Source organism: Streptomyces sp. NPDC003034 (assembly GCF_053591375.1).
Window position 1 is genome coordinate 56042 of sequence record NZ_JBSFTS010000018.1, and the last position, 56460, is coordinate 112501.

Sequence of the window (56460 nt, forward strand, 5' to 3'; positions counted from 1 at the left end):
TGACGTCCTGGCCGATCAGGTCCGTCAGCGCGAAGGGGCCCATCTTGAAGCCGCCGCATTCGCGCAGCACGGCGTCGATGGTGGCCGGGTCGGCGCCCTGTTCCTCGTACACCGCGAAGGCCTCGGCGTAGAAGGGGCGGGCGATCCGGTTGACGATGAAGCCGGGGGTGTCGGCGCAGCGGACCGGCGTCTTCCCCCAGTCGCGGACGGTGGCGTACGCGAGCTCGGCGGCGGCCGGGTCGGTCGCGAAGCCGCTGACCACCTCGACGAGCGGAAGCAGCGGGGCCGGGTTGAAGAAGTGCAGGCCGAGGAAGCGGCCGGGGTGCGCGAGACCGTCGGCGAGCTCCGTGACGGAGAGGGAGGAGGTGTTGGTGGCCAGCAGTGTGTCCGGCGAAACCACCCCTTCGAGGGCCTCGAAGAGCGTGCGCTTGACGCCGGCGTCCTCGACCACCGCCTCGATGACGAGGGCGGCGTCGGCGAGACCCGCGAGCCCCTGACCGGCGGCCGACGCGATCCGGCCGATCGCCTGCTCCGCCGCGGCGCGATCGAGGCGGCCTTTGGCGGCCATCCGCTCGACGCGGTCCTGCACCAGGGCGACGCCGTCGGTGGCGAGCGTGGTGTCGATGTCGTAGAGCAGCACGCGGTGACCTGCGAGAAGGGCGACCTGGGCGATGCCCTGTCCCATGGTGCCGGCGCCGACGACCGCCACAGTGCGGGACCGCTCGATTGCTGTCATGCCCTGATCCTCCCGCACCGAGTTATCCACAGGCCTGCCGGGCCCTCTTGTCCCGACCGATCGTTCGGTTACTCTAGCTCCAGTCTGTACTTTCCAGCCCTGCACGGCCCGCTGTATCGCTCCCGTCACCGCACTGCTCACCGCCGCTCCGCCCGCCTTGCCTGAACCACCCGCCTTACCTGAACCGCCTTGCCTCAACCGCCTTCCGATCCCGCGCGATCCCGCCCGGCTCAACGAGGAGTTGGTCCCTGATGGCCGCCGAGCTCACCGTCCCCCAGCTTTCCGAGAAGCACCGGTCCACCCTGGACCAGGCGCTGACGGCGATCCGCAGCCGCGCCTACTGGTCCCCGCACCCCGAGCACCCCAAGGCGTACGGGGAGACCGCGCCGGCCGACGGGCTCGCCGCCTTCGAAGCCGTCCGCGGGACCCGCCTCGACCTGGGCCAGCCCGGCACGGACGGCTGGACCGGCGGCGAGGTGTCCCCGTACGGCCCGGAGCTGGGCGTCGAGTACCCGCATGTGGACCCGGAGGTCCTGCTCCCCGCGATGCGGGCCGGCATGCCTGCCTGGCGGGACGCCGGACCCGAGGCGCGCGCCCTGGTCTGCATCGAGATCCTGGCCCGGATCAGCGCGCGGACGCACGAGTTCGCGCACGCGGTCATGCACACCAGTGGCCAGGCCTTCATGATGGCCTTCCAGGCGGGCGGCCCCCACGCGCAGGACCGCGGCCTGGAGGCGGTGGCGTATGCGTACGAGGAGCAGACCCGGGTCCCGGGCCGGGCCGACTGGTCGAAGCCGCAGGGCAAGAGGGACCCGCTGGAGCTCGGCAAGAGCTTCACGGCGGTGCCCCGCGGCATCGCCCTGGTGATCGGCTGCAACACCTTCCCCACCTGGAACGGCTACCCGGGCCTCTTCGCCTCCCTCGCCACCGGCAACCCGGTGCTCGTCAAGCCCCACCCGCGGGCGGTGCTGCCCCTCGCCCTGACCGTGCAGGTCGCGCGGGAGGTCCTCGCGGAGGCGGGCTTCGACCCCAACCTGGTGGCGCTCGCGGTGGAGCGGCCCGGGGAGGGCATCGCCAAGTCCCTCGCGGTGCGGCCGGAGATCAAGCTGATCGACTACACCGGCTCGACGGAGTTCGGTGACTGGCTGGAGGCCAACGCCCGCCAGGCCCAGGTCTACACCGAGAAGGCCGGCGTCAACACCGTGGTCGTGGACTCCACCGACGACTACAAGGGGATGCTGTCCAACCTGGCCTTCTCGCTCTCCCTGTACAGCGGCCAGATGTGCACCACCCCGCAGAACCTGCTGATCCCGCGGGACGGCATCGCGACGGACGCCGGGCACAAGACGTACGACGAGGTCGTCGCCGACCTCGCGGCATCGGTTGGCGGCCTGCTGGGCGATGACGCCCGGGCCAACGCGCTGCTGGGCGCGCTCGTGAACCCGGCGGTCAAGGACCGGCTGGAGGCGGCGGCCGGGCTGGGCGAGGTCGCGCTGCCCTCCCGCACGGTGGTGAACCCCGAATTCCCGGACGCCGTGGTCCGCACGCCGGTGATGGTGAAGCTGGACGCGTCCAAGCCGGACGAGGACGCGGCCTACCTCTCGGAGTGCTTCGGGCCGGTCTCCTTCGCGGTGGCCGTGGACTCCACGGCCGACGGGCTGGAGCTGCTGCGGCGCACGGTGCGGGAGAAGGGTGCGATGACGGTGGGCGCGTACACGACGTCCGCGGACACCGAGCGGGCGATCGAGGAGGTCTGCCTGGAGGAGTCCGCGCAGCTCTCGCTGAACCTGACGGGCGGGGTGTACGTCAACCAGACGGCCGCGTTCTCGGACTTCCACGGCTCGGGCGGCAACCCGGCGGCGAACGCGGCACTGTGCGACGGAGCCTTCGTCTCGAACCGCTTCCGCGTGGTGGAGGTCCGCCGCCAGGCCTGATCCCCCCGCCCGGTCATCGCCCGCGCCCTAACCCGCTGCGGGGCCTCCCCAGTGGAAAAGGGCCATGGCCACGCTGGTGGCCAGGTTGTAGCTGGAGACCTGCGGCCGCATCGGCAGGGACACCAGGTGGTCGGCGCGGGCGCGCAGCTCGGGCGAGATGCCGTGGCGTTCCGAGCCGAAGGCGAGCAGGGCGTCGTCCGGGAGGGTGAGGGTGCGGATGTCCTCGCCCTCCGGGTCGAGCGCGTAGAGCGGCCCGGGCGGGAGTTCTTCCAGTCCGAGCCGCTCGACCGTGGTGGCGTAGTGCAGCCCGGCCCCGGCGCGGACGACGTTGGGGTGCCAGGGGTCGAGATCGCCGCGGGTCACCACCGCGGTGGCCCCGAAACCGGCGGCGAGACGTACGACGGCGCCGACGTTGCCGAGGTTGCGGGGGTTGTCGAGGACGACGATCGGCGCCGGCCGCGGCATCCGGTCGAGCGCGGCCCGGCCCGCCGCGCGGTCGGGCCGTACGGCGAGGGCCGCGACCCCGGTGGGATGCACGCGGGGCAGCAGACTCTTGAGCGGCGCCTCCTGGAGGAGGCCGGCCACGGCCTCCTCGACGTCGGGAGCCAGCTCGGCGGCCAGTTTCCGTACGCCGTCCGGCTCGTCGGCGACGGCCATGTGCACCCGCGCCCCGAAGCGCAGGGCGTGCTTCAGCGCGTGGAACCCGTCCAACAGCACGAGATCCCCCCGCCCGACGGCCTCCCGCCACCGCCCCACGGTCTCATCCACACCCATCCACTCACCCATACCCCGACCCTACGACCCTTCACAGCCCCGCCGGCGCTTGAGGCGACCCTCCCAGCCCCGCCGGCGTTTGAGGCGCGGGTTCCGGGGCGGAGCTCCGGCAGCCCGGCACCGCCCGAGCCCGGACAAGCCCCGCCGGCGCTTGAGGCGCGGGGTCCGGAGCCACCCCCACCCGCACCCGGCCCCCCACCCTCGCGCCGAGCCACACCAGCAGCGCCGTCGGCAGAAACACCGCGTCAGCGGCAATCATCGCCAACGAAAAGAACGGCAGGCCCAGCAGCACCGCGATCCCCGCGTGCTCCAGCATCATCACGGCCAGCAGCACGTTCTTGACCCGCCGGTTGAACAGCGCGAACGGAAACGCCACCTGCACCGCGACCGTCCCGTACGACAGCAGCATCACCACCGTCCCACTGCCCGCCACCAGTCCCGACAGCCCGGGCCACGGCGTGAAGTAGTCCAGCCCCAGCGGGTAGTACAGGGCCGTGCCGTCCTGCCATCGCGAGCCCTGGATCTTGTACCAGCCCGCCGTCGCGTAGATCAGGCAGACCTCCGCCATGATCACCAGCATCCCCGCGTTGTGCAGCAGGTTCGCCAGGACGTCCAGCACCGCCCGCCCCTCCCCCCGCGGTTCGTACCGGTCGACCGCCCACCAGAGCCCCCCGGCCACCCACATCACCGCGAAAACCGCCAGCCAGCCGTGGCTGAACCCCCCGGTCGCCGCCCCGTACGCGAGGACCGCCCCCAGCGCACCCCACAGCACCGGCCCGGCCGCCCCGGCGGTCGCGGAACCGCGCGTACGGGCCCGGCGCGCGTCGAGGGACCACACCTGCGCGCAGCGCGTCAGCACCAGGTAGAGCGCCATCAGGTGGATGACGTTGTCGCCGCCGTCTCCCATGAACACGCTGCGGTTCTGCAGCGACAGCACCCCGACCATGAACAGCACGGACGTGGCCCGGGTCCGCCAACCCAGCAGCAGCCCCACGCTCGCCAGCACGGCCACCGCGTAGACGAGCTCGAACCACAGCGCCGAGTCCGACCACATCAGCACCGTGAAGGCCCGGTTGGAGGCGATCAGCCGCTCCGCCAGCTCCCAGCTCCACGGCCCGTCCGGCCCGTACAGCTCGGCCCGGTGCGGGAACTCCCTCAGCAGGAAGAGCAGCCAGGTTCCGGTGAAGCCGATGCGGACCACGGCGCTCTGGTACGGGCCGAGGGCGCGGCCGGTGACCTGCGCCAGGCCCCGCCCGGCCGCCTCACGTGCCCGGCGCACCGCGCCCACCGCGCCCGGGCCGCCTGCACCGCCCACGTCCACGGCCTCCCCCACACCGTTCACACCGCTCACACGGTCCACCACGGCAGCTCCCGGTAGTAGGTCTGGGTGTCCGTCCGCTCGGTGCTCCACTCCGGCGCCGGCACGGCCCTGGTCGCCGACCGCAGCTGGACCCGCACGATGCGCCCGTCGCGGTGGACCGGGGCCAGCCGGTCCACCGCGATGCGCCGCAGGTACTCCTCGGACAACCAGCCGCGTTCGCCGTTCGGCTCGTTGCGTTCGTTGTGGGAGCCGGTGAAGAAGTCCCAGGCCCGGCGCAGCTCGTTCTGCTCGGTGTGGCTCGGCAGCAGGCTGTGCCGGATGGCCGCCCCGTCCTCGGCGGACAGGTCGCGCCAATCGCTGACGGTCAGCTCGCCCGCGGAGGTCCGTACCTCGGCGCGCACCTCGACCGCGATGTTCTGCTGGAGCGGGTTGGGGGCGAAGAGCTTCCAGTTCTGTTCGAACTCGGGGTAGATCCACCCGTCGACCGTCCGCGCGTGCCGCTTGCTGACCGTGTTGGCCGGGGCGACGTGCAGGAAGACGAAGGCCAGATGGCCGCAGGCCGTGACGGCGACGGCCCCGAGGGCGAGGGCGGCGACGACCCGGTAGGGGGTGGACAGACCGGCGATTCCGGGTGCTCGCGGGGCCGGTGCGCCGGCCCCTTCCGCGGGCTCCTGCTCGTTCGAACGCATCCCACCCCGATCATCCGGCATCCACAGGGTCGACCACAGAGGTTGACACCCTACGGGCCGCAGACCCACCATTGAAGAAGATGAACCGAACGATCGGTCGGTCGGGCGGACGACTCTGACAGGGGGCCGGGATGGCGGCAGTGACCCCGGGAACGGGGCAGGACATGGTCCTCGCGCACACAGGCGCCGAGGCGGGCATCGCGGCAGGCGCCGAAGCAGGGACCGGGCCGGAGCGTGAGGCCGGCCTGGAGGCGCAGCTCGCGGCGGCCTTCGACGCGGCCGTGGCGGCGGACGAGCGCGTGGAGCCGCGCGACTGGATGCCCGCCCAGTACCGCGCTTCCCTCGTCCGCCAGATGGCCCAGCACGCGCACTCCGAGATCATCGGCATGCAGCCCGAGGCGAACTGGATCACGCGCGCGCCCTCGCTGCGCCGCAAGGCCATTCTGATGGCCAAGGTCCAGGACGAGGCGGGCCACGGCCTGTACCTCTACAGCGCCGCCGAGACCCTCGGAACCAGCCGCGACGAGCTGCTCGACAAGCTCCACGCGGGGAAGCAGAAGTACTCCTCGATCTTCAATTACCCCACTCTGACCTGGGCGGATGTCGGCGCCGTCGGCTGGCTCGTGGACGGCGCGGCGATCACCAACCAGGTGCCGCTGTGCCGCTGCTCCTACGGTCCGTACGCGCGGGCCATGGTCCGCATCTGCAAGGAGGAGTCCTTCCACCAGCGCCAGGGGTACGAACTGCTCCTCGCCCTCTCGCGGGGCAGCGAGGCACAGCACGCGATGGCGCAGGACGCCGTCGACCGCTGGTGGTGGCCCTCCCTGATGATGTTCGGCCCGCCCGACGACGAGTCGGCGCACTCCGCGCAGTCGATGGCCTGGCGGATCAAGCGGCACTCCAATGACGAGCTGCGCCAGCGGTTCGTGGACATCGCCGTCCCGCAGGCGGAGGCCCTGGGCCTGACCCTGCCGGACCCGGACCTGAAGTGGAACGAGGAGCGCGGGCACTACGACTTCGGCGCGATCGACTGGGCCGAGTTCTGGGACGTGCTCAAGGGCAACGGACCGTGCAACGAACAGCGGATCAGCCAGCGGCGCGCGGCCCATGAGGAAGGCGCCTGGGTCCGCGACGCGGCCGCGGCGTATGCGGAGAAGCACGCTGCGAAGACCGAACAGCGCGAGCAGCACGAGCACCACCAGACGCACGAAACACACGAGACGCACGACGACCAGTACCAGGAGGCACGGGCATGACGCAGAACTGGCCGCTGTGGGAGGTGTTCGTACGCTCGCGGCGCGGTCTCTCGCACACGCACGCGGGAAGCCTGCACGCCCCCGACGCGGAGATGGCTCTGCGCAACGCCCGCGACCTCTACACCCGGCGCGGCGAGGGCATTTCGATCTGGGTGGTGCCCTCCACCGAGATCACCGCGTCCTCTCCCGACGAGCGGGACCCCTTCTTCGCCCCGTCCGCCGACAAGCCCTACCGGCATCCCACCTTCTACGAGATCCCCGAGGGGGTGAACCACCTGTGACCAGCACCAGCACCAGCACCCGATCCGCTGCGGAGGTCACGGAAACGGCCCCCCAGGTTCCCCGAACGGCGGCCCTCGCCCTCGGTGACGACGCCCTGATCCTCTCCCACCGCCTCGGCGAATGGGCGGGGTACGCCCCGGTCCTGGAGGAGGAGGTCGCCCTCGCGAACATCGCGCTCGACCTGCTCGGTCAGGCCCGCATCCTGCTCTCCCTCGTCGGCGACGAGGACGAGCTGGCGTTCCTGCGCGAGGAGCGGTCCTTCCGCAACCTCCAGCTGGTCGAGCAGCCGAACGGCGACTTCGCCCACACCATCGCCCGCCAGCTGTACTTCTCCTTCTACCAGCACGAGCTGTACGGGGAACTGGCGCGCGGCGACGGCCCGTTCGCGCCGCTGGCGGCCAAGGCCGTCAAGGAGACCTCCTACCACCGCGACCATGCCGAGCAGTGGACCCTGCGGCTCGGCGACGGCACGCAGGAGAGCCACGCGCGCATGCGGGCCGGTCTGGAGGGGCTGTGGAAGTACACCGGGGAGATGTTCCAGCCGGTGGAGGGGCTCGAAGGCCTGGACTGGACCGCTCTCGAAGCCCGCTGGCTGGCCGCGGTGACGGGCGTACTGGAGCGGGCCGGGCTCCCGTTGCCCGCGGGGCAGCGCAAGGGAGCCTGGGCGGCCGGGGCCGGACGACAGGGGCTGCACACCGAGCCGTTCGGTCGGCTGCTCGCCGAGATGCAGCACCTGCACCGAAGCCATCCGGGTGCGTCATGGTGACCGACGCGGGCACCGGCACCGGGACCGGCGTCACGACCGGAACGGGCGGCGAAGCCCCGGTCGGCCCGGACGCGGCCGCCGTCCCGGCCGCGTCCGGCGTCCCCGGTGCTGCCACCGGGCCGCCCGCCAGTGCGGGGACGACCACCCGCCTGGAGGCGGAGCTCACCGAGCTCGCCGGCTCCGTCCCCGATCCCGAGCTGCCCGTACTGACCCTCGCCGAGCTGGGCGTGGTGCGCGGGGTGCGGATGCACGAGGACGGCCACGCCGAGGTCACCCTCACGCCGACTTACACCGGCTGCCCGGCCATCGAGGCCATGTCCGCCGACATCGAGCGCGTCCTGGTCAGCCACGGCATACCCGAGGTGCGGGTGACCACCGTGCTGGCACCGGCCTGGTCGACCGACGACATCAGCGCCGAGGGCCGCCGCAAGCTGGCCGAGTTCGGCATCGCCCCGCCGCGGCCGCACGCGGCCGGCGGACCGGTCCCGCTCACCCTGTCGGTCCGCTGCCCGCACTGCGGGTCGACCGCCACGGAGCTGCTCAGCCGGTTCTCCTCCACCGCGTGCAAGGCGCTGCGCCGCTGCACCGCCTGCCGTGAACCGTTCGACCACTTCAAGGAGTTGTAGATGGCCGTGTCCCCGCCGTCTGTGCCGTCCGTGCAGGCCGTGCCGTCGGCGCCGGTGCGCGCCCCGCGACCGGCGCGCCACGGCGCGTTCCACCCGCTGGCGGTGGCGGCGGTCGACCGGCTCACCGACGACTCGGTGGCGCTGAGTCTGCTGGTCCCCGAGGAGCTGCGCGCGGAGTACCGGCACCTGCCCGGCCAGCACGTCACCCTGCGCCGGCACACCCCCGAGGGGGCGGAGATCCGGCGCACCTACTCCATCTGCTCCCCCATGTCCGACGACCGGGGTCCGGAGCTGCTGCGGGTCGGTGTGCGGCTGGTGGAGGGCGGGGAGTTCTCCACCTTCGCGCACAAGGAGATCGCCGCCGGAGACGTGCTGGAGGTGATGGTCCCGGCCGGGCGCTTCGTACTGGACCCCTCGCAGGCCCCCGCGGCGGGACACTACGCGGCGATCGTCGGCGGCAGCGGCATCACCCCGGTGCTGTCGATCGCCGCGAGCCTGCTCGCCGCCCGCCCGGACGCCCACTTCTGCCTCGTACGCAGCGACCGTACGGCGGCTTCGACGATGTTCCTGGAGGAGGTCGCCGACCTCAAGGACCGGTATCCGGCGCGCTTCCAGCTGGTGACGGTCCTCTCCCGGGAGGAACAGGAGGCCGGGCTGCCGTCCGGCCGGCTGGACGAGGAGCGGATCGCGGCGCTGCTGCCCGCGCTGCTCCCGGTCGCGGAGGTGACGGGCTGGTTCCTGTGCGGGCCGTACGGCCTGGTCCAAGGCGCGGAGCGGGCCCTGAGCGCGCTCGGTGTCGTACGGACCCGGGTGCACGAGGAGATCTTCCACGTCGAGGACACCCCGGCACCGGCCCCCGCGGCCACTGCGGAGGCCACGTCCCACGGCCGGGTCACGGCACGGCTCGACGGGCGCTCCGGTACCTGGCCGGTGCGGGACGGGGAATCGCTGCTGGACGCGGTGCTGCGCAACCGTGCGGATGCCCCCTACGCCTGCAAGGGCGGGGTGTGCGGCACCTGCCGGGCCTTCCTCGTGACGGGGGAGGTCCGGATGGAGCGCAATTTCGCGCTGGAGTCGGAGGAGACGGAGGCGGGATTCGTGCTGGCCTGCCAGTCGCACCCGGTGACGGAGGAAGTGGAGATCGACTTCGACCGCTGAGCCGGTCCACCGGTCCGACCGGCGCACGTGCGCCCCTCCGGGGGGGGCGATGCGGGGCCGTGGGCCCGGGCCGGGCGGGGGCGGTCCCGCACCCTGGCCCGCGTCTCCCCCTGTCCAATTGCGGAGAGCTGTTCTATCTTGACGCCCCGTCAGATATGAACCACACCTGGGCAGGATCCGGTGCACGCGGGAGGACAGGCAGTGGACTTCACCTTCACCGAGGAACAGCAGGCCGCCGTCGAGGCGGCGAAGGCCGTCTTCGCGGATGTCGTGCCCGACAGCGTGCCCAGTCCCGCGCTCACCCCCTTGGCCGTCGCTGACGACTTCGACCGTCCGCTGTGGGCCGGGCTCGCTGCGTCCGACCTGCTGAGCCTGGTCCTCGCCGAGGAGCACGGCGGCGCCGGTCTGGACACCATCGCCCTGTGCCTGGTGCTGCGCGAGGCCGCGAAGGTCCTGGCCAGGGTGCCGCTGCTGGAGCACTGCGCCACCGCCATGGCCGTCCAGGCCCACGGCAGCCCCGAATTGGCCGCCGCCCTCCTGCCCGACGCCGGACGCGGAACGCTGGTGCTCACCGCGGCCGCGCACGGCCGAACGGGCCACGATCCCGCCCAACTCGCCGTCACCGCCCACCGCGACGGCGGATCGTGGTTCCTCGACGGCACCCAGACCGCCGTGCCCTGGGCTCAGAGCGCCGACTGGATCGCCATACCGGCCCACACCGGCGAGGGCGGAGCCGTCCTCGCCCTCGTCCCGCGTACCGCCGACGGCCTCACCCTCACCGACCAGTACTCCACCAGCGGGGAACGCCTCGCCGAAGTCACCCTGGCGGGGGTGCGGGTGCCGGCGGCCCACCTCATCGAGGATCCCGGGGCATGGGAGCGGCTCCACCAGCTCCTCGCCACCGGGACCTGCGCCCTCGCACTGGGCCTCGGCGAGGCCGTTCTCGCGATGACCAGCCGGTACACCAGTAAGCGCGAGCAGTTCGGCTTCCCGGTGGCCACCTTCCAGGCCGTCGCCGTCCAGGCCGCCGACCGCTACATCGACCTGCGGGCCATGGAGGTCACCCTCTGGCAGGCCGCCTGGCGGCTCGACACCGCGACCGGCGGCGCGGGAGGTCCGCTGCCGAGCTCCGGAGATGTCGCGGTCGCGAAGATCTGGGCGTCGGAGGGGGTACGCCGGGTCGTGCAGACCGCGCAGCATCTGCACGGCGGCTTCGGCGCCGACACCGACTACCCGCTGCACCGCTACCACGCGTGGGCCAAGCAGCTGGAGCTCCAGCTCGGCCCGGCGGCCGCACACGAGGAGGCCCTGGGCGACCTGCTGGCCGCCCACCCCCTGGGCTGACGCCGGGCGGGCCTCCGCTACAGCACGTAGGCCGGGCCGGGGTTGCCCTCGTCCGTCACCATCGGGCGCCCGGCGCCGTCCCAGGCCTGCATCCCGCCGTCGACGTTGACCGCGTCGATGCCCTGACGCACGAGGTACTGGGTGACCTGCGCGGAACGCCCGCCCACCCGGCACATCACGTGCACCCTGCGGCCGTCCGCGACGGCCTCCGTGAGCTCACCGAAGCGGGCCACGAAGTCGCCCATCGGGATGTGCAGAGCGCCCTCGACGTGGCCGGCCGCCCATTCGTCGTCCTCACGGACGTCGAGCACGAAGCCTTCGGAGGGCACCGCGGCGGCGTCCACCGAGGGAAGCGGTCCGAAGTTCATAGCTGTCGCCTTCTCTCGTAGCAGATCTCCCGCCAACCTATCGGACCCCCCGAGCAAAACCAGCCCCGCCGGCCTTAGAGGCACCCACCCGCCCCGCAAGCCGAAACGAGCCCCCCGAGCCAAAACCAGCCCCGCCGGCCTTAGAGGCGCGGGGTCTGGGGCGGAGCCCCAGGGAGCCCGGGCGCAGCCCGGGGCCGCTTCGCGCAGCGGCCCGGCACCCCGCACCCCGCACCCCGCACCCCGCACCCCGCACCCACCGGCAACCCCGCCCACCCTCACGGAGTGACAAGGCTTGCCAGCTCCGCCTCCCGCTCCGAAACCTGCCCCAGCAACTGTTCGGCGATCTCCTCCAGCAGCCGGTCCGGGTCCTCCGGAGCCATCCGCAGCATCGACCCGATCGCGCTGTCCTCCAGCTCCCGCGCCACCAGCGACAGCAGCTCCTTGCGCCGCGCCAGCCACTCCAGCCGGAGGTACAGCTCCTCCGTCTCGCTCGGACCGGCGTCCTCGGGCGCGGGGCCGGCCGCCCACTCCTCGGCGAGCTCGCGCAGCTGCTGCTCCTCGCCCCGTCCGTACGCGGCGTTGACCCGCGCCATGAAGGCGTCGCGCCGCTCCCGCTCGGTCTCGTCCTGCGCGAGGTCCGGATGTGCCTGGCGCACCAGCTCGCGGTAGAGGCGGCGTACCTCTTCCGAGGGGCGCACGCGCTCCGGCGGCCGCACCGGACGATCGGTGAGCATCGAGGAAGCGTCGTCGGCCATCCCGTCCGAGCCCAGCCAGTCGTGGAACAGTTCCTCCACGCCCGGCATCGGCATGACCAGCGCCCGGGCCTCCGCCGCTCGCCTCAGATCCTCGGGAGCCCCGGTGCGCGCCGCCTTCGCCTCGGCGATCAACGCGTCCAGTTCATCGAGCCGCGAGTACATCGGGCCGAGCTTCTGGTGGTGCAGGCGGGAGAAGTTCTCCACCTCCACCCGGAAGGTCTCCACCGCGATCTCGAACTCGATCAGCGCCTGCTCGGCGGCGCGCACGGCCCGCTCAAGGCGTGCCTCGGGACGCTCCTCGCCGGAGGCGCCGGAAGCACCGGGGACTGTCTGCTCAGGCTGCTCGGTCTGCTCGCTCACCCGGCCAGCCTAGGGGGTTTCCCTCTGATCATGACCAGGCCAGGTCCCCCGGCGCGCTGCCGGCCCGCCCGGGGGATGTTTCACGTGAAACATCGCCCGGGCGATGCCCGCCGCGAGCGGCGAGGCGGCGCAGCGCCCGGGCGGCGGAGGCCGGCAACGCCCGCCTGCGCGAGGAGACCGGCTCAGACCCCGGTCTCGGCCGCGATCCGCCCCGACCGCACGGCCGCCACCAGATCGGCGTGGTCCGCCTCGGTCCGGTCGGCGTAAGCCACCGCGAAGGCGGCCATCGCCTCGTCCAGCTCCTCGTTCTTGCCGCAGTAGCCGGCCACGAGCCTCGGATCGGCACTGTGCGCGTGCGCCCGGGCCAGCAGAGCGCCGGTCATCCGCCCGTAGTCGTCGAGCTGCTCGACGGTCAGCGCCGCCGGATCGACGCTGCCCTTGCGGTTGCGGAACTGCCGCACCTGGAAGGGACGGCCGTCCACCGTGGTCCAGCCCAGCAAGCTGTCCGAGACGACCTGCATCCGCTTCTGGCCCGACACCACCCGGTGGCCCTCGTGCTCCTCCGGCTCCGATACGAAGCCCAGCGCCGGCAGGTACGGCAGCAGCGCCGAGGGCCGCGCCTCCTTCACCTGGAGCACCAGCGGCTGATCCCGGTGGTCCAGCAGCAGCACCACGTACGAGCGGGTGCCGACGCTGCCGGTCCCCACCACGCGGAAGGCCACGTCATGGATCGCGTACCGGGCCAGCAGCGGCAGCCGATCCCCCGGAAGCGTCCGGAGGTACGGACCCAGTGCGGCCGCCACGGCCGCCGCCTCACCGTCCCCGACCCTGCGCAGCACCGGCAGCGCGTCGACGAAGCACCGTCCCCCGTCGGGTGCGCTCTGCGTCGACTTCGCCGCGAACCGGGCGGAGGTGTTGTTCCGTGCCTTCTCCGAGACCCGCTCCAGGGTGCCCAGGAGGTCCCGGGCATCGGCGTGCGAGACGAGCTCCTCATCCGCGATGGCGTTCCACGCGTCGAGAGCGGGCAGTGCGGCCAGCAGCCGCATGGTGCGCCGGTAGGTGCCCACCGCGTCCAGCGCGGCAGCCCGGCAGGTGTCCTCATCGGCACCCACCACTCGTCCGGCCAGGACCAGCGAGGCCGCCAGCCGCTTCACGTCCCACTCCCACGGCCCGAACACCGTCTCGTCGAAATCGTTCAGGTCGATGACGAGACGGCCGCGCGCATCCCCGTACAGACCGAAGTTCGCCGCGTGGGCGTCTCCGCAGATCTGGGCGCCGATCCCCGTCACGGGGCCCGCCGACAGGTCGTGTGCCATCAGACCGGCGGCACCGCGCAGGAACGCGAAGGGGTTCGCGGCCATCCGGCCCACCCTTATCGGCGTGAGCTCGCGGACCCTCCCGGCATTCGACTCCTCCACCGCCCGTACGGCGTCCGGCCGTCCGGCTGGCGCCTCGAAGCGGGCGTGGGACGCGCGCGGCACGCGCGCGCGCAGCGCCTTGCCCTCCTTCTTCGGCGAACCCTGCGCCACCCGGGGCGCGAACCCCGCCACGTCCGGTATCCGCTGCCCCGCCACCGCTGCCATCCGCGCCGCCCCCACCCGTAGCCGACCGGTCATGCCCGGCCGGTGATCGCCTTCAGAACGGCCTGACCGTATCTACAGCCCGGCGTCCCTGGCCAGCAACGCGGCCTGTACACGGTTTTCGCATCCCAGCTTCGCCAGGATCCGGCTGACGTACGTCTTCACGGTCCCCTCGCTCATGTGCAGCCGCCGGCCCGCATCGGCGTTGGACAAGCCCTCCCCCAGCAGCGCCAGTACGCCGCGCTCGCGCTCGCTCAGCTCCGCCACCTGCCGCCGCGCTTCCTCACCGCGCACGGCGGCCTGCCCCGAGGCCAGCTGGTCCACCACATGCCGCGTCGCGGCGGGCGAGAGGTACGCGTCTCCGGCCGCCGCCGCCCGGACCGCCCCGATGAGTTCACCGGGCGCCGAATCCTTCAGCAGGAATCCCGCACCGCCCTGTCCGAGCGCCCGCAGTACGTTCTCCCTCTCGCCGAAGGTGGTCAGGATCAGTGCGCGCACCTCCGGCGCGGCCCGCCGCAGCTCTCCCAGCGCGGTCAGCCCGTCCATGACCGGCATCTGGATGTCCAGGAGCATCACGTCCGGCGCGTGGGCGCGGGCCAGGTCCACCGCCTCACGGCCGTTCGCCGCCTCCGCGACGACCTCGATGTCCGGCGCCGAGGTCAGGATCATCCTGATCCCGGCCCGGATCAGCGGCTCGTCGTCAGCGATCACCACTCGGATCACTTTGGCTGTCACTCCGCGCTCCTACTGCGTGGCCTCGTAGGCCTGCTTGTCCACGAGCTTGCCGTCCTTGAAGCAGAACCGGAAGATCAGATCGGTCCCCAGGTCGCTCGGCTGTTCCGTCGACAGCAGCGCCAGGCACTCCGAACCCTCGGGTCGCGGCGGCCCCTTCCGGTCCGCACCCATCGTCAGGATGTTGTCCCCCTTGGGCAGCTTGTCGCGGACGTCCTGCTCGGACTGACCCACCTGTACGGCGTCGAACTCCTCCCGGTGAATCATCGCGTCGTTCGCCGTGCCCACGATCAGCGCAACCCCGGCGCCCATCACGATCACCAGCAGCACCAGGGCCGCCACCGCGATACCGCAGCCCAGCGCGACACCTCCGGTCCGGCTGCGCCCGCGTACGACGAGCTCCCGGTCCACCGCCTCCCAGTCCATCGGCGGCGCCCCCTTGAGACCCCACGCCTGCTGCCCGAAGTCGTCGGCCGCCTCCTCCACCCCCACCTCCTCCACCCCCGCCGGCTCCGCCCCGTACGGCAGCACCCCCGCCACCCGGAAGCCGCCGTCCTCGGTCGCGCCCGCGTGCACCATCCCGCCGACCAGTCGCGCCCGCTCGCGCAGCCCCGTCAGGCCCTGGCCGCCCGAAACCACCTCGCCCGACTCCTGGCCGCACGACGGGCCGTTGGCGATCTCCACCACCAACGAGTCGTCCTCGTACCGCAGCTCCACCGCGATCGGCGCCCCGGGAGCGTGCTTGTACGCGTTGGTCAGGGCCTCCTGCACGATCCTGTAGGCCGCGTGGTCGCACGCCGCGACGAGCGGCCGGGGCTGCCCCGAGGTGCGCATCCGTACGTCGGTGCCCGAACCCCGGGCGGCCTCCACCACCCCCGCGATCCCGGCCACCCCGCGCGCCGCCGGCTGCGCCTCCTCGACCGGCGCCGGAGCCTCCACGCCGTCACGCAGGATGCCGACGACCTCGCGCAGCTCGTGCATCGCCGCCACCGAGGCCTGCCGCAGCACCCCCACCGCCTCCCGCTGGCGGTCGGTGAGCTGGGGATCCACTTCCAGGGCGCCGGTGTGCACCGAGATCAGTGCCAGCTGGTGCCCCAGGCTGTCGTGCATGTCCTGTGCGATCCGCTGCCGCTCCCGCAGCCGCGCCTGTCCGGCCACCATGGCGCGCTCGCGCAGCAATTGGCCGTTGCGCTCCTGGAGGGCGCGCAGCAGCGTGCGTCGCTGAGACCAGTACCGGCTGGCCAGACCCGGCATCACCGTCGTCGCCAGGAACATCAGCGTGGCGATCACGATCACCAGCAAGGGCCGCATCTGCGTCCACTGGTCGACCAGGCTGAGACCCACCTGCGCGATGAGGGCGAGCGTGAAGGCAGCCAGCGCCCGGCCGACCCCGACGATGCGGCGCCCCGCCGACCAGCCCAGCAGGCTCGTCACCGGATACGCCCCGGGCAGGAACGCGCTCGCCGCCGCCCCCAGCACGAGCGTGGTGGCGGGCAGCCGACGCCGCAGCAGGGTCAGTGCCACGACGGCGACGACGCCGGCCACCATCCGCCGCGCCGAGCCGTTGTCGAGCTCGTCCAGGCCAAGGCCGAGCACAGCCATGACCCCGGCCAGTGCCAGGTCCCCCGCCAGCGTCCGCCCCGTCCAGGGCTCGGGCCCCTTCAGCCAGTTCCAGCCCGCCCGCGTCTTCGCCTTCGCATCCACCCGACGACCCTAGACACCCGGGCGGGCCGTCGGCCGCCCTCTTTCGTCGCACCTCCGACGACGAAAGTGGGACGGCCGACGCAAAGCCCGGTCATCACCGGAACGGTGGTGGTCCGGTCAGTAGCGGTAGTGGCCGGGCTTGTACGGGCCTCGACCGGGACGCCGATGTACGCGGCCTGCTCCGGGCGCAGGCGGGCGAGCTGGGCGCCGTCCTGCTCAGCCCCCGTAGCCGCACCCTCCTGTGGCTCGGCCGCGCCCTGCCCCGCATCACCGACGGCGTGCTGGTCACGGTGGTCAACCTCACTGCCGGCAACCTGCTCCTCGGCCTCGGGCCCACCCCGGCCGACTTCGCCGCCCTCACCCCGCTGATCCTGGTCGCGGCCGTCAGCTGCTCGGCCTTCGGCCTTCTCCTCGGGGCGATCGGACTGCGCCCGCGGGACGTCTTCCTCATCGCAAACACCGTCGTCTTCGTCCGTCGCACCCGACCACACGGCAACGGCAACGGCAACGGCAACGGCAACGGCAACGGCTCCAAAACCGGCGTGGAGCCGAAGCCGGAGTCCCGGAAACACGAAACGGCCGCCACCGCTTTCGCGATGACGACCGTTGCGTCGATGTGGGCGAGGGGGGATTTGAACCCCCACGTCCCGAAGGACACTGGCACCTGAAGCCAGCGCGTCTGCCGTTCCGCCACTCGCCCGAGCAGCGCCCCAGTGGATCTTCCCTTGCGGGCCGTTCCCCTGGCGACGTCGAAACATTAGCACGGAGAACGGGGTGGAATCACATCGCTTTCCGCGCACCCCCGGCCCGGTGACCACGGCCCCTCCCGCACTCCGCTCCCGGTGCGGGACACTGTCCCTGGAGCGCCCCTACGATCCCTTGTGAGGACCAACACTCCTGCACGCAGGACCGATGGGGAACCAGCCGAATCCGCCACGCGTGGATACGATCAGTAAGCAGTACAGGGCGACAACGACGGAGGAGGTGCCCCATGGGAGTCCTGAAGCGGTTCGAGCAGCGACTCGAAGGTCTGGTGAACGGCACCTTCGCCAAGGTGTTCAAGTCCGAGGTCCAGCCGGTCGAGATCGCCGGAGCCCTCCAGCGGGAGTGCGACAACAACGCCACCATCTGGAACCGCGAGCGGACCGTCGTGCCCAACGACTTCATCGTGGAGCTGAGCGCCGGCGACTACGACCGCCTCAGCCCCTACTCGGGGCAGCTCGGCGACGAGCTCGCGGGCCTGGTCCGCGAATACGCCAAGCAGCAGCGCTACAGCTTCATGGGCCCCATCAAGGTCGCCCTGGAGAAGGCGGAAGACCTCGACACCGGCCTCTACCGGGTTCGCAGTCGCACCCTCGCCTCCAGCAGCTCCCAGCCGCAGGGACCCCAGGGGCAGCCGGCCGCGCAGAGCGGCTACGGCTACCCTCCGGTGGGCGCCCCGCCCATGCCCCCCGGCCCGCCCCCCGGCGGACCGGTCGGCCCCAGTGGCCCGGGCGCGCGCCGGCCTTCCGGGGCCGGCCCCGCCGGCCCCGCACCCGTACCCACCGCGGGCGCCACCCGGCGCCACTGGATCGAGATCAACGGCACCCGCCACCAGATCTCGCGCCCCACGCTCGTACTCGGCCGAAGCACGGAAGCCGACGTGCGGATCGACGACCCCGGCGTATCGCGCCGGCACTGTGAGATCCGGACCGGAACGCCCTCGACGATCCAGGATCTAGGGTCCACCAACGGCATCGTGGTGGACGGGCAGCACACCACCCGCGCTACGCTCCGCGACGGCTCGCGGATCGTCGTGGGCAGTACCACCATCATTTACCGACAAGCCGAAGGGTGAAGCGGGGGCAATGTCAGAGCTGACCCTGACGGTCATGCGGCTAGGTTTCCTAGCCGTTCTGTGGCTGTTCGTCATCGTGGCCGTCCAGGTCATCCGCAGCGACCTCTTCGGAACGAGAGTCACGCAGCGCGGCTCCCGCCGCGGCGGCGCGACCAGCGCACCGCAGCAGGCCGGCCGGCAGGCCGCGCCACCGCAGCAGCGCCAGCGCCGCGGTGCGCCGACCAAACTCGTCGTGTCCGAGGGCACCCTCACGGGAACCACGGTGGCCCTCGCCGGCCAGACGATCACGCTGGGCCGCGCGCATGACTCCACGATCGTGCTGGACGACGACTACGCGTCCAGCCGCCATGCCAGGATCTATCCCGACCGTGACGGTCAGTGGATCGTCGAGGATCTCGGGTCCACCAACGGCACGTATCTCGACCGGACGCGGCTGACCACCCCGACGCCCATTCCGCCGGGCGCCCCGATCCGCATCGGCAAGACCGTCATCGAGCTGCGGAAGTAGTACGACAATGAGCGAGCGGAGCGAGCGGGCCGCGGCGATCCGTCCCACCGAGGACACGGACCCGCGCGCGCTCTCGACCGGAGGGTGGGCAGTGTGGCTCGTGACCGGTTGTACCCGGAGGATGCTTCGTCGACAGGGCAGGTGCGCATGAGTCTGTCCCTGCGGTTCGCCGCCGGATCGCACAAGGGCATGATCCGCGAGGGCAACGAGGACTCCGGCTACGCCGGGCCCCGTCTCCTCGCGATCGCCGACGGCATGGGAGGCCAGGCCGCCGGCGAGGTCGCCAGCTCCGAGGTGATCTCCACCCTCGTGCAGCTGGACGACGACGTCCCGGGCTCCGACATCCTCACCTCCCTGGCCACCGCCGTGCAGCGGGCCAACGACCAGCTGCGCGCCATGGTCGAGGAGGACCCCCAGCTGGAGGGCATGGGCACCACGCTCACCGCCCTGCTGTGGACCGGCCAGCGCCTCGGCCTGGTCCACGTCGGCGACTCACGGGCCTACCTGCTCCGCGACGGCGTCCTGACGCAGATCACCCAGGACCACACCTGGGTGCAGCGCCTCGTGGACGAGGGCCGCATCACCGAAGAGGAAGCCACCACCCACCCGCAGCGCTCCCTGCTGATGCGTGCGCTGGGCAGCGGAGACATCGTGGAGCCCGACCTCTCCATCCGGGAGGTCCGCGCCGGCGACCGGTACCTGATCTGCTCCGACGGGCTCTCCGGCGTCGTCTCCCACCAGACCCTGGAAGAGACACTCGCCGATTACCACGGGCCCCACGAGACCGTGCAGGCCCTGATCCAGCTCGCGCTGCGCGGCGGCGGACCGGACAACATCACCTGCATCGTCGCCGACGTGCTCGACACCGACAGCGGCGACACCCTGGCCGCCCAGCTCAACGACACGCCGGTCGTCGTCGGCGCGGTCGCGGAGAACCAGCACCAGCTCTACGACGGCGGCAACGCCATGCAGACCCCGGCCGGACGCGCCTCGGGCCTGGGCCGCCAGACCCCCCCGCCCGCCGGCGCCTTCGGCCCCCCCGGCAGCGGCGAGGGCCCCGGCTACGGCTACGACCAGGGCCAGGGCCAGGGCGGCGGCGGGTACGGCAGCTTCGGCGAAGCCGACGCCTACGACCCCGACTCCGGCTACGAGGACACGTACGACCACCCCCGCCGGCGCCGCGGCAAAGGGCGCAAGTGGGTCACCCGTACGCTGCTCCTGCTCCTCGTCGCCGGCGCCATCGGCGGCGGCCTCTACGCCGGCTGGCGCTGGACCCAGACCCAGTACTACGTCGGCGTCAAGGGCGAGCACGTCGCGCTCTTCCGCGGCATCAGCCAGAAGCTCGGGCCGATGCAGCTCTCCAAGGTGGAGACGGACCGCCCCGACATCGAACTGAAGTACTTGCCGCCCTTCAAGCGCAAGCTGGTCGAGGCCACCATCAGCGAAGGCACCCTCGACGGCGCCCGCGAGAAGATCGACGAGCTCGGCCTGCAGGTCTCCGCCTGCAAGAAGGACGAGGAACGCCGAGGCGCCGAGGCGCAGAACAGCCCAACACCCGGCCCCGGCCTGACTCCCGCGGAGCAGCAGCTGGTCGGCCTGTGCGGAAAGCAGTAGACACCCGCGGGCGCAGGGGGCCTGCCACACCATGAGCGTTGTCACCAACACGACCACCATCGGCGCCATCGAGCTGCCGAGCCGGCGCAACACCGAGCTGATGCTGCTCGGTTTCGCCGTGGTCATCTCGATCTTCGCCTACATCAACGTGGGCCTCGCGGTCCACGGCGAGATGCCGCCGGGCGTGCTGCTGTACGGCCTCGGCTTCGCCGCGCTCGCCGGGGCCGCGCACCTCGTCGTGCGCCGGTACGCCAAGTACGCCGATCCGCTGCTGCTGCCGCTGGCCGCCCTCCTCAACGGGCTCGGCCTCGTGCTCATCTGGCGCCTGGACCAGTCCGACCGGCTCCAGAACCTCGCCAAGCGGTCCTACGGTGCCTTCTCCCCCTCCGCGCCCAACCAGATGCTCTACACGGCGCTGGCGATCGCCCTGTTCGCCGGCGTCCTGCTGCTGCTCAAGGACCACCGGGTCCTGCAGCGGTTCACGTACATCTCCATGGCCGGCGCTCTGATCCTGCTGATCCTGCCCGTCATCCCGGGCCTGGGCGCCGACGTCTTCGGCGCGAAGATCTGGATCAGTGTCGGCGGCTTCTCCATCCAGCCCGGTGAGTTCGCGAAGATCGTCATCGCGATCTTCTTCGCCGGCTACCTGATGGTGAAGCGCGACGCGCTGGCCCTCGCCAGCCGCCGCTTCATGGGCCTCTACCTGCCGCGCGGCCGCGACCTCGGCCCCATCCTGATGATCTGGGCGATGAGCCTGCTCGTCCTCGTCTTCGAGAACGACCTCGGCACCTCGCTGCTCTTCTTCGGCATGTTCGTGATCATGCTGTACGTCGCCACCGAGCGCACCAGCTGGATCGTCATCGGTCTGCTCATGTCGGTGGGCGGCGCGGTGGTCGTGGCCTCCTTCGCCAGCCACGTCAAGGTCCGCGTCACCGCCTGGCTCGACCCCTTCGCCTGCTACGCCACCTCCGGCGCCTGCGAGCAGGTCGGTCAGTCGATCATGAGCTTCGGCTCCGGCGGCGTCCTCGGCACCGGCTGGGGACAGGGCAACTCCGACCTCATCGGCTTCGCCGCCAACTCCGACTTCATCTTCTCCACCGTCGGTGAGGAGCTCGGCCTCTCCGGGGTCATGGCCTTCCTCCTGCTCTACGGCCTCATCATCGAGCGGGGCGTCCGCACGGCGCTCGCCGCCCGCGACCCCTTCGGCAAGCTCTTCGCCATCGGCCTCTCCGGCGCCTTCGCCCTGCAGATCTTCGTCGTCGCCGGCGGAGTGATGGGCCTCATCCCGCTCACCGGCATGACCATGCCCTTCCTCGCGTCCGGCGGCTCCTCGGTCCTGGCGAACTGGGCCCTCATCGGCATCCTCATCCGGATCAGCGACACCGCACGCCGCCCCGCCCCGGCCCCCGCCCCGTCCCCCGACTCCGAGATGACCCAGGTGGTCCGACAGTCATGAACAAGCCCCTGCGCCGCATCTCGCTGTTCTGCGGGCTGCTCGTCCTCGCGCTGCTGATCCGGACCAACTGGCTGCAGTACGTCCAGGCCTCGGAGCTGAGCACGCGCAAGGAGAACCGCCGGGTCCAGATCGCCCAGTACGCCACCGAACGCGGCAACATCATCGTCAAGGGCGAGCCGGTCACCGGCTCCAAGGCCACCGACGGCAGCGACTACAAGTACAAGCGGGTCTACCACAACGGCCCCCTGTGGGCGCCCGTGACCGGCTACGCCTCCCAGGCCTTCGGTTCCACCCAGCTCGAATCCCTCGAAGACGGCATCCTCACCGGCAACGACGACCGGCTCTTCTTCGACCGCACCGTCGGCATGTTCACCGGTGAGAAGAAGCAGGGCGGCAACGTCGTCACCACGCTCGACCCCGCCGCCCAGAAGGCCGCCTTCGACGCGCTCGGCAACCGCAAGGGCGCGGTCGCCGCGATCGACCCGCGCACCGGAGCCATCCTCGCCCTGGTCAGCACCCCCTCGTACGACCCGAGCTCCTTCGCCGGCAACTCCCAGGCCGACGGGAAGGCCTGGAACGAGCTCAAGGACAGCGAGGACAAGAAGCTCGTCAACCGCGCCCTGCGCGAGACCTATCCGCCCGGCTCCACCTTCAAGGTCGTCACGGCCGCCGCGGCCCTGGAGCACGGGGTCGTCACCGACATCGAAGCGCCGACCGACACCACGGAGCCGTACATCCTGCCGGGCACCAAGACCCAGCTGCCCAACTCCCACACCGGGTGCGAGAAGGCCAGCCTCAACGAGGCCATGCGCATCTCGTGCAACTCCGTCTTCGCGCACATGGGCGACAAGGTCACCCGAGACAAGATGGTGGAGACCGCCGAGAAGTTCGGCTTCAACAACGACAAGATCGACATCCCGGTACGCGCCTTCGCCAGCATCTACGACAAGAAGATGGGCAAGGACGGCAACGCCCAGAGCGCCATCGGCCAGTTCAACACCGCGGCCACCCCGCTCCAGATGGCCATGGTCACCGCCGCCATCGCCAACGACGGCAAGCTGATGAAGCCGTACATGGTGGACCATCTGACCGCTCCCAACCTCGACGTCATCGAGAAGCACGAGCCGCAGGAGATGAGCCGGCCGCTCAATGCCGCCAACGCCCAGAAGCTCCAGCAGATGATGGTCAACGTCGTCGAGGCCGGCACCGGCACCAAGGCCAAGATCAAGAACGTCACGGTCGGCGGCAAGACCGGCACCGCCCAGCACGGCGAGGGCAACAAGAAGCGCCCCTACGCCTGGTTCATCTCCTACGCCGAGACCCCGGACCGCAGCTCGCCCGTCGCCGTGGCCGTCGTCATCGAGGACAGCGAGGCCGACCGCGACGACATCAGCGGCGGCGGCCTGGCCGCGCCCGTCGCCAGGGCCGTCATGGAAGCCGTCCTCAACGGCCAGGGATGAACGGCCGTCCCGGGGTGACCCACCTCACTGCTCCCGGCCCGATCCGAGCGTACGGTACCGGTCCGGTATCAGGCTGTGGTCACGAACCGATCACCGACGATCGGCCGGTAGCCTTTGCGCGAACAGCACACCGCCGGACCACACACGGGTGCGGTCGGGACTGACGGAGAGGGCTGCAACGTTATGGAAGAGCCGCGTCGCCTCGGCGGCCGGTACGAGCTGAGCCACGTGCTCGGCCGTGGTGGCATGGCCGAGGTCTACCTCGCCCACGACACCCGGCTCGGCCGTACCGTCGCCGTCAAGACCCTGCGCGCCGACCTCGCCCGCGACCCGTCCTTCCAGGCCCGGTTCCGGCGCGAGGCCCAGTCGGCCGCGTCGCTGAACCACCCGGCGATCGTCGCTGTCTACGACACGGGCGAGGACTACGTCGACAACATCTCCATCCCCTACATCGTGATGGAGTACGTCGACGGATCCACCCTGCGCGAGCTGCTGCACTCCGGCCGCAAGCTGCTGCCCGAGCGCACCCTGGAAATGACCATCGGCATCCTCCAGGCCCTTGAGTACTCCCACCGCGCCGGCATCGTCCACCGCGACATCAAGCCCGCCAACGTGATGCTGACGCGCACCGGGCAGGTCAAGGTCATGGACTTCGGCATCGCCCGCGCCATGGGCGACTCCGGCATGACCATGACCCAGACCGCGGCCGTCATCGGCACCGCCCAGTACCTCTCTCCCGAGCAGGCCAAGGGCGAACAGGTCGACGCGCGTTCCGACCTGTACTCCGCCGGCTGCCTGCTCTACGAACTCCTCAGCGTCCGGCCCCCGTTCGTCGGCGACTCCCCCGTGGCCGTCGCCTACCAGCACGTACGGGAAGAGCCGCAGCCGCCGTCGAACTTCGACCCCGAGATCACGCCCGAGATGGACGCCATCGTCCTCAAGGCACTGGTCAAGGACCCCGACTACCGCTACCAGTCCGCCGATGAGATGCGCGCGGACATCGAGGCCTGCCTCGAAGGCCAGCCCGTCGCCGCCGCGGCCGCCATGGGCGCCGCCGGCTACGGCTACGGCGATCAGGGCCACGGCTACGGCTACGGACAGCAGGGCTACGACCAGCCCACCACCGCCCTGCGCACCACCGAAGCCGGCCAGACCTCGATGCTCCCGCCCATGTCCCCGGGCGACGGCGGGTACGGCTACGGCGACCAGGGCCACGGCTACGACCAGGGCCCGCACCGCCGCCAGAAGAAGAGCAAGGCGTCCACGATCCTGCTCGTGGCGGCCGGCATCCTCGTCCTCGTCGGCGCGATCCTCATCGGCCGCGCCCTCTTCAACGGGGGCGCCGACAACCGGCCGACCGTGCCCAAGCTCATCGGCGAGACCTTCGAACAGGCGCAGAAGAACGGCCAGAACGTCGGCCTCCAGGTGGTGAAGGCGGCCGACGAACCCTGTGAGGGCCAGCCCAAGGGCAACGTCTGCAAGCAGGAGCCGGCGCCCGACCTCAAGGCCGACAAGGACTCCACCGTCAAGGTGTGGGTCTCCTCGGGCGCGCCCAAGGTGATCGTCCCGAACATGGTCAACACCATGTACGAAGAGGCCGAGAAGGCCCTGAAGGAGAAGGGCTTCCAGGTCGAGCGCAAGCCCCAGGAGTCCGACCGCGTCGCCGGGACCGTCCTGGAGCAGAACCCGAAGAGCGGCGAGGCCGAGAAGGGCTCCCTGGTCACGCTGACCGTCGCCAAGGAGATCTCCAAGTCGGTGGTCCCCGACCTGATGGGCAAGACGAAGGAGCAGGCGGTCAAGCTGCTCCAGGAGGCCAAGCTCAAGCTCGGCAGCACGACGGAGGCGGAGCACCCCACGGCCCCGCCGAAGACGATCACCGTGCAGCAGTACGCGCCGGGTGAGCAGGTCGAGGTGGGCAAGGCGGTCAACGTCACCATCGCCAAGGCGCCGCAGCAGACGCAGGTGCCGAACCTGGCCAACAAGACCGTCGCCCAGGCCAAGCAGGAACTGGCCTCCAAGGGCCTGGTCTTCGGTCAGGTCCTCTCGGGTCCGACGGACGACAACGCGATCGTGATGATGTCCGATCCGGGAGCCGGCACGCCGGTGAACGCGGGCCAGCCCGTCAACGTCCGCACCATGGGCGGCGGCCAGCAGCAGGACGGCGGCAACGGCTTCTTCGACGGCCTCACCGGCGGGCGCGGCCGGTAACCGCCCCGCTCCGGGCTCTGCCGGGGGTCCGGCTCTCTCTCCGGAGAGGGCCGGACCCTTTTCCGTACGCTCCGCCCCGTACGGGGCGCCTCGTGGCCACCTGCGCCTTCAGCTCGGGGCCGCCGGCCTCGGGGCGACCCGGGGGGGCCGGGCACGCGTCAGGAGCGCCCACAGAGCCTTCGCGAGGCCCTGAGCGGGCAAGGGGCTTCCGGATGCGGTCAGGCCCCCGTACGCGGCATCAGCGGAGCTCCGCCGGAACGGTCCGCTGGGCGTCCACCTTCTCCGTCCTGACCAGCTCGCCCCAGACGATGTACCGGTACTTGGACGTGTACACCGGGGTGCAGGTCGTCAGGGTGATGTAGCGGCCCGGGGCGGTCTTGCCCGAGTCCTTGGGGACCGGGTTGATCACGTCCACGTTGTACTTCGACGTCTGGCGCAGCTCCGCGAAGACCTTGTAGACGTACCAGGTGTCCCGCGTCTCGAAGACGATCGCGTCCCCGTTCCTGACCTTGTCGATGTGGTGGAACTTCGCCCCGTGCCCGTCCCGGTGCGCCGCCAGCGCGAAGTTGCCCGTCTTGTCCCACGGGAGCCCGGATTTCACCGGCTCGGTGTAGTAGCCGGCCACGCCGTCGTCGAGGACCTCCGGCGCGGTCCCGGGCTTCACCAGGACCTCGCCGTTCCCCATCGCCGGCACGTGCAGGAAGCCGACGCCGTCCTTCGTGTCCAGGGCGCCCGGCTGCGCGGGCCGCGAGGGGTCCGAGGCGGCCGGCGCCTGCCACTGCCGGCGGATCTCCTCGCCGCGCGCCGAGGCCTGCCGGTCGGCGAGCACGTTCGTCCACCACAGGGAGTAGGCGACGAACAGGGCCAGCACGAGGCCCGCCGTGATCAGGAGCTCGCCCAGCAGGCTGAGGAAGCCGGCGAGCGCACCGCGGTTCGGGGGTTGCGCGGCGGCGGCAGGGCGGTGGCGGGCGCGAGACACTGCTGATTCGTCCTTACGGCGTTACGACGGCTTAGGCGGCTACGACCGCTACGGCGGCTGGGGCTGTACGGCGGCTCCGGCGACTGCCTCGGCCTGCGGACGCTACGGGGGCTACGGGGGCTACGGGCCGGTCAGCGCGGGCGGCGGACCCTCACCGCGAGGGCGTTCCCCGGTCATCTTCCCCCATACGATCATCCGGTAGGTGCTCGTGAACTCCGGGGTGCAGGTCGTCAGCGTGATGTACCGGCCCGGGGCGGTGAATCCCGACCCCTCGGGCACCGGCTTCAGCACCGAGACGTTCGTCGGCGGCGTCTGCGGCAGCACCGAGGTCATCTCGTACGTGTAGTAGGCGTCCCGCGTCTCGACCACGATGGGGTCCCCCGGCACCAGGCGGTTGATGTAGCGGAAGGGTTCACCGTGGGTGTTGCGGTGGCCCGCCACCGCGAAGTTCCCCTGCCGGTCCGCCGGCATCGCGGTCTTGAGCGCGCCCTCGCCGTAGTGCCCGACCATCCCCCGGTCCAGCACCTTCGGCTTGCTGATGCCCTCCGCCACCGGCACCTTCACGTCCAGCTTCGGGATGTGCAGGATCGCGAAGCCCTGCCCCGGTTCGAACGCCGTGGGGGCGGGCGCGGCCGCGGCGCCGCCCGGAGCGCGTTCCCACGTCTGCTGGAGCGTGCCCGCCGCCCCGTCCGCCGTCCGCTCCGCCAGCAAGTTCGTGTACCAGAGCTGGTAGACGACGAACAGCAGCATCACCAGGCCCAGCGTGATGAACAGCTCCCCGCCCAGCCGGCTGGCGACGACCAGCGGCCCGCCCGACACCGGCCGCCTGCGCCGGCGACCGCCCCGCCTCCGCGTGCGCTTCGCGGCCTCCTGAGCAGCCCTGCGCCGCGCGGCCCGGCCCTGCGTGGGCGCGGACGGCGCGAGGGCCGTCACGCGACGGCCTTGCCCACCACCGGGGCCAGCCCCACCGACCGCTCCACCGCACCGGCGTCACCGCACCGCACGAGCCAGTTCGCGAGCATCCGGTGGCCCCACTCGGTGAGCACCGACTCGGGGTGGAACTGCACGCCCTCCACGTCGTGCTCCCGGTGCCGCAGACCCATGATGATCCCGTCCTCGGTCCGCGCCGTGACCTCCAGCGCGTCGGGGAGGGTCAGCGGGTCGGCGGCGAGGGAGTGGTAGCGGGTCGCGGTGAACGGCGACGGCAGTCCCGCGAAGACGCCCAGCCCGTCGTGCACCACGGGGGAGGTCTTGCCGTGCAGCAGTTCGGGCGCCCGGCCCACGACCCCTCCGTACGCGACCGCCATCGACTGCATGCCCAGGCACACGCCGAAGACCGGGACCCGCGTCCGCGCGCAGTGGCGGACCATGTCGACGCAGACGCCCGCTTCCTCGGGCGTCCCGGGGCCCGGGGAGAGCAGCACGCCGTCGAAGCCGTCCTGCGCGTGCGCGAGCCCGACCTCGTCGTTGCGGAGCACCTCGCACTCGGCGCCGAGCTGGTAGAGGTACTGGACCAGGTTGAAGACAAAGCTGTCGTAGTTGTCGACCACAAGAATGCGCGCGCTCACGGAGTGGCTCCCGACTCCTCGTCCACCGTCACGTCATTGAACGGAAGGAGCGGCTCTGCCCACGGGAAGACGTACTGGAACAGCACGAACACCACCGCGAGGGCCAGTACGAGGGAGATCAGCGCGCGTACCCACGCGTTGCCCGGCAGATGCCGCCAGATCCAGCCGTACATGCCGTCCGCGTCCCTTTCGCTCTCGCACCGCGGGGGCGGTACGGCAACAGAGTAAAGGCAGCGGCCCGGCACGCGGGCTCAGCCGGGCAAACCCTCCGGTCCGCCCTCGGCCGCGGTCCGGGTCCCGGTCAGTTCCGCCCAGACGACCAGCCGGTGGCTGTGGCCCCATTCGGGATCACAGGTCGTGAGGGTCAGGTACCGGCCGGGGGTCGTGAACGGCGACTTCCGGGGGACCGGGGCGACCACCTCCACCTCGGCCGGTGAGACGCGCAGGGGCCCGCCGCGGATCGTGTACGTGTACCAGGTGGTGGCGTCCTTGACGATCACGGCGTCTCCCGGCCGCAGCTTCGGGAAGTCCTTGAAGGGATCGCCGTATGTACGCCGGTGGCCCGCCACCGAGAAGTTCCCGGTGGCGCCGGGGCGGGCGGTGCCCTCGTAGTGGCCCAGGCCCTTCTTCAGCAGCTCACTGCCCGTCCCCTCCAGGACGGGCTTGTTCCAGTCCCGGCCGAAGCGGGGGATGTGCATCTCGGCGAAGGCCCGGCCCGCGGCGTAGTGCGCCGGCTCCTGCGGCGGGCCCGGCGGCGCCGAGGACGCGGCCGGGGCCGGATTCGGTGAAGGGGAGGAGGAGGGGGAGGGGGACGGATGCGGGGACGGAGCCGCGGGCGCGGTCCGGGCCGCCGCCGACCAGCTGTCGCGCAGCCGCTGCGTCTCCCCGTCCATGGCCCGGTCCGCCTTGACCCCCGTCCACAGCAGTACGTACGCCACGAACAGCAGGATCAGCGTGCCCGCCGTCAGGCACACCTCGCTGAACGTCCGTACCACCCAGCGCAGTACGACGTCAGGACGGGGATTCCGAGGGCTCCACGGGCTTCGCATGGTGGAGGTCCACTGTGCCGGAGTACCCGGGAAGTGTCAGCGCCTTGTGCTCGTCCACTTTCCAGCCGAGGCCGTACGCGTTCACGTACAGCTGGTAGTTCTGCAGCGCCGGAGAGGCCGCGAGGGCCTTGCGCAGCGCGCCCGGGTCGCCGACCGCCTCCACCTTGTACGGGGGCGAGTACACCCGGCCCTGGAGGATCAGCGTGTTGCCGACGCAGCGCACGGCGCTGGTGGAGATCAGCCGCTGGTCCATGACCTGGACGCCCTGGGCGCCGCCCCGCCAGAGCGCGTTCACGACGGCTTGGAGGTCCTGCTGGTGGATCACCAGGTCGTTGGGCTGCGGTTCCGGCACGTTGGGGATGCGGGCGGTGGCGTTCGGCGGGGCGTCGTCGAGGGTGACGGTCAGCCCCCTGCCGGAGAGCTCCTCGGTCCCCGAGGCGGTGCGCAGGGCGGCCAGCCTCGCGTCCTCGGCCTTGGTGCTGCCGTCGTCGCGCTCGGCGAGGGCGTCCACCCGGCGGCGGAGCGTTCCGGCCGTCTTCTCCAGCTCGGCGTTGTGCTGGCTGCGCTCCTCGATCAGGTCCGAGAGCCTGAGGAGCGAGGCGTCCGTGCGGATGTTCGTACCCTTGGACGTGTTGAAACTGGTGACGAAAATGAGGCCGGCCAGGGCGAAGACGGCTGCGGTCAGCAGCCGGACCGGTCGGAGCCGGCGACGGGGACCCGCGGAGGAGTCGTCGGGATTGCTCAACGTACCCTTCTCCTTCTACGCCACAGGTCCACTACGCTAACGGACGCCCGGGGCAGGCAAGGTCCCCAGCGCATCGACAGGAGAGCCCCTCGTGCCGAAGTCACGTATCCGCAAGAAGGACGACTACACGCCGCCGCCGTCTTCGCGGCAGCCGCAGGCGATCAGGCTGACGAACCGCAGCTGGGTCGCTCCGGTCATGCTGGCGTTCTTCCTGATCGGTCTCGCGTGGATCGTCGTTTTCTACGTGACCGACACCCAGCTGCCGGTCGAGGCGCTGGGCAACTGGAACATCGTGGTCGGTTTCGGCTTCATCGCCGCCGGATTCGGCGTTTCCACGCAGTGGAAGTAGCAGGAACCGACTCCTGAGGGAAGCTCTCCCCATGAGTTATCCACAGCGTCATCCACAGCTGAGGAAAAGACAGAAGATCTGTGGATAACTCTGTGGAGACTTGACGCCGGTGCGATGAGGTGACTGCCTCAGGTGAGCGCGGTCAGCTCCGCCGTCCGGACCAGGATCACGGCCGCTGCCAGCAGGAACACCGCCACACAGGTCCCCCACTGGATGAGTGCCCGGTCCCTGCCGGTGGCGGGCCGGAGCATGCCCGCACCCAGCAGGGCGCCGGTCACCAGCCCGCCCACATGGGCCTGCCAGGACACATTCACCACCCCGCCGAGCGGTGCGAAGGACAGCACCAGCATCAGTACGACCATGATGATCACCGGCCGCATCTCGTAGTGCAGCCGGCGTGCCAGGACGACGGTCGCGCCGAGCAGGCCGAAGACGGCGCCGGAGGCACCGAGGGTCGGGGTGTTCGGGGCGGTCAGCAGATAGACGAGGGCGCTGCCGCCCAGGCCCGACAGCAGGTAGACCGCGACGTAGCGCAGCCGCCCCAGGGCCGCTTCCAGGGGGCCGCCGATCACCCACAGGCCGATCATGTTCCCGATCAGGTGCCACCACTCGACGTGCAGGAACACCGAGGTCAGCAGGCGGTGGTACTGGCCGGTGGCGACCCCTTCGACCGGGCCGCCGAAGTACTCGACGTACTGGCCGAGCAACTGCAGCTGGACCACCAGCGCCGGTGCGCCCAGGGCCGTGAGGAACACGGCGGCATTGACCCCGATCAGGATCTTGGTGACGAGATGCGGGTCGTCCGCGACCACCCCGCCCGCCAGGGTGCGCGGCGCGTTGGCGACCCGGCCGTGCCCGGTGCCGGAGCCGGAGCGGACGCACTCCGGGCACTGGAAGCCGACCGAGGCGCTGACCATGCACTCGGGGCAGATCGGGCGCTCGCAGCGGGTGCAGCTGATGCCCGTGTCGCGGTCCGGGTGGCGGTAGCAGCCCGGCAGACGGTCGGTGTCCATCGGTCCCCTCGATCAGCGGCGGTACGGGGATGCGCCCCGCCGGTCCGGTATGTATCCAGGACGGACGGGCGGGGCGGAAAGGTTCCCGGGGCCGCGGCGGGCGGGGTCCGCGCGGCGCGCGGTCAGCGCTTCTCGATGACGACGGAGTGGATGATCACGTCGTCGAGGGGGCGCTCGGTGCGCGGGTTGGTGGCGCTGCCGGCGATCTTGTCCACGACGGCCTGACTGGCCTTGTCGGTGACCTCGCCGAAGATGGTGTGCTTGCGCGTCAGCCAGGCGGTGGGGGCGACGGTGATGAAGAACTGCGAGCCGTTGGTGCCCGGGCCGGCATTGGCCATGGCGAGCAGGTAGGGCTTGGTGAAGGCCAGGTCGGGGTGGAACTCGTCGGCGAACTGGTAGCCGGGGCCGCCGGTGCCGTTGCCGAGCGGGTCCCCGCCCTGGATCATGAAACCGGCGATGACACGGTGGAAGACGGTGCCGTCGTAGAGCGGGTCCGTGGTCTTCTGACCGTCGGTGGGACGGGTCCACTCGCGGCCGCCGGTGGCGAGCTCCACGAAATTGCGGACCGTCTTGGGAGCGAAGTCCGCCAGCAGCTCGATCTCGATGTCGCCGTGGCTGGTCTTCAGGGTGGCGTAGAGCTTCTCGGCCACGGATCTGCCTTCCTCAAGTCATCACTGTCGGTTCCAGATCCTCCCACGGTGACCCGTGCGGCACAGAAATCCTCCACCCGTATGCCCTGTCACGCATGCCCGTCGGCCGGATGGCAGGCATGATCCGACAAAGGGTGGAAAGGTGAACTGTGTCCGCCACCGAGGAGGAGGATCCCGTGACCCGCAAGGACAGCGTGCGCCTGGCAGCCGAGAGCGCCAGGGAGAGTGTGCGGCACGCGGCGGAAGTGGTGGCGCCGTACGCAGAATCCGCCAAGGATGCCGCGGTGCACTACGCGCATGAGGCGAATGAGCGACTGGCGCCGAAGGTATCGCACGCGGCCAACGAGGCCGCGCGGCAGGCTCGTACGACGTACGACTGCCATGTACAGCCGCGGATCAAGTCGGCGCGCGCCCATGTGCCGCCGCATGTGGACCGGGCGGCGACGAAGGCGGTGGAGCAGACCCGCAAGGCGGCACGCCAGGCGGCCGATTACACGCAGCCGCGGCTCGAAAGCGCGCTCGCCGCGGCCAGCCCGATGGCCGAGGAGGCCGCGGCCCGGTCGACGGCCGCCCTGGCGGCGCTGCGCGGCCAGGTGTCGGCGCAGGAGATTCAGCGGCTGGTGCGGCGCCATGAGCGGCGGGCGCGCAGGGGCCGGCTGATGAAGGGCTTCGCGGTGGTCGGCCTGCTGGCGGGCGGTGCTTACGCGGCCTGGAAGTGGTGGGACCAGCAGTCGAATCCGGACTGGCTCGTCGAACCCCCGGCCGCCACCGAACTGTCGGCGCAGGAGGCGGGCGCCGCCAGCTTCGACGACGAACTGGCGGAGAAGGAGCGCGAGGCGCAGGCGCAAGCGGAGCCGGAGCCCGAGCCGGGACCGACCCCGCAGGACAAGCAGTTCTGACGCCGTCGTCTGACGCGTCGTGACCTGGTGACGCCGTAACCGGCGGACGTGACCGGCGGACGTGACGAGGGGCCCGGATCCACTTGAGGATCCGGGCCCCTCGTCACGTGCGGGCGCCGGTGGGGCGCGTCCGGTCACACGGGGAGGGTGAGGAGCATGCCGGGGCGCACGAGGTCGGGGTCGGGGCCGATGATGCCCTTGTTCATGGCGTAGAGCTCGCGCCACCGCTCTTCGTCGCCGAGCTCGCGGCGGGCGATCGTGGGCAGCGAGTCGCCCGGCCTCACGGTGTACGTGCGCTTCTTGGCCGTGGGCGCCGGCTTCGGGGCGGCCGGGACGGCCTTGTGCGCGGCCGAAGCCGGAGTCGGCGTGTGCTTGGCCCCCGGCACGGCGGGGGCGGAGGCCGCTTTGGCCCTGGGCGGCCTGGCGGCGGGAGGCTCCGGCTTGGCGGGGACGGCCTTGTGCGCGGCCGACGAGGGAGTCGGCGTGGGAGTCGGCGGGTGCGTGCCGCGGGGCGCGGCGGAGGCGGGCTCGGCCTTGGGCGGCGCGGCGGCGGCCATACGGTCGGCGGCCGCCCGGGTGGCCGAGGCGGCGTCGGACGCCGCGCTCCGGGGCGCGGCTCCGGGCTCGGGCTGCTGCCCGCCCCGCTCCCTCGCCCGCTCCTTCTGCTCGGCGGGCTGGTGTTCCTTGCTCTTGTCGGACTTCAGGAAGTCGAAGAGTCCCATGTGTCTACGCCTCCGGCATGGTGTCGCCCCCTGGGCCAGGGGCCTTCCCCCACTGTCGGACACCGTGCGTCGGACGGCCCCGCGGCAGAGCCGTCCGGGGGAAGCGGATCCCGGTCGCCCGTACCTCCGTACCTCCGTACCTCCGTACGTCCGTATGTCCGTACGTCCAGTAGCTCATCGGCCGCGGCGCCGCGCCAAGGTGAAGGCCCTGAGAGCGAATGGAAGCTCTCAGGGCCTTGGTGTCGCGTCGCCGCGGGGGGGCCTGCGGAGGTGTGCATCGATGCGACATGAAGAGAAACGATCCGCCGCGCCGCCGGTTACGCCGCTGCCGCTCTTCTCCGCAGTCCGTTCGTCTGCGGCGCGTGGCTCTCCATGGCGGCGCGGAAGGCGGTCATACAGGGGACGCAGTAGCGTTCGGCCGCTCCTTCGGAGAGGAGAGCGGTGACGGTCCGGTCCGGAGCGAGGATGTATCCGCACAGGGTGCCGGTGGCCTGGTCCTTGGCTATGACGTGCCAGAGCATCTCGGGTCGGCCGGGGGTGGACTCGGCGCGCATCTCGTACATGGGCGTGCCCTTCTGCCGTGATGGCCGGTCGGGGAGACCGTCCGAGTCCATGAGAGTGCCCCTGCTCCGAAGAGGCCAACGGACCTGGGCCGACCGGGGGAAAACCGGGTGCGGCGGGTTTGACCGCCGCACCGCCCGGCACCCCCGGCTCGCGGCTGGGCGCACGGACGGCCGCTCACCGCCACCCGTACGGCCAGGTGCCCGCGCCGGGGCCGCCCCCTTCGGCTCCCGTGGCGTGGCGGGAGGGTGATGTTCGAGGGCGGGTGGCTGCGCCTGAAGGCGGACTGCTCCGGCGGGGCCGAGGATGGGCGCCGTCAGACCCCCCACCCCGCCGTCAGGAGTCCCTTCATGCTGGAGCGCAAGCCGCGCAAGGACCGCACCGAGGTCACCTTCGTCCTGCCCGCCGACACCCCGCCCGGGCCGGTCAGCGTGGTGGGGGACTTCAACGACTGGCAGCCCGGCACCCACACCCTGATGCCCCGCAAGGACGGCACCCGCGCGGTCACGGTCGCCCTGCCCGGCAAGAGCGAGCACGCCTTCCGGTACCTGGCCGCAGGCGACTACTGGTTCGACGAGGAAGCCGCCGACGGCCACGACGGCGTCAACAGCCGTCTGCACACCTGACACCGGCAGACAGCGGCAGGACCGCCGAACCGCCCCCGCGGTGCGCGGGGGCGGTTCGGCGCCGTACGGGACCCTGCCGGGCGCTACGGGCAGGTGACGTCCGGGTTGTAGGCCGCGAAGAGGCCGCTGGGGTTGTCCTTCCAGAGCCATACGTGCAGCGAGTAGTGGGTGGGCAGACCCGGGACGTCGCTGACCGGCCCGTCGAACTGTCTGCCGAACAGCTTCGGAGCGCTCCCGGTGTCCGGGTCGTTGTCCGCGTCGAGGACCAGGTACTCCACCGCGACCAGCTGCCGGACCCCCTCCTTGTCCGTCGCGTACAGCACCGCCGCGGGACGCCCCGGATGCAGCGAGCCGATGTTGTCCTGGTTCAGGTAGCGGTAGCCCATGCCACCGCGGCCGCCCCGGGTGTCCCGTACGCACTCGTTGGACGCCGCGAAGCCCGCCTCGACGGCGAGCTCCGGGGAGTGGAAGGCTCCTGAGGCGAAGCGGGCGACCTCAAGGCCGTCCTTCTCCTCGTCTCCCGCCGGTGCGGCGGCGATGCTCATCGAGGCCAGGGCGGCGAGCGCGAGCGCTGCCGTGACGGGTGGTACCCGCATGCGCGTGACTCCTTGGGAGCGAAGGGACGTGGCGGGCGCCGCCCGGCCGGAGGACCGGCCGGCGCCCACCGTCCGATCCTGTTGCCCCACCCCGCCCCCTGCACGTCCACGACACCCATCCGTGCCGACGTCCCCCGCCCTTCCCCTGAATGTCGGACGATCCGGTTCCGGGCCCACGCGTCACCACCACCGCGCTGGCATGTCCGTACGAAAAACCCCCTCCGACCGCGTTTCCACAGGTCAAAGGGGGTATCCGGGGTGGAGCCTAGGAGATTCGAACTCCTGACATCTGCCTTGCAAAGGCAGCGCTCTACCAACTGAGCTAAGGCCCCGGAAAACGGACGCAACCGTCCCCTGGGAGGGAGCGGTCGTTCCGCAGAACAGAGTACCGGGTCTACCCCCTCATCCCGCAAAATGATAGGGACTCCCGCCGTGCGACCACGCTCCGTAAGATGCACGCGAGGTTCGCACCAGCGAAGGGGAGTAGTGAGAGTGGACGCAGTACAGCAAGAGGCCACGGCCAGAGCCAGGGAACTTCAGCGCAGTTGGTACGGGGAGCCCCTCGGAGCGCTCTTCCGCCGGCTCATAGATGACCTCGGCTTGAATCAGGCCCGTCTCGCTGCCGTGCTCGGCCTGTCGGCGCCCATGCTGTCCCAGCTGATGAGCGGCCAGCGCGCCAAGATCGGCAACCCCGCCGTGGTCCAGCGGGTCCAGGCGCTCCAGGATCTCGCCGGCCAGGTCGCCGACGGGAGCGTCAGCGCGGCGGAGGCCACCGACCGGATGGACGAGATCAGGAAGACCCAGGGAGGCTCCGTCCTCAGCAACAGCGGCCAGACCGCCACCAGCTCGGGCGCTCCCACCGTGAAGCGGGTCGTCCGCGAGATCCAGTCGCTGCTGCGCTCGGTCTCCGCGGCCGGCGACATCATCGACGCGGCGGACACGCTCGCCCCCACCCACCCGGAACTGGCAGAGTTCCTCCGGGTGTACGGAGCGGGCCGCACCGCCGACGCGGTCGCCCACTACGAGGCCCATCAGAACTGAGGGGCTCGGCCCCGCGGCTGACCGCGAGTTACGGGGACGGCAAGTGACGGGGGACGGGGGACGGGTACAGCGATGGGTGAGGTCTTCGCCGGCCGGTACGAGCTGATCGATCCGATCGGGCGCGGTGGCGCGGGAGCCGTATGGCGGGCCTGGGACCACCGGCGCCGCCGGTACGTGGCCGCGAAGGTCCTGCTGCAGAGCGACGCCCACACGCTGCTGCGGTTCGTGCGGGAGCAGGCCCTGCGGATCGACCACCCTCACGTGCTGGCCCCCGCCAGTTGGGCGGCGGACGACGACAAGGTCCTCTTCACGATGGACCTGGTCGGCGGCGGTTCCCTCGGACACGTGATCGGCGATTACGGACCCCTGCCGCCCCGTTTCGCGTGCACGCTGCTCGACCAGCTCCTGTCGGGGCTGGCGGCTGTGCACGCGGAGGGCGTCGTGCACCGCGACATCAAACCGGCCAACATCCTGATGGAGGCCACCGGGACCGGACGGCCGCACCTGCGGCTGTCCGACTTCGGCATCTCGATGCGCAAGGGCGAGCCCCGGCTGACCGAGACCGACTACGTCGTCGGCACACCCGGTTACTTCGCGCCCGAGCAACTGCTGGGCGCGGAGCCCGACTTCCCAGCCGACCTCTTCGCCGTCGGGCTCGTCGCCCTGTACCTGCTCCAGGGGCGCAAACCCGACTCCCGGGCCCTGGCGGAGCACTTCCTCGCCCACGGGACCCCCGGCGCCCCCGAAGGCGTTCCCGCGCCGCTGTGGGACGTCATCGCGAACCTCTTGCAGCCCGACCCCCAGAGCCGGTTCCGGACGGCCACGGGGACCCGCAAGGCCCTTGCCGCAGCCGTGGAGCTGCTGCCGCCGCCCTGGCCCGATGAGATCCCGGTGGAGGTGTTCGACCAATTCGGGCCGCTCCCGGCGGGCTTCGGCCCGGACGGACCCCTGGCCACGCCCTCGGCCACGCCCTCGGCCAAGCCCTCGGGGGTGCCAACCCCGCCGACCTCGCCGACCGCTGCGGCAGCCCCTGCGGTGGCGGCCGTGGCCGCTCAGCCGACCCGTACCGATCCGCGCGCCCCGGCGGCGGCCACAGGCCCCCCGCCCACCCCCGCGTCGGCCCCGTACGCGCCCTACCCGGCCACGCCCACCCCCGCCCCGGCCCCGGCCCACGCCTCCTCGCAGACGGGCAGTTTCCACCTGCCGCCGCCGGCCTCCCCCGCCCCGCTGCCGCAGCGGCCCAGCACCCCGTACCCGGCGGCGCCCGCCCCCACCGGGGGCGGCGTCCCCCGCCCGTCGGCCACGGTGACGGCGGCGGTCCTCACCGCGGCGCTGCTGTGCTTCGCCGTGGGCGTCTGGGCCCTGACCCGGATGTAGCACCGGCTCAGCCCTTACGCCCCCGCTGAGGCGCTCGCCCGCCGGGCCAGCAGCGTCCAGGCGCCCAGCCCGAGCAGCAGCAGCGTTCCGGTGCCGAAGCCCGCGCCGGCCACCACCCGCATCACGGAGCGGCCTTCCGCGGCCTCGGCGGCCTCGGGGGCGGTGAGCCCCTCCTTCGCCGCGGCCCTGTCCTCGGCGCCGACCCCGAAGCCCGCCGCGGCCGGGCTCTCCTTGTAACCCGGTTCCCGGCCGGGGCTGCCGATGACGTCCATGCGCAGCGTCAGCGGCACGGGGGTCGCGTCCTCGATGAACTCGCCGACCTTCCCGCCCATGGTCACGGCGATGTAGTACCAGCCGGCGACGCGGACCGCCCGCATCTTCGTGTTGTCGGAAAAGCGGTTCTCATAGGCCACCGGAGCCGTCTTCGGGAGGGTGACGGCGGCCTGCTTGCCGTCGTAGGAGGCGTCCTGGGACACCACCAGCCCCCGGTAGGGCGTGTAGAGCGAGACGGTGAGCCCGTTGGAGGCGCTTCCGTACGTCTTCGTCAGCTTGGCGGCGGCCAGTTCCGCGCTGAGGCCGAGCTGCTGTCCCCAGTCGAGCGGGACGCGGTAGAAGCGGGTCTGTCCGGGCCGCAGTTCGTCACGCCACACGCCACTGCCCACCGCGCGGGCGTCGTTGAAGCCGGTCCCTCCGCTGCGGACCACCGGTTCGGTGCCGGGCAGCGTCGGGGGCTCGGAGGCCCAGGCGCTGGGGGCGGCGGTGGGCTCGCTGCCGGGGGCGAGAGCCGGTTCGCGCTGGAGCCGGAGCTCGACCGGCCACGGGCTCTGGTCGGAGCTCTTGCCCGCCCTCCGCGTGACCTTGGCGTAGTAGGTGCCGGCCTGCTGGCATTCGGCGTCCTCCGCCCGCAGCCGCACCCCGACTTCGCTGAGGGGGACGGCGTCGTACGCGAAAGAGGCCTGGCCGCTGTCGTGCGGGCAGTCACGGCCTTCCGTCGTCATGACCTTCACCTCGATGCCGTCGCCGTAGCCGACCCTGGCACCCGTCGGCGGCTGGAGGACGGCGGAGACGTAGACGGTCGACTTGTCGTCGAGGTAGAGCCGGTAGGCCCGCTCCCCGGGAGCGAGCGTGTCGGTGTAGAGCGCCCCCGCCTCCAGCAGCGGAGCGTCCGCCGTGGAGCGCTTGCCCTCGATCTTCCTCGCGCCGTCCGCCGCTCGGTAGGCCGGAATCGGCTCGGGCGCCGATCCGTCGGCGTACGCGGCCCCCGGCAGGCCCGCCGTGAGGCCCAGGGCCGCCGCCCCCACCACGGCGCCCGCCACCACTCTGCGTACCCGACCCATCACGCCCACCCCGACTTTGCTAGCGCAAGGCAAATCTTTGCAGAATGCAACTAGGTGTCGCAGAACAGCACGAAGCCCCGACCGCAGCGGCAGCCGGGGCTTCATGAGATCAGCTTTCGGTCTCACACACCGGAACCAGAGGGCACGGAGTCAGTTGCCTCCGTCCACAGGTCCTGCTCGGCGCGGTCCGCCTGGATCTGGCGGTACACGAGGAGCCCGCCGATGGCGGCCAGTGCGACCAGGAGCAGCTTCTTCACCGCGCGACCTCGTCTTTCGTTGACGTAGGGGACTTCTGGTGCCCAACAATACACACCGACCGATACCGATCGGTGACCTGGCAACCCCTCAATCGGCCCAACGGCGAAGACCCCCAGGCCGGGGGCCTGGGGGTCTTCGACACTGTGGGGCTAACAGGATTTGAACCTGTGGCCTCATCCTTATCAGGGATGCGCTCTAACCAACTGAGCTATAGCCCCATCCGCGCTGCGCGCTGACTCCTGAAGATTAGCGCACAGACACGGTCGAGCCAAAATCCGTTCCCGCGAGGCGTCCCCGCAGGTCAGTCAGCGGTCATTCGTCCTCGGCGAGGGTGAGCTCCACCCCGCCGACGAAGCCCGCCGACAGGTTGTAGATGAAGGAGCCCAGCGTCGCCAGTGCCGTCATCAGCACCACGTCGATCACCGCGATCACCGAGCTGAAGACCAGCACCCGCGGCAGCGACAGGAACGACTGGAGGTCGAAGCCGTTGCTCTCGTTGGAACCGGTCGCCTCGCTGATCGTGCCGCCGACGGTCGAGAAGACGCCCATCGCGTCCATGACCATCCACAGCACCGCCGCCGCGACGACCGTGCAGATGCCCAGCGCGATCGACAGCAGGAAGCTGACCTTCATCACCGACCACGGGTCGGCCTTGGCCACCCGCAGCCGGGCCTTGCGCGTCCTGGGCACCGTACGGGCCCCCGTACGCGGCTTGCGCTGCGCACCGGCGCCCGCCCCGCCGTGCGGCCCGCCCGCGCCCGAGGGCGAGGTGTAGGCCTGCGGCGGCTGATAGGGCTGAGCGGACTGCTCCTGGCCGGGGCCTGCGCCGGCGACCTGGCCGGTCCCGGTGCCCGGTTTCGGTCCTCGGGTTTCCGTCACGGTTCCCCCCTGGGATTCCGCGGCGGGGCCACGGGCACCGTTCGCTCCAGTTTTGGACGGTCCGGCGCCCGTGGCTCCACTCACGACTTACTCCTCGTGCTCCCCAGCCGAAGGCTGCGTGCCCTCGGCGGCCTCGGCGGCCTGTCCTTCGGCTGCCTCGGTCCCGATCTCTGTCTCGATCTCGTCGACCTCGTCAGCTTCCTGACCGGCCTCGGCGTTACGAGCGATGCCCACCACGGCATCGCGCTTGCCCAGGTTGATCAGCTGGACGCCCATGGTGTCACGGCCGGTCTCCCTGACTTCGTTGACGCGCGTACGGATCACACCACCGCCGAGCGTGATGGCGAGAATCTCGTCCGTTTCGTGCACCACCAGCGCCCCTACGAGCGACCCGCGGTCCTCCACGATCTTGGCGGCCTTGATACCCAGACCACCACGGCCCTGGACGCGGTACTCGTCGACCGGCGTCCGCTTGGCGTAACCGCCGTCGGTCGCGGTGAAGACGAACGTACCGGGCCGGACCACGCTCATGGAGAGCAGTTCGTCCCCCTCGCGGAAACTCATGCCCTTCACGCCCGAGGTCGCGCGGCCCATCGGGCGCAGCGCCTCGTCCGTCGCCGTGAAGCGGATCGACTGGGCCTTCCTGCTGATGAGCAGCAGGTCGTCCTCGGCCGACACCAGCTCCGCGCCGATCAGCTCGTCGTCGCTGCCGTCCTCCGTCTCGCGGAGGTTGATGGCGATGACACCACCCGAACGGGGCGAGTCGTAGTCCTTGAGCGCCGTCTTCTTCACCAGGCCGCCCTTGGTGGCCAGGATCAGGTACGGCGCCGCGTCGTAGTCCCGGATGGCGAGGATCTGGGCGATCTTCTCGTCCGGCTGGAAGGCCAGCAGGTTCGCCACGTGCTGACCGCGCGCGTCCCGGCCGGCGTCCGGCAGCTCGTACGCCTTGGACCGGTAGACCCGGCCCTTGTTCGTGAAGAACAGCAGCCAGTGGTGCGTGGTGGACACGAAGAAGTGGTCGACCAGGTCGTCCTGCTTCAGCTTCGTGCCGCGCACGCCCTTGCCGCCGCGCTTCTGCGAACGGTAGTCCTCGGTCTTGGTGCGCTTGACGTAGCCGCCGTGCGTGATCGTGACGACGATGTCCTCTTCGGCGATCAGGTCCTCCATGGACATGTCGCCGTCGAAGGGCACCAGCTTGGAGCGCCGGTCGTCGCCGAACTTCTCGACGATCGCGGCCAGCTCCTCGCTGACGATGGTGCGCTGGCGCTGCTCGGAGGCCAGGATCGAGTTGTACTCGTTGATCTTGGCCTGGAGCTCGTCGTGCTCGGCGACGATCTTCTGCCGCTCCAGCGCCGCCAGGCGCCGCAGTTGCATCTCCAGGATCGCGTTCGCCTGGATCTCGTCGATCTCCAGCAGGCCCATCAGGCCCTCGCGCGCGATCTCCACCGTGTTGCTGCGCCGGATCAGCGCGATGACCTCGTCGATCGCGTCCAGTGCCTTGAGCAGGCCGCGCAGGATGTGCGCGCGCTCCTCCGCCTTGCGCAGGCGGAACCTCGTACGCCGGACGATGACCTCGATCTGGTGCGTCACCCAGTGGCGGATGAAGGCGTCGATCGAGAGCGTGCGCGGCACGCCGTCCACCAGCGCCAGCATGTTCGCGCCGAAGTTCGTCTGCAGATCGGTGTGCTTGTACAGGTTGTTCAGCACGACCTTGGCGACCGCGTCGCGCTTCAGGACGATCACCAGTCGCTGGCCGGTGCGCGAAGAGGTCTCGTCACGGACGTCGGCGATCCCGCCGACCTTCCCGTCCTTGACCAGGTCGGCGATCTTCTGCGCCAGATTGTCCGGGTTGGTCTGGTACGGAAGCTCCGTGACCACCAGGCACTGGCGGTTCTGGATCTCCTCGACCTCCACCACCGCGCGCATCGTGATGGAGCCGCGACCGGTCCGGTACGCCTCCTCGATGCCCTTGCGGCCCACGACCAGCGCGCCGGACGGGAAGTCAGGGCCCTTGATCCGTTCGAGGAGCGCGTCGAGCAACTCCTCGTGCGTGGCCTCCGGGTGCTCCAGCGCCCACTGGGCGCCCGCCGCCACCTCGCGCAGGTTGTGCGGCGGGATGTTCGTGGCCATGCCGACCGCGATGCCGGCGCTGCCGTTGACCAGCAGGTTCGGGAAGCGCGCCGGCAGGACGGTCGGCTCCTGGTTGCGGCCGTCGTAGTTGTCCGTGAAGTCGACGGTCTCCTCGTCGATGTCCCGGAGCATCTCCATGGCCAGCGGCATCAGCTTGCACTCGGTGTAGCGCATCGCCGCTGCGGGGTCGTTGCCCGGAGAGCCGAAGTTGCCGTTCGAGTCCACCAGCGGCATCCGCATCGACCACGGCTGGGCCAGGCGGACCAGGGCGTCGTAGATGGAGGAGTCGCCGTGCGGATGGTAGGTGCCCATGACGTCACCGACGACGCGGGCGCACTTGTAGAAGCCCTTCTCGGGCCGGTAGCCGCCGTCGTACATCGCGTACAGCACGCGGCGGTGCACCGGCTTGAGACCGTCGCGCACGTCGGGCAGTGCGCGCGAGACGATGACGGACATCGCGTAGTCGAGGTAGGAGCGCTGCATCTCCGTTTCGAGCCCGACGGGCTCGATCCGCAGCACGGGCTGCTCCTCCGCGGGATTCTCGGCGGTGGGGGTGGTTTCGTCGGCCATTGCTGGTCAAAGGTCCTTTCGAGCAGTCAGCTGAGCCGACTCAGATGTCGAGGAAGCGAACGTCCTTGGCGTTGCGCTGGATGAAGGAGCGCCGTGCTTCGACGTCCTCACCCATCAGCACCGAGAACAGGTCGTCGGCCTGCGCCGCGTCGTCCAGGGTGACCTGGCCGAGCACGCGGTGGTCGACGTCCATGGTGGTGACGCGCAGCTCCTCGGCGTTCATCTCGCCCAGACCCTTGAAGCGCTGGATCGAGTCTTCCCTGATCCGCTTGCCGTTCTGCTTGCCGAGCTCCACCAGGGCGTCGCGCTCGCGGTCCGAGTACGCGTACTCGAAGTCCTCCCGGCCCCACTTGATCTTGTAGAGCGGCGGACGGGACAGGTACACGTGCCCGGCCTCGACCAGGGGCCGCATGAAGCGGAACAGGAAGGTCAGCAGCAGGGTGTTGATGTGCTGGCCGTCGACGTCGGCGTCCGCCATCAGGATGATCTTGTGATAGCGGAGCTTCTCGATGTCGAAGTCCTCGTGCACGCCGGTGCCGAAGGCACTGATCAGTGCCTGGACCTCGGTGTTCTGGAGGATCTTGTCGATACGGGCCTTCTCGACGTTCAGGATCTTGCCGCGGATCGGCAGGATGGCCTGGTACATCGGGTTGCGGCCCGACTTGGCCGAGCCGCCGGCGGAGTCGCCCTCGACGATGAAGATCTCGCACTTCGTCGGGTCGTTCGACTGGCAGTCGGACAGCTTGCCCGGCAGCGAGGCGCTCTCCAGCAGGCCCTTGCGACGGGTGAGGTCACGGGCCTTGCGGGCGGCGACCCGCGCCGTGGCCGCCTGGATGGACTTGCGGATGATGTCCGCGGCCTCGTTCGGGTTCCGGTCGAACCAGTCGTTGAGGTGCTCGTGCACGACCTTCTGCACGAAGGTCTTGGCCTCCGTGTTGCCCAGCTTGGTCTTCGTCTGGCCCTCGAACTGCGGCTCGCCCAGCTTGATCGAGATGATCGCGGTCAGACCCTCGCGGATGTCCTCGCCGGCGAGGTTGTCGTCCTTCTCCCGCAGGAACTTCTTCTCGCGCGCGTAGCGGTTGACCAGACCCGTCAGCGCCGCACGGAAGCCCTCCTCGTGCGTACCGCCCTCATGGGTGTGGATCGTGTTCGCGAAGGAGTACACGCCCTCCGTGTACTGCGAGTTCCACTGCATCGCGATCTCGACCGAGAGCATGCGCTCCTTGTCCTCGGACTCGACGTCGATGACCGTCGGGTGGATCAGCTCGCCCTTGCGCGAGTTGAGGTACTTCACGAAGTCGACGATGCCGCCCTCGTAGTGGTACTCGACCGTGCGCGCCGGGGGCTCGACCGCGTCCGCGTCCGGGTCGTCGGCGCCGACCGTGGCCTTCGCGGACTCGCGCTCGTCCGTCAGCGACAGGGTCAGGCCCTTGTTCAGGAAGGCCATCTCCTGGAAGCGCCGCGACAGCGTCTCGAAGGAGTACTCGGTCGTCTCGAAGATGTCGCCGTCGGCCCAGAAGGTCACCGAGGTGCCCGTCTCGGACGTCTCCTCGTTCTGCTTCAGCGGAGCCGTCGGCGCGCCGAGCTTGTACTCCTGGGTCCAGCGGTAGCCGTCACGCCGGACCTCGACCGCGACGCGCGTCGACAGCGCGTTCACGACGGAGACGCCCACGCCGTGCAGACCGCCGGAGACGGCGTAACCGCCACCGCCGAACTTGCCGCCCGCGTGCAGGACGGTCAGCACGACCTCGACGGCCGGCTTCCCCTCGGACGGCACGATGTCGACCGGGATGCCGCGGCCGTTGTCGACGACCTTGACGCCGCCGTCGGCGAGGATCGTCACGTCGATGCGGTTCGCCTGCCCGGCGAGCGCCTCGTCGACCGAGTTGTCGACGACCTCGTAGACGAGGTGGTGCAGGCCGCGCTCACCCGTCGACCCGATGTACATGCCGGGCCGCTTGCGGACCGCGTCCAGGCCCTCCAGGACCTGGATGTTGCTGCCGGTGTACGAAGACTCACCGGCCTCGCCGGCTGTGGACTCGTTCTTCTCGTTGGGGTTGCCGGAATCGGCCACGAAGCGCCCTTTCTGGCACAGCACAGGCCGTACTCCGGGCCAGCAGGCATGCAAGCAGGAGCGGCTGCGTCGATCTGCGTTGTCAGCTTTTGTCAGCGGTACTGAACTGGTGATCCCGCCTGGGGGCGGGATTCGCTTCAGTCTACCGGTACCTCGGACATGAATGGGGGTTTGCCGGTACCTGAGTCCGCATGTGCCGCCCTGAACCTCCTCTCTCCGACTCCCCATATCCGGGACGGGGCTCAAAGAGGCTCACACGGGCATCCAGCGCTTCGGGCTGTCAACCTCCCGCTACCGTGAGGGACACCACGCGCGACGGCGGTCTCATCCGCCCGGCCGGCGGCGCCCGCCGGGTCCGCGTGGGGGATCCTCGGGGGTGCTCCGAAGCAGGGCGCCGCCCGGAACCGCCGCCTGCTCCGCAGGGCCCGGCCCCACGGCGGAGCAGGTGGGTACGGGGGACAGCGCGGGGTCACCTCGGCCGGCAACCGGCCCCGCCACCCGGCCCGGCCCGGCCCGGCCGGCCACGGGGCGGCGGCCGCAGCCGGCCACCAGTACGGGACAACGCGGTGTGCGCGGGGTCATCCACCAGCCCTGGGCACCTGCCGGTCCGCGCGGGCTCCTGGGGGCTCCTCGGGAGCCGGGCCCAGGCCGGAATCGAGCCGGTCTGCCGGGCTCCGCCGCCACGGCGGAGCGGTCGGCTGCCGGCACCGGGGCCCGGCCCCGCGCGCACGGCACCGGAACCCCGCCCGCGCGAACGGCGGCGGCAGCCGACCGCGGGCACAGGGCAACGCGGGGCCGCCTCGGCCGGAGGGCAGCAGCAGACGCCGACCCAGCCGAAGCCGAGCCCGCCCAGGCCGCCGCAGGCGAGCGACCGCTCGAAGCCGAGCCCGGTCAGACCCGCGGAGCCCGCCGCAGGCGACCCGGCGGCCCCGGTCAGCCGTAGGTGTCGCCCGGGCCCGTGCTGCCCGGCGCCCGCCAGGGTCCGTACGACTTGGGCCGCCCGCCGGGGCCGTGCACCTTGATCAGGCGCACCGTGCCCTGCCCCAGATCCGCGTTCAGCCGCGCCACGAGCTGCGGGGCCAGCAGCTTCAGCTGCGCCGCCCACGCCGAGGAGTCGCACCGCACCACCAGCTCGCGGTCCTCGTACCGCTCCGGTACACAGTGCGCCGCGATCTCGGGGCCGACGATCTCCGGCCAGCGCTCCATCACACCGGCCACCGCCATCGGCATCTCCCAGCCGCGCTCGGTCCGCAAGCGGTCGAGCGCCGCCATCAGCGGCATGGGGTCCCGGCCGTCCGCCCGCGCACCCGAGCGCAGCCCCAGCTGCGGCCGCTTGCGCCCGCTCACCGCACTGCCGCGGGCCCGCGCCTGCTCCCGCGCCGCCGCCAGCGCCTGGCGCGCGAGATCGATACCGGAGGGCTCCGGAATCCTGGGGGGATCGTTCTGCACACCGCTCACAACCGGGTCACCTCACCACCGGACACCCCGAACCGCGCCCCCGCCAGCACACCCGGAACGTCATCGTCCACCGCCGCCGTCACCAGGACCTGCTCGCCCGGCGCCACCAGCTCCGCCAGCCGCTCCCGGCGCCGCACGTCCAGCTCCGCGAACACGTCGTCCAGGATCAGCACCGGCTCACTGCCCTCCGAGCGCAGCAGCTCGTACGAGGCCAGCCGCAGCGCCAGCGCGTACGACCAGGACTCCCCGTGGCTCGCGTAGCCCTTCGCCGGCAGTTCGCCCAGCCGCAGCACCACGTCGTCGCGGTGCGGACCCACCAAGGTCACGCCCCGCTCGATCTCCTGCTTGCGCACGTCCGACAGGGCCGCCAGCAGGACCTCGTACAGCGCCTCCCGCGTCCGCGCCGCCCCGCTGTCCACCGGCTCGCCCGCCGAGGACTTGTACGACAGCCCCAGCGGACCGCCGCCGGGCGCGAGCTGCTCGTAGGCCTTGTCGGCGAGCGGCATCAGCGTGGCGATCAGGTCCAGCCGCTGGGCCAGCAGCTCCGCGCCCACGCGCGCGAGATGCTGGTCCCACACGTCCAGCGTGGACATGTCCATCGAGCGCCCACCGTGCCGGCGTGCCATCGCCGCCGACTTCAGCAGCGTGTTGCGCTGCTTGAGCACCCGCTCGTAGTCGGACCGGACCGCCGCCATCCGCGGCGAGCGCGCCGTGACGAGCTCGTCGAGGAACCGGCGCCGCTCTCCCGGATCGCCCTTCACCAGCGCGAGGTCCTCCGGCGCGAACAGCACCGTCCGTACGATCCCCAGCACGTCCCGCGGTCTGACCTGCGAGGACCGGTTGATCCGGGCCCTGTTCGCGCGCCCCGGATTCAGCTCCAGCTCCACCAGCTGCTGGCGCTCGCCCTGCGTCACGGCCGCGCGGATGATCGCCCGTTCCGCGCCCATCCGCACCAGGGGGGCGTCCGAGGACACCCGGTGGCTGCCCAGCGTCGCCAGATAGCCGATCGCCTCGACCAGATTGGTCTTTCCCTGGCCGTTGGGGCCCACGAAGGCGGTGACGCCCGGGTCGAGCGGGACCTCGGCCCGGGCGTACGAGCGGAAGTCGGCCAATGAGAGATGCGAAACATGCATACGGCGCCGACCTCCCCCGGCTTCCACTGCTGTGCTCTGTTCTGTCTGGTGCTGTGCGGCTCGCTGCTCCGGCCCGGAGCCGCTCCTGATACGAGCCGCTCCGGACCCGGGCCGCTACTTCTTCTCGACCGCGTGGCCGCCGAACTGGTTGCGCAGCGCGGCGATCATCTTCATCTGCGGGGAGTCGTCCTGGCGCGACGCGAAGCGCGCGAAGAGCGAGGCGGTGATCGCGGGCAGCGGTACGGCGTTGTCGATCGCCGCCTCCACCGTCCAGCGGCCCTCGCCGGAGTCCTGGGCGTAGCCGCGCAGCTGCTGCAGGTGCTCGTCCTCGTCCAGGGCGTTCACGGCCAGGTCCAGCAGCCAGGAACGGATGACCGTGCCCTGCTGCCAGGAGCGGAAGACCTCGCGGACGTCGGTGACCGAGTCCACCTTCTCCAGGAGCTCCCAGCCCTCGGCGTAGGCCTGCATCATGGCGTACTCGATGCCGTTGTGGACCATCTTCGCGAAGTGGCCGGCGCCGACCTTGCCGGCGTGCACGGCGCCGAACTCGCCCTCAGGCTTCAGTGCGTCGAAGACCGGCTGCACGCGCGCCACGTCTTCCTTCGTGCCGCCGTACATGAGGGCGTAGCCGTTCTCCAGGCCCCACACGCCACCCGAGACACCGCAGTCCACGAAGCCGATGCCCTTGGCCGCCAGCTCGGCGGCGTGCTTCTCGTCATCCGTCCAGCGCGAGTTGCCGCCGTCGACGACGACGTCGCCGGGCGAGAGCAGCTCGGACAGCTCGTCGACGGTGGACTGGGTCGCCGCACCGGCGGGGACCATCACCCACACGACGCGGGGGGCCTCCAGGCTGTCCACAAGTTCTCGCAGGCTGTGGACATCGGCGAGGTCCGGGTTGCGGTCGTATCCGATGACGGTGTGGCCTGCGCGGCGGATGCGCTCGCGCATGTTGCCGCCCATCTTGCCGAGACCGACGAGACCAAGCTCCATCAGGTGGTTCCTTAAGCGTTGTGGCCGTCTTTGCCGGGGTCCCTGGATTCCCGGGGACACCCCCGACCCCCGAGACTACGCCCGGCCGTGTGGCCCGGCGGCACGGGGCGCGGTATGCCCCCGACGCGGTCAGGCCCGGTCTCGCAGGCTGCGAGACCGGGCCTGACCTGCGAAGGATCCAGAAGGATCAGCCGGAGAGACGCACCGGCATGATCAGGTACTTGTACGTCTCGTCCGCTTCGGCGTCGACCGCGGGGCGGCCGCTGAGCAGCGCCGGCTTGGTGGACGTGGTGAAGCTGAGCTGCGCGGCCGGCGAGTCGATCGCACTCAGGCCGTCCAGCAGGAAGGTCGGGTTGAAGGCGATCGAGATGTCGTCGCCCTCCAGGACGCAGTCGACGCGCTCCACAGCCTGTGCGTCGTCGCTGGAGCCTGCTTCCAGGATCAGTACGCCCTGCTCGAAGCTCAGACGGACCGGGGTGTTCCGCTCGGCCACGAGGGCGACGCGCTTGACGGCCTCGACGAAGGGGGCGGTCTCGATCACGGCGACGGAGTTGAACTCGGTCGGGAAGAGCGTGCGGTACTTCGGCAGGTCGCCCTCGAGGAGGCGGGTGGTGGTGCGCCGGCCGGCGCCCTCGAAGCCGATCAGGCCCTCGCCCTTGCCGGAGCCCGACAGGGCCAGGGTCACCGTGTCGCCGCTGGTCAGCGACTTGGCGGTGTCTAGCAGCGTCTTCGCGGGGACCAGGGCCACGGCGGAGGCCTGCGGGTCCTCCGGCTTCCACATGAACTCGCGGACCGCGAAGCGGTAGCGGTCGGTGGAGGCCAGCGTGACGCGGTCGCCCTCGATCTCGATGCGGACACCGGTCAGCACGGGCAGGGTGTCGTCGCGGCCGGCGGCGATGGCGACCTGGGCGGCCGCGGAGGCGAAGACCTCACCGGGCACGGTGCCGGTCGCGGTCGGCATCTGCGGCAGCGCCGGGTATTCCTCCACAGGCAGGGTGTGGAGTGTGAATCGCGAGGATCCGCAGACCACGACCGCCCGTACACCGTCTGTGGAAATCTCCACCGGGCGGTTCGGCAGGGCGCGGCAGATGTCGGCGAGCAGCCGGCCGGAGACCAGGACCGTGCCGTCCTCTTCGACGTCCGCCTCGACGGAGACGCGGGCCGAGACCTCGTAGTCGAAGCCGGAGAGGCTCAGCGTGCCGTCCTCGGTCTTGAGCAGCAGGCCCGCGAGAACGGGCACCGGCGGCCGGGCCGGAAGGCTACGGGCCGCCCAAGCCACCGCCTCCGCGAGTACGTCGCGCTCCACCCGGATCTTCACCGGAACCGCCTCCTGCTGTTGCTCGCTCGTCTGTCGGCCTTCGTCGTCGGCCCGATGTCTCGATGCCTGGGACCAGTCTGACGTACGGCGCCGACAGTCGGTGCGGCCGGAGGTCAAGTCGGGAGCGGGATGTCGGGGCGGGGGTCCGGCGAGTTGTGCACAGGCCCTGCTTGAAAACCGAATCCGGTCTCACTCTCTATGGGAGTAGTAGTAGGGCCTGTGGATACAGTGGATAACCATGTTTTCGCAGGTCACACCCCGTTTTTTATCCACCGGCCCTGTGCATGGCACCGGTGGACAACCCGGTGTCCCTGTGGAGAACAAAAAGTTCTGCACAGGCCGTCCCCAGGTGACCCCCAGTACTCCACAGGTGCGTCCCCAGCTTTTCCCCAGTACTCCACAGGCCAAACGTCTACATCCGTGTGACCGCTTTCACTCGGGGCGGTGAGAGGGCCCTTCCTGTTGCCGAACAGTGGACAACGGTGTGGAGAAGTCCTCGCATCCTGTGCACAGCATGCGAGAACCTGTGGGTCGGCGGTGGACAAGGGGACGGAGGTGCTGTGGACGAAAAAGTTGTCCACAGCCTGTGGATGAAGGTTGCGCACAAATCCACAGGGTCGTGACCTGCCCTGATGATCCCTCACCGGAGAGCCCTGTGGACAGATTGTGGGTAGTGGGAACCGTCCCCAGGGTGTGGACGGAAGAAAGTCTCCCAATCTGTGGATAAGTTGCTCCGCGGGGGGCGTATTCGAACAGGTCAGGGGCGCGCGGACGACGAAGGGCGCCCCCGTAGTGATCCGGGAGCGCCCTCTGAAAGCGGTGTGAGGAGCCCAAACCGTGGCTCTGCCACGGCTGTTGCAGGGCTTGTCGGGCCGGCTCAGGCGTTCTTGATGCGGTTGGTGAGCTCGGTGACCTGGTTGTAGATGGAGCGCCGCTCCGCCATCAGCGCGCGGATCTTGCGGTCCGCGTGCATGACCGTGGTGTGGTCGCGGCCGCCGAACTGGGCCCCGATCTTGGGCAGGGACAGGTCGGTGAGCTCCCGGCACAGGTACATGGCGATCTGCCGTGCCGTGACCAGGACGCGGCTGCGCGAGGAGCCGCACAGGTCGTCCACGGTGAGGCCGAAGTAGTCGGCGGTGGCCGCCATGATGTCGGAGGCGGTGATCTCGGGCGCGCTGTCCTCCCCACCCGGGATCAGGTTCTTGAGGACGTCCTCGGTGAGGCCCAGGTCGACCGGCTGCCGGTTGAGGCTCGCGAAGGCCGTGACCCGGATCAACGCCCCTTCCAGCTCGCGGATGTTGCGCGAGATGCGGGAGGCGATGAACTCCAGGACCTCCGGCGGGGCGTTGAGCTGTTCCTGCACCGCCTTCTTGCGCAGGATCGCGATGCGGGTCTCCAGCTCGGGCGGCTGGACGTCGGTGATCAGGCCCCACTCGAAGCGGTTGCGGAGCCGGTCCTCAAGGGTGACGAGCTGCTTGGGCGGCCGGTCGGAGGACAGCACGATCTGCTTGTTGGCGTTGTGGAGCGTATTGAAGGTGTGGAAGAACTCCTCCTGCGTCGACTCCTTGCTCGCGAGGAACTGGATGTCGTCGACGAGCAGGATGTCCATCTCGCGGTAGCGCTTTCGGAACGCGTCGCCCTTGCCGTCGCGGATGGAGTTGATGAACTCGTTGGTGAACTCCTCGGAGCTCACGTACCGCACGCGGGTGCCGGGGTAGAGGCTCCGCGCGTAGTGCCCGATGGCGTGCAGCAGATGCGTTTTGCCGAGACCCGACTCCCCATAGATGAAGAGCGGGTTGTACGCCTTCGCGGGCGCCTCGGCGACGGCCACCGCCGCGGCGTGCGCGAAGCGGTTGGAGGCACCGATGACGAAGGTGTCGAAGAGGTACTTGGGGTTCAGGCGGGCGGTGGGCTCAAGCGGCCCCGAGGTGGAGCCGCTGGAGGGGGCCGGGGCGGAGGCGGGCCGGCCGGGCGCCTGGCGCGGCGGGGGCTGCTCGTACTGCTGCGGGTCGTAGGGGGACTGCTCGTACTTCTGCTGCTCGTAGGAGCCCTGGTCGTAACCGGAGGGCTCGGACTGCTGGAGGTACTTCGGCTGCGGGGAGGCGTACGGGTCGCGCTCGGGGAAGCCGCCGAGGCGGGGCTGCTGCCAGCCGTAGTCGTCCTGCTGACCGCCGCGGGGCCAGGCTCCGGACTCCGGCCGCTGCTGCTGGTAGTCCGGGTAGGCGGGGCGGGCGGTGGGGAGCTGGTCGTCGGAGGGGCCCGCGTGCCCGCCGGAGTGGGTGTGGCCGCCGGTGCGCTGGCCGCCGTAGGACTCGTAGGTGTCGCGCTGCTGGGCGGGAGCGGGATGCGAGGGCTCGCCGGCCGAGTCGTCCACGGTGATGGCGATCCGGATGGGCCGCCCGCACTCCCGGCTGAGCGCGTCGCTGATCAGCGGCGCCAGGCGGCCCTCGAGGACGCGCTTGCCCCATTCATTGGGGACGGCGAGCAGGGCGGTGTCGGCCACGAGGGCCAGGGGCTGGCAGCGCTCGACCCACTGCTTGTCCTTGGGCTCGATGCCCGGCTGTCCTTCCCCGAGGAGCTTTTCGAGCACCCTTGGCCACACTGCGGCAAGATCGGCAGGTACGTCAGCCACAGAGCACGCTCTCTCACAGGGGTCCCACGAATGTGTGGTTCTTTGGGACGGTCGGGACAAAAAAAGCAGGGATCGGGCAACGGTAGTCAGCGCGACGGGTACGGTTCAAGTCGTTGTCCACAGCCTGTGCACAGTGTGGGGCACCGTCGCCTCGGTTTGACCGGATGGCGTAGCCGCGCGTACCGTAACGAGGTCGAGTTGTCGATGGCTGCTGCCGCCTGCCTACCGATGGGCGAAGGTCACTATCAGTGATCGTTTAGCGGTGCCACTCGGGCGAACACGCGAGTTTCCTCGTGGGCGCACGGTGACAGCCAGGCGATGTCCCGCCACAACGATTCATTCTCTGGAGCCCCCGAGTGAGCAAGCGCACCTTCCAGCCGAACAACCGCCGTCGTGCCAAGACCCACGGCTTCCGTCTCCGGATGCGTACGCGTGCCGGTCGCGCGATCCTGGCGAACCGCCGTGGCAAGGGCCGTTCCGCCCTCTCCGCATAACAACGCGCAGGTCGTGACGTCGTGCTGTCTCCCGAAAATCGGCTGAGGCGGCGCGAGGACTTCGCGAGTGCGGTACGTCGAGGTCGTCGGGCCGGTCGCCCGCTCCTCGTCGTCCACCTACGTACAAGCGGTGCAACGGACCCGCACGAGCCGGGGGAGATCGATCCCTCGACGCGTGCGGGTTTCGTCGTCAGCAAGGCTGTCGGCGTCGCCGTCGTCCGTAACCGGGTGAAGCGCCGTTTGCGTCATCTTGTCCGTGAGCGGCTGTCTCAGCTGCCCGCCGGTAGCCTGGTGGTGGTGCGTGCCTTGCCCGGAGCGGGCGATGCCGGCCCCGATGAACTGGCCCGGGACCTCGATGCCGCTCTGGCACGGCTCCTGGGAGGCGTGGCTCGATGAAGTACCCGCTGCTCGCTTTGATCAAGCTGTACCAGTGGACGATCAGTCCGCTGCTCGGGCCGGTGTGCCGCTACTACCCCTCGTGCTCGCACTACGGGTACACGGCCATCGACCGGCATGGTGCGGTGAAGGGGACGGTTCTGACCGCCTGGCGGATCCTGCGGTGCAATCCGTGGTCCCCGGGTGGTGTGGACCACGTCCCACCTCGTAAACGCCCGCGTTGGCACGAGCAGCTGCGCAGTGCGTTGCGTAGATCTCGCAATGCTCAAGGAGCCTGATTAGTGGACACGATTGCCAGTTTCTTCGCCTTCATCACCACACCCGTCTCGTGGATCATCGTTCAGTTCCACAAGCTGTACGGTGCGCTCTTCGGTGCGGACAGCGGGTGGGCCTGGGGCCTGTCCATCGTGTCTCTGGTGATCTTGATCCGTATCTGTCTGATCCCGCTCTTCGTGAAGCAGATCAAGGCGACGCGGGGCATGCAGGCGCTCCAGCCGCGGATGAAGGTGATCCAGGAGCGCTACAAGAACGACAAGCAGCGCCAGTCCGAAGAGATGATGAAGCTCTACAAGGAGACGGGTACCAACCCGCTCTCCTCGTGCCTTCCCATCCTGGCGCAGTCCCCGTTCTTCTTCGCGCTCTACCACGTGCTGTCGAGCATCGCGAGTGGCAAGGAAGTCGGCGAGATCGACGGCCCGCTGCTCGCCAGCGCCCGTGAGGCACACATCTTCGGCGCACCGCTCGCGGCGACGTTCACGGACAGCGCGGCGAAGGTCGCGGCCTTGGACGCCTCGATCATCGATGTGCGTGTCGTGACCGCCATCATGATCATCCTGATGTCGCTGTCGCAGTTCTACACCCAGCGTCAGCTGATGCAGAAGAACGTCGACCTCTCGGTCAAGACGCCGTTCATGCAGCAGCAGAAGATGCTGATGTACATCTTCCCGGTGATCTTCGCGGTCATGGGCATCAACTTCCCCGTCGGTGTTCTCGTCTACTGGCTGACCACGAACGTGTGGACCATGGGTCAGCAGATGTACGTGATCAACCAGAACCCGACGCCGGGCAGCAAGGCACAGGACGAGTACCTGACGCGTCTGCTCAAGCACATCGGCGCGCACGGTGACGTCAAGGGCCGGAGCAAGAAGAAGGTCGTCGCGGCGATCGTGGCCAAGGGCCCGGACCGCAATGACAACGAGCGCAAGTTCATCACGGCTCTGACCAAGCAGGGACTGGCCGCGCAGGCGGACGGCTCTGTGATCAAGAGTCCTGAGGCCACGGCCGAGTCGGATGCGGCGAGCGGCGGTGCCGCGAAGCGGCAGCAGCCGAAGCGGCAGTCCAAGTCGCGGCGCCAGACGCCCACCAAGTCCTCTCCCAAGAAGTAAGAAGGAGTCCCTCCCGTGACGGAAGGCACCACCACCGCCGCCGCTGAGGGTGGCGACACCCTGACCCGCCTTGAGCAGGAGGGTGAGATCGCGGCCGACTACCTTGAGGGTCTGCTCGACATCGCCGACCTGGACGGCGACATCGACATGGACGTCGAGGCCGACCGGGCCGCGGTGTCGATCGTCGGCGACTCCGCCCGCGACCTGCAGAAGCTCGTGGGGCGCGACGGTGAGGTTCTGGAGGCTCTGCAGGAGCTGACCCGCCTCGCCGTGCACCGCGAGACCGGGGACCGCAGCCGTCTGATGCTGGACATCGCCGGGTTCCGTGCGAAGAAGCGCGAGGAGCTGACGGCACTGGGCGTCCAGGCCGCGACGGACGTGAAGGCGTCCGGCGAGCCGATGAAGCTGGCGCCGATGACGCCGTTCGAGCGGAAGGTCGTCCACGATGCCGTGGCGGCCGCCGGCCTGCGCAGCGAGTCCGAGGGCGAGGAGCCGCAGCGCTTCGTCGTCGTGCTCCCCGCCTGAGCGGTAACGAGATGTTCGGCCCCGTCTGTATCGCAGGCGGGGCCGATGTTTGTCAGCCTGGCACGTGAACGAAGCGACATCGTAAAGACGTGGGTTTACCTATCTTGCGGAACGGAAGGACGGTCCCCGTGACGGAGGCAGCGGAGCTTCCCCCGGCGCCCGAAGAGGCGCGCGCGGTGTTCGGTGAGTTTTTCCCCGAAGCTGTGCGGTATGCGGAGCTGCTGGCGGACGCGGGGGTCGAGCGGGGTCTGATCGGGCCGCGTGAGGTCCCGCGGCTGTGGGAGCGGCACCTGTTGAACTGCGCGGTGCTCTCGGAGGTGGTGCCGCAGGGCGTCACCGTGTGCGATGTGGGCTCGGGGGCCGGTCTGCCCGGTATCCCGTTGGCTCTGGTACGCCGGGATCTGAAGATCACGCTGCTGGAGCCGCTGCTGCGGCGGACGACCTTCCTCCAGGAGGCCGTGGAGCTGCTGGGCCTGGACCATGTCACGGTGGTGCGCGGACGCGCCGAGGAGGTGCTGGGCAAGGTCCAGCCGGTGCATGTGGTGACGGCGCGCGCGGTGGCTCCGCTGGACCGGCTGGCCGGCTGGGGTGTGCCGCTGCTGCGTCCTTACGGGGAGATGCTGGCGTTGAAGGGCGACACCGCCGAGGAGGAGCTGGTGGCGGCGAAGGCCGCGCTGGCGAAGCTCGGTGTGGTGAAGACCTCGGTGCTCCACGTGGGTGAGGGTGTGGTGGACCCGCTGTCGACGGTGGTGCGGGCCGAGGTCGGAGAGAGCCCCGGTGGGGTGAGGTTCGCGGCCAAGCGGGCCAAGGCGGCCCGGGTCAGCCGTACGCGTCGACGCCGCTGACGGTCCCGTGCGCTGTGCTGTAGGGACTGTTTCGCCGGGTTGCGCCCTGTAGGTATGGATTTCGGAGTGTCGTAGCGGCCTGCCAGACTCCGTCCGGGCATCGTGTTTCACGTGAAACGTCGCTCTCTGCTGCACGGAATCATCAGCCGCGGTCGTGCGGCGTCGTCCCCCCGTCAACGTAAGGAGGCGAGGGGGACGGAGTTGTCCACATCGGTGGATTCATCCACAGGAGTACGGGCCCCGCTGGTTCGTGCCCCGGGTGACATGGGAGGCTCTGTGCATCCCGAGCCCGCTGTCGAGGAGAGTGACACCGTGCGGTCCGACGCCAACCTCGCGGGGCCGATGGCCGATCCGGTCCCCGGTCCCCGCTCTGAACCGGTGGGCGACGATGTT

General features: G+C 70.6%; 54 protein-coding genes, 3 tRNA genes and 1 pseudogene (2 of these 58 only partly in view). 25 read left to right on the forward strand and 33 right to left on the reverse strand.

What is annotated here, in order from left to right; all coding sequences use genetic code 11:
* Positions 1 to 736 carry the beginning of a 3-hydroxyacyl-CoA dehydrogenase gene (locus ACWDX7_RS18975; RefSeq protein WP_451488846.1) on the reverse strand. The gene continues 857 nt to the left of window position 1, outside the view, so 736 of the gene's 1593 nt are visible here — the first part of the coding sequence; it begins with the start codon at positions 734 to 736; the stop codon falls past the left edge of the window.
* Positions 737 to 987: 251 nt separating this feature from the next.
* On the opposite strand from ACWDX7_RS18975, the gene paaN reads away from it, so the two are divergent.
* Positions 988 to 2670 carry a phenylacetic acid degradation protein PaaN gene (gene paaN, locus ACWDX7_RS18980; protein WP_451488845.1) on the forward strand — a complete coding sequence of 561 codons (1683 nt, stop codon included), beginning with the start codon at positions 988 to 990 and terminating at the stop codon, positions 2668 to 2670.
* A gap of 27 nt (positions 2671 to 2697) precedes the next feature.
* Here paaN and ACWDX7_RS18985 read toward each other — a convergent pair whose 3' ends face one another.
* Genes ACWDX7_RS18985 through ACWDX7_RS18995 form a run of 3 tightly spaced genes read right to left on the reverse strand, consistent with a single transcriptional unit; the run spans position 2698 to position 5454 of the window.
* Positions 2698 to 3456: a TrmH family RNA methyltransferase gene (locus tag ACWDX7_RS18985; RefSeq protein ID WP_451488844.1), complete on the reverse strand. Its 759-nt coding sequence runs from the start codon at positions 3454 to 3456 to the stop codon at positions 2698 to 2700.
* Positions 3457 to 3475: 19 nt separating this feature from the next.
* Positions 3476 to 4765, reverse strand: coding sequence for an HTTM domain-containing protein (locus ACWDX7_RS18990; RefSeq protein WP_451488906.1), 1290 nt, complete (start codon positions 4763 to 4765; stop codon positions 3476 to 3478).
* Positions 4766 to 4791: 26 nt separating this feature from the next.
* Complete coding sequence (locus tag ACWDX7_RS18995) at positions 4792 to 5454, reverse strand: DUF5819 family protein (protein WP_451488843.1); 663 nt, start codon at positions 5452 to 5454, stop codon at positions 4792 to 4794.
* A gap of 131 nt (positions 5455 to 5585) precedes the next feature.
* Between ACWDX7_RS18995 and paaA the strand changes: the two genes are divergently transcribed.
* From paaA to ACWDX7_RS19025, 6 genes are all read left to right on the forward strand, one after another.
* Complete coding sequence (gene paaA / locus ACWDX7_RS19000; RefSeq protein ID WP_451488842.1) at positions 5586 to 6710, forward strand: 1,2-phenylacetyl-CoA epoxidase subunit PaaA; 1125 nt, start codon at positions 5586 to 5588, stop codon at positions 6708 to 6710.
* Positions 6707 to 6991 carry a 1,2-phenylacetyl-CoA epoxidase subunit PaaB gene (paaB, locus tag ACWDX7_RS19005; RefSeq protein WP_030153111.1) on the forward strand — a complete coding sequence of 95 codons (285 nt, stop codon included), beginning with the start codon at positions 6707 to 6709 and terminating at the stop codon, positions 6989 to 6991. The genes paaA and paaB overlap by 4 nt, the downstream gene beginning before the upstream one ends.
* Positions 6988 to 7758: a 1,2-phenylacetyl-CoA epoxidase subunit PaaC gene (gene paaC, locus ACWDX7_RS19010; protein WP_451488841.1), complete on the forward strand. Its 771-nt coding sequence runs from the start codon at positions 6988 to 6990 to the stop codon at positions 7756 to 7758. The genes paaB and paaC overlap by 4 nt, the downstream gene beginning before the upstream one ends.
* On the forward strand, positions 7752 to 8384 hold the full coding sequence (gene paaD / locus ACWDX7_RS19015) for a 1,2-phenylacetyl-CoA epoxidase subunit PaaD (protein WP_451488840.1): 633 nt from the start codon (positions 7752 to 7754) through the stop codon (positions 8382 to 8384). The genes paaC and paaD overlap by 7 nt, the downstream gene beginning before the upstream one ends.
* Positions 8385 to 8438: 54 nt before the next feature.
* On the forward strand, positions 8439 to 9542 hold the full coding sequence (locus ACWDX7_RS19020; RefSeq protein ID WP_451488905.1) for a 2Fe-2S iron-sulfur cluster-binding protein: 1104 nt from the start codon (positions 8439 to 8441) through the stop codon (positions 9540 to 9542).
* Positions 9543 to 9743: 201 nt separating this feature from the next.
* Complete coding sequence (locus ACWDX7_RS19025) at positions 9744 to 10886, forward strand: acyl-CoA dehydrogenase family protein (protein WP_451488839.1); 1143 nt, start codon at positions 9744 to 9746, stop codon at positions 10884 to 10886.
* Positions 10887 to 10903: 17 nt separating this feature from the next.
* Here ACWDX7_RS19025 and ACWDX7_RS19030 read toward each other — a convergent pair whose 3' ends face one another.
* From ACWDX7_RS19030 to ACWDX7_RS19055, 6 genes are all read right to left on the reverse strand, one after another.
* Positions 10904 to 11254, reverse strand: coding sequence for a rhodanese-like domain-containing protein (locus ACWDX7_RS19030; RefSeq protein ID WP_451488838.1), 351 nt, complete (start codon positions 11252 to 11254; stop codon positions 10904 to 10906).
* Between the two features lie 275 nt (positions 11255 to 11529).
* Positions 11530 to 12369 carry a hypothetical protein gene (locus ACWDX7_RS19035; protein ID WP_451488837.1) on the reverse strand — a complete coding sequence of 280 codons (840 nt, stop codon included), beginning with the start codon at positions 12367 to 12369 and terminating at the stop codon, positions 11530 to 11532.
* Between the two features lie 182 nt (positions 12370 to 12551).
* Entirely contained in the window at positions 12552 to 13985 is a 1434-nt protein-coding gene (locus ACWDX7_RS19040) for a DUF2252 domain-containing protein (RefSeq protein WP_451488836.1), read from the reverse strand.
* A 39-nt stretch (positions 13986 to 14024) separates the two neighbouring features.
* A complete protein-coding gene (locus ACWDX7_RS19045) occupies positions 14025 to 14684 on the reverse strand; it encodes a response regulator (protein WP_451488835.1) in 660 nt (219 codons plus the stop codon).
* A 9-nt stretch (positions 14685 to 14693) separates the two neighbouring features.
* A complete protein-coding gene (locus tag ACWDX7_RS19050) occupies positions 14694 to 16385 on the reverse strand; it encodes a sensor histidine kinase (protein ID WP_451488834.1) in 1692 nt (563 codons plus the stop codon).
* A gap of 617 nt (positions 16386 to 17002) precedes the next feature.
* Positions 17003 to 17085, reverse strand: a tRNA-Leu gene (locus ACWDX7_RS19055).
* A 291-nt stretch (positions 17086 to 17376) separates the two neighbouring features.
* On the opposite strand from ACWDX7_RS19055, the gene ACWDX7_RS19060 reads away from it, so the two are divergent.
* From ACWDX7_RS19060 to pknB, 6 genes are all read left to right on the forward strand, one after another.
* Entirely contained in the window at positions 17377 to 18222 is an 846-nt protein-coding gene (locus tag ACWDX7_RS19060) for an FhaA domain-containing protein (RefSeq protein WP_451488833.1), read from the forward strand.
* Positions 18223 to 18232: 10 nt separating this feature from the next.
* The gene (locus ACWDX7_RS19065) at positions 18233 to 18730 is read left to right on the forward strand and encodes an FHA domain-containing protein FhaB/FipA (protein WP_215014477.1); all 498 of its coding nucleotides are present in this window, start codon (positions 18233 to 18235) and stop codon (positions 18728 to 18730) included.
* Positions 18731 to 18877: 147 nt separating this feature from the next.
* Entirely contained in the window at positions 18878 to 20344 is a 1467-nt protein-coding gene (locus ACWDX7_RS19070; protein WP_451751094.1) for a PP2C family protein-serine/threonine phosphatase, read from the forward strand.
* Between the two features lie 31 nt (positions 20345 to 20375).
* Entirely contained in the window at positions 20376 to 21800 is a 1425-nt protein-coding gene (locus ACWDX7_RS19075; RefSeq protein ID WP_451488831.1) for an FtsW/RodA/SpoVE family cell cycle protein, read from the forward strand.
* The gene (locus tag ACWDX7_RS19080; protein ID WP_451488830.1) at positions 21797 to 23260 is read left to right on the forward strand and encodes a peptidoglycan D,D-transpeptidase FtsI family protein; all 1464 of its coding nucleotides are present in this window, start codon (positions 21797 to 21799) and stop codon (positions 23258 to 23260) included. Before ACWDX7_RS19075 ends, ACWDX7_RS19080 begins: the two co-directional genes overlap by 4 nt.
* A gap of 183 nt (positions 23261 to 23443) precedes the next feature.
* Entirely contained in the window at positions 23444 to 25468 is a 2025-nt protein-coding gene (gene pknB, locus ACWDX7_RS19085) for a Stk1 family PASTA domain-containing Ser/Thr kinase (protein WP_451488829.1), read from the forward strand.
* 238 nt (positions 25469 to 25706) lie between these two features.
* Here pknB and ACWDX7_RS19090 read toward each other — a convergent pair whose 3' ends face one another.
* The 6 genes and pseudogenes from ACWDX7_RS19090 to ACWDX7_RS19115 all read right to left on the reverse strand — a co-directional run bounded on the left by ACWDX7_RS19090 (position 25707) and on the right by ACWDX7_RS19115 (position 29809).
* The gene (locus ACWDX7_RS19090) at positions 25707 to 26447 is read right to left on the reverse strand and encodes a class E sortase (protein WP_451488828.1); all 741 of its coding nucleotides are present in this window, start codon (positions 26445 to 26447) and stop codon (positions 25707 to 25709) included.
* Positions 26448 to 26567: 120 nt separating this feature from the next.
* Positions 26568 to 27248: pseudogene (locus ACWDX7_RS19095) on the reverse strand (class E sortase); the annotation flags it as partial.
* Between the two features lie 128 nt (positions 27249 to 27376).
* On the reverse strand, positions 27377 to 28015 hold the full coding sequence (locus ACWDX7_RS19100; protein WP_451488827.1) for an aminodeoxychorismate/anthranilate synthase component II: 639 nt from the start codon (positions 28013 to 28015) through the stop codon (positions 27377 to 27379).
* The gene (locus ACWDX7_RS19105) at positions 28012 to 28188 is read right to left on the reverse strand and encodes a hypothetical protein (protein ID WP_451488826.1); all 177 of its coding nucleotides are present in this window, start codon (positions 28186 to 28188) and stop codon (positions 28012 to 28014) included. The genes ACWDX7_RS19100 and ACWDX7_RS19105 overlap by 4 nt, the downstream gene beginning before the upstream one ends.
* Before the next feature lie 78 nt (positions 28189 to 28266).
* The gene (locus ACWDX7_RS19110; RefSeq protein ID WP_451488825.1) at positions 28267 to 29064 is read right to left on the reverse strand and encodes a class E sortase; all 798 of its coding nucleotides are present in this window, start codon (positions 29062 to 29064) and stop codon (positions 28267 to 28269) included.
* Positions 29027 to 29809: a DUF881 domain-containing protein gene (locus ACWDX7_RS19115; protein ID WP_451488824.1), complete on the reverse strand. Its 783-nt coding sequence runs from the start codon at positions 29807 to 29809 to the stop codon at positions 29027 to 29029. Before ACWDX7_RS19115 ends, ACWDX7_RS19110 begins: the two co-directional genes overlap by 38 nt.
* Before the next feature lie 91 nt (positions 29810 to 29900).
* On the opposite strand from ACWDX7_RS19115, the gene crgA reads away from it, so the two are divergent.
* Positions 29901 to 30158, forward strand: coding sequence for a cell division protein CrgA (crgA, locus tag ACWDX7_RS19120; RefSeq protein WP_451488823.1), 258 nt, complete (start codon positions 29901 to 29903; stop codon positions 30156 to 30158).
* A gap of 128 nt (positions 30159 to 30286) precedes the next feature.
* Here crgA and ACWDX7_RS19125 read toward each other — a convergent pair whose 3' ends face one another.
* Both ACWDX7_RS19125 and ACWDX7_RS19130 read right to left on the reverse strand, forming a co-directional pair.
* The gene (locus ACWDX7_RS19125; RefSeq protein ID WP_451488822.1) at positions 30287 to 31171 is read right to left on the reverse strand and encodes a rhomboid family intramembrane serine protease; all 885 of its coding nucleotides are present in this window, start codon (positions 31169 to 31171) and stop codon (positions 30287 to 30289) included.
* A gap of 122 nt (positions 31172 to 31293) precedes the next feature.
* Positions 31294 to 31821, reverse strand: a complete 528-nt coding sequence (locus ACWDX7_RS19130) for a peptidylprolyl isomerase (protein WP_451488821.1) — start codon at positions 31819 to 31821, stop codon at positions 31294 to 31296.
* 176 nt (positions 31822 to 31997) lie between these two features.
* Between ACWDX7_RS19130 and ACWDX7_RS19135 the strand changes: the two genes are divergently transcribed.
* Positions 31998 to 32720 carry a DUF5324 family protein gene (locus tag ACWDX7_RS19135; RefSeq protein WP_451751102.1) on the forward strand — a complete coding sequence of 241 codons (723 nt, stop codon included), beginning with the start codon at positions 31998 to 32000 and terminating at the stop codon, positions 32718 to 32720.
* 134 nt (positions 32721 to 32854) lie between these two features.
* On the opposite strand, the gene ACWDX7_RS19140 is transcribed toward ACWDX7_RS19135, so the two are convergent.
* Entirely contained in the window at positions 32855 to 33442 is a 588-nt protein-coding gene (locus ACWDX7_RS19140; protein WP_451488819.1) for a LysM peptidoglycan-binding domain-containing protein, read from the reverse strand.
* 317 nt (positions 33443 to 33759) lie between these two features.
* Entirely contained in the window at positions 33760 to 34056 is a 297-nt protein-coding gene (locus tag ACWDX7_RS19145; RefSeq protein ID WP_451488818.1) for a hypothetical protein, read from the reverse strand.
* A 297-nt stretch (positions 34057 to 34353) separates the two neighbouring features.
* On the opposite strand from ACWDX7_RS19145, the gene ACWDX7_RS19150 reads away from it, so the two are divergent.
* The gene (locus ACWDX7_RS19150) at positions 34354 to 34629 is read left to right on the forward strand and encodes an isoamylase early set domain-containing protein (protein WP_451488817.1); all 276 of its coding nucleotides are present in this window, start codon (positions 34354 to 34356) and stop codon (positions 34627 to 34629) included.
* Between the two features lie 83 nt (positions 34630 to 34712).
* On the opposite strand, the gene ACWDX7_RS19155 is transcribed toward ACWDX7_RS19150, so the two are convergent.
* Both ACWDX7_RS19155 and ACWDX7_RS19160 read right to left on the reverse strand, forming a co-directional pair.
* Positions 34713 to 35225, reverse strand: a complete 513-nt coding sequence (locus ACWDX7_RS19155) for a hypothetical protein (protein WP_451488816.1) — start codon at positions 35223 to 35225, stop codon at positions 34713 to 34715.
* Between the two features lie 259 nt (positions 35226 to 35484).
* Positions 35485 to 35557: transfer RNA gene (locus ACWDX7_RS19160), tRNA-Ala, on the reverse strand.
* A 160-nt stretch (positions 35558 to 35717) separates the two neighbouring features.
* Here ACWDX7_RS19160 and ACWDX7_RS19165 point away from each other — a divergent pair.
* Positions 35718 to 36266 carry a helix-turn-helix domain-containing protein gene (locus tag ACWDX7_RS19165; protein ID WP_451488815.1) on the forward strand — a complete coding sequence of 183 codons (549 nt, stop codon included), beginning with the start codon at positions 35718 to 35720 and terminating at the stop codon, positions 36264 to 36266.
* A 72-nt stretch (positions 36267 to 36338) separates the two neighbouring features.
* The gene (locus tag ACWDX7_RS19170) at positions 36339 to 37643 is read left to right on the forward strand and encodes a serine/threonine-protein kinase (protein WP_451488814.1); all 1305 of its coding nucleotides are present in this window, start codon (positions 36339 to 36341) and stop codon (positions 37641 to 37643) included.
* Between the two features lie 14 nt (positions 37644 to 37657).
* On the opposite strand, the gene ACWDX7_RS19175 is transcribed toward ACWDX7_RS19170, so the two are convergent.
* The 11 genes from ACWDX7_RS19175 to dnaA all read right to left on the reverse strand — a co-directional run bounded on the left by ACWDX7_RS19175 (position 37658) and on the right by dnaA (position 52422).
* Positions 37658 to 38980: a hypothetical protein gene (locus tag ACWDX7_RS19175; RefSeq protein ID WP_451488813.1), complete on the reverse strand. Its 1323-nt coding sequence runs from the start codon at positions 38978 to 38980 to the stop codon at positions 37658 to 37660.
* Between the two features lie 122 nt (positions 38981 to 39102).
* Positions 39103 to 39237: a DLW-39 family protein gene (locus ACWDX7_RS19180; protein WP_208809277.1), complete on the reverse strand. Its 135-nt coding sequence runs from the start codon at positions 39235 to 39237 to the stop codon at positions 39103 to 39105.
* Between the two features lie 145 nt (positions 39238 to 39382).
* Positions 39383 to 39456, reverse strand: a tRNA-Ile gene (locus tag ACWDX7_RS19185).
* A 94-nt stretch (positions 39457 to 39550) separates the two neighbouring features.
* Positions 39551 to 40201: a DUF3566 domain-containing protein gene (locus tag ACWDX7_RS19190; RefSeq protein ID WP_451488812.1), complete on the reverse strand. Its 651-nt coding sequence runs from the start codon at positions 40199 to 40201 to the stop codon at positions 39551 to 39553.
* A gap of 3 nt (positions 40202 to 40204) precedes the next feature.
* On the reverse strand, positions 40205 to 42817 hold the full coding sequence (gyrA, locus tag ACWDX7_RS19195) for a DNA gyrase subunit A (protein WP_451488811.1): 2613 nt from the start codon (positions 42815 to 42817) through the stop codon (positions 40205 to 40207).
* A gap of 40 nt (positions 42818 to 42857) precedes the next feature.
* Positions 42858 to 44915 carry a DNA topoisomerase (ATP-hydrolyzing) subunit B gene (gyrB, locus tag ACWDX7_RS19200; protein WP_451488810.1) on the reverse strand — a complete coding sequence of 686 codons (2058 nt, stop codon included), beginning with the start codon at positions 44913 to 44915 and terminating at the stop codon, positions 42858 to 42860.
* 909 nt (positions 44916 to 45824) lie between these two features.
* Positions 45825 to 46349, reverse strand: coding sequence for a DUF721 domain-containing protein (locus ACWDX7_RS19205; RefSeq protein WP_451488809.1), 525 nt, complete (start codon positions 46347 to 46349; stop codon positions 45825 to 45827).
* Complete coding sequence (recF, locus tag ACWDX7_RS19210; RefSeq protein WP_451488808.1) at positions 46346 to 47482, reverse strand: DNA replication/repair protein RecF; 1137 nt, start codon at positions 47480 to 47482, stop codon at positions 46346 to 46348. The genes ACWDX7_RS19205 and recF overlap by 4 nt, the downstream gene beginning before the upstream one ends.
* A gap of 114 nt (positions 47483 to 47596) precedes the next feature.
* The gene (gene gnd, locus ACWDX7_RS19215) at positions 47597 to 48472 is read right to left on the reverse strand and encodes a phosphogluconate dehydrogenase (NAD(+)-dependent, decarboxylating) (protein WP_451488807.1); all 876 of its coding nucleotides are present in this window, start codon (positions 48470 to 48472) and stop codon (positions 47597 to 47599) included.
* A gap of 187 nt (positions 48473 to 48659) precedes the next feature.
* Positions 48660 to 49790 carry a DNA polymerase III subunit beta gene (gene dnaN / locus ACWDX7_RS19220; RefSeq protein ID WP_451488806.1) on the reverse strand — a complete coding sequence of 377 codons (1131 nt, stop codon included), beginning with the start codon at positions 49788 to 49790 and terminating at the stop codon, positions 48660 to 48662.
* 877 nt (positions 49791 to 50667) lie between these two features.
* Complete coding sequence (gene dnaA / locus ACWDX7_RS19225) at positions 50668 to 52422, reverse strand: chromosomal replication initiator protein DnaA (RefSeq protein ID WP_451751113.1); 1755 nt, start codon at positions 52420 to 52422, stop codon at positions 50668 to 50670.
* A 356-nt stretch (positions 52423 to 52778) separates the two neighbouring features.
* Between dnaA and rpmH the strand changes: the two genes are divergently transcribed.
* The 7 genes from rpmH to ACWDX7_RS19260 all read left to right on the forward strand — a co-directional run.
* On the forward strand, positions 52779 to 52916 hold the full coding sequence (gene rpmH / locus ACWDX7_RS19230; RefSeq protein ID WP_112448007.1) for a 50S ribosomal protein L34: 138 nt from the start codon (positions 52779 to 52781) through the stop codon (positions 52914 to 52916).
* 21 nt (positions 52917 to 52937) lie between these two features.
* Positions 52938 to 53312, forward strand: a complete 375-nt coding sequence (gene rnpA, locus ACWDX7_RS19235) for a ribonuclease P protein component (RefSeq protein WP_451488805.1) — start codon at positions 52938 to 52940, stop codon at positions 53310 to 53312.
* Positions 53309 to 53590: a membrane protein insertion efficiency factor YidD gene (yidD, locus tag ACWDX7_RS19240; RefSeq protein ID WP_075970728.1), complete on the forward strand. Its 282-nt coding sequence runs from the start codon at positions 53309 to 53311 to the stop codon at positions 53588 to 53590. Before rnpA ends, yidD begins: the two co-directional genes overlap by 4 nt.
* A gap of 3 nt (positions 53591 to 53593) precedes the next feature.
* The gene (gene yidC / locus ACWDX7_RS19245; RefSeq protein ID WP_451488804.1) at positions 53594 to 54697 is read left to right on the forward strand and encodes a membrane protein insertase YidC; all 1104 of its coding nucleotides are present in this window, start codon (positions 53594 to 53596) and stop codon (positions 54695 to 54697) included.
* A 15-nt stretch (positions 54698 to 54712) separates the two neighbouring features.
* Complete coding sequence (locus ACWDX7_RS19250; protein WP_451488803.1) at positions 54713 to 55222, forward strand: Jag family protein; 510 nt, start codon at positions 54713 to 54715, stop codon at positions 55220 to 55222.
* A 128-nt stretch (positions 55223 to 55350) separates the two neighbouring features.
* A complete protein-coding gene (rsmG, locus tag ACWDX7_RS19255) occupies positions 55351 to 56067 on the forward strand; it encodes a 16S rRNA (guanine(527)-N(7))-methyltransferase RsmG (RefSeq protein ID WP_451488802.1) in 717 nt (238 codons plus the stop codon).
* A gap of 264 nt (positions 56068 to 56331) precedes the next feature.
* Positions 56332 to 56460 carry the 5' end (the start) of a ParA family protein gene (locus ACWDX7_RS19260; protein WP_451488801.1) on the forward strand. Its footprint extends 957 nt past the window's final position, so 129 of the gene's 1086 nt are visible here — the first part of the coding sequence; it begins with the start codon at positions 56332 to 56334; its stop codon lies off the right edge, out of view.

What these genes read in the sequence shown, in the direction of transcription:
- ACWDX7_RS19140 (WP_451488819.1), bottom strand. Translation starts at nt 33,442, where the DNA reads ATGGGACTCTTCGACTTCCTGAAGTCCGACAAGAGCAAGGAACACCAG.
- ACWDX7_RS19030 (WP_451488838.1), bottom strand. Translation starts at nt 11,254, where the DNA reads ATGAACTTCGGACCGCTTCCCTCGGTGGACGCCGCCGCGGTGCCCTCC.
- ACWDX7_RS19065 (WP_215014477.1), top strand. Translation starts at nt 18,233, where the DNA reads ATGTCAGAGCTGACCCTGACGGTCATGCGGCTAGGTTTCCTAGCCGTT.
- ACWDX7_RS19110 (WP_451488825.1), bottom strand. Translation starts at nt 29,064, where the DNA reads ATGCGAAGCCCGTGGAGCCCTCGGAATCCCCGTCCTGACGTCGTACTG.
- paaB (WP_030153111.1), top strand. Translation starts at nt 6,707, where the DNA reads ATGACGCAGAACTGGCCGCTGTGGGAGGTGTTCGTACGCTCGCGGCGC.
- paaD (WP_451488840.1), top strand. Translation starts at nt 7,752, where the DNA reads ATGGTGACCGACGCGGGCACCGGCACCGGGACCGGCGTCACGACCGGA.
- gyrA (WP_451488811.1), bottom strand. Translation starts at nt 42,817, where the DNA reads ATGGCCGACGAAACCACCCCCACCGCCGAGAATCCCGCGGAGGAGCAG.
- ACWDX7_RS19125 (WP_451488822.1), bottom strand. Translation starts at nt 31,171, where the DNA reads ATGGACACCGACCGTCTGCCGGGCTGCTACCGCCACCCGGACCGCGAC.
- ACWDX7_RS19170 (WP_451488814.1), top strand. Translation starts at nt 36,339, where the DNA reads ATGGGTGAGGTCTTCGCCGGCCGGTACGAGCTGATCGATCCGATCGGG.
- yidD (WP_075970728.1), top strand. Translation starts at nt 53,309, where the DNA reads ATGAAGTACCCGCTGCTCGCTTTGATCAAGCTGTACCAGTGGACGATC.
- ACWDX7_RS19155 (WP_451488816.1), bottom strand. Translation starts at nt 35,225, where the DNA reads ATGCGGGTACCACCCGTCACGGCAGCGCTCGCGCTCGCCGCCCTGGCC.
- ACWDX7_RS19105 (WP_451488826.1), bottom strand. Translation starts at nt 28,188, where the DNA reads ATGTACGGCTGGATCTGGCGGCATCTGCCGGGCAACGCGTGGGTACGC.
- ACWDX7_RS19080 (WP_451488830.1), top strand. Translation starts at nt 21,797, where the DNA reads ATGAACAAGCCCCTGCGCCGCATCTCGCTGTTCTGCGGGCTGCTCGTC.
- pknB (WP_451488829.1), top strand. Translation starts at nt 23,444, where the DNA reads ATGGAAGAGCCGCGTCGCCTCGGCGGCCGGTACGAGCTGAGCCACGTG.
- ACWDX7_RS19070 (WP_451751094.1), top strand. Translation starts at nt 18,878, where the DNA reads ATGAGTCTGTCCCTGCGGTTCGCCGCCGGATCGCACAAGGGCATGATC.
- gnd (WP_451488807.1), bottom strand. Translation starts at nt 48,472, where the DNA reads ATGGAGCTTGGTCTCGTCGGTCTCGGCAAGATGGGCGGCAACATGCGC.
- ACWDX7_RS19175 (WP_451488813.1), bottom strand. Translation starts at nt 38,980, where the DNA reads ATGGGTCGGGTACGCAGAGTGGTGGCGGGCGCCGTGGTGGGGGCGGCG.
- recF (WP_451488808.1), bottom strand. Translation starts at nt 47,482, where the DNA reads ATGCATGTTTCGCATCTCTCATTGGCCGACTTCCGCTCGTACGCCCGG.
- ACWDX7_RS18995 (WP_451488843.1), bottom strand. Translation starts at nt 5,454, where the DNA reads ATGCGTTCGAACGAGCAGGAGCCCGCGGAAGGGGCCGGCGCACCGGCC.
- paaN (WP_451488845.1), top strand. Translation starts at nt 988, where the DNA reads ATGGCCGCCGAGCTCACCGTCCCCCAGCTTTCCGAGAAGCACCGGTCC.
- ACWDX7_RS19040 (WP_451488836.1), bottom strand. Translation starts at nt 13,985, where the DNA reads ATGACCGGTCGGCTACGGGTGGGGGCGGCGCGGATGGCAGCGGTGGCG.
- ACWDX7_RS19150 (WP_451488817.1), top strand. Translation starts at nt 34,354, where the DNA reads ATGCTGGAGCGCAAGCCGCGCAAGGACCGCACCGAGGTCACCTTCGTC.
- ACWDX7_RS18985 (WP_451488844.1), bottom strand. Translation starts at nt 3,456, where the DNA reads ATGGGTGAGTGGATGGGTGTGGATGAGACCGTGGGGCGGTGGCGGGAG.
- paaA (WP_451488842.1), top strand. Translation starts at nt 5,586, where the DNA reads ATGGCGGCAGTGACCCCGGGAACGGGGCAGGACATGGTCCTCGCGCAC.
- ACWDX7_RS19060 (WP_451488833.1), top strand. Translation starts at nt 17,377, where the DNA reads ATGGGAGTCCTGAAGCGGTTCGAGCAGCGACTCGAAGGTCTGGTGAAC.
- ACWDX7_RS19145 (WP_451488818.1), bottom strand. Translation starts at nt 34,056, where the DNA reads ATGGACTCGGACGGTCTCCCCGACCGGCCATCACGGCAGAAGGGCACG.
- ACWDX7_RS19075 (WP_451488831.1), top strand. Translation starts at nt 20,376, where the DNA reads ATGAGCGTTGTCACCAACACGACCACCATCGGCGCCATCGAGCTGCCG.